General features: G+C 67.3%; 32 protein-coding genes (1 of these 32 cut by a window edge). 15 read left to right on the forward strand and 17 right to left on the reverse strand.

The genetic code is table 11. The features are described 5' to 3' along the window. Positions 1–968 carry the 3' portion of a serine/threonine-protein kinase gene (locus AC30PD_RS03360; RefSeq protein ID WP_489534227.1) on the forward strand. The gene continues 514 nt to the left of window position 1, outside the view, so 968 of the gene's 1,482 nt are visible here — the last part of the coding sequence; its start codon lies beyond the left edge, outside the window; the stop codon is at positions 966–968. A 7-nt stretch (positions 969–975) separates the two neighbouring features. Here AC30PD_RS03360 and AC30PD_RS03365 read toward each other — a convergent pair whose 3' ends face one another. From AC30PD_RS03365 to uraH, 5 genes are all read right to left on the reverse strand, one after another. Then, positions 976–2,673, reverse strand: a complete 1,698-nt coding sequence (locus AC30PD_RS03365; protein ID WP_489534228.1) for a hybrid sensor histidine kinase/response regulator — start codon at positions 2,671–2,673, stop codon at positions 976–978. A 96-nt stretch (positions 2,674–2,769) separates the two neighbouring features. Continuing rightward, positions 2,770–4,143 carry an 8-oxoguanine deaminase gene (locus tag AC30PD_RS03370; protein WP_489534229.1) on the reverse strand — a complete coding sequence of 458 codons (1,374 nt, stop codon included), beginning with the start codon at positions 4,141–4,143 and terminating at the stop codon, positions 2,770–2,772. Between the two features lie 10 nt (positions 4,144–4,153). After that, entirely contained in the window at positions 4,154–5,656 is a 1,503-nt protein-coding gene (locus tag AC30PD_RS03375) for a nucleobase:cation symporter-2 family protein (protein ID WP_489534230.1), read from the reverse strand. Positions 5,657–5,696: 40 nt separating this feature from the next. Continuing rightward, on the reverse strand, positions 5,697–6,896 hold the full coding sequence (locus AC30PD_RS03380) for a urate hydroxylase PuuD (protein WP_489534231.1): 1,200 nt from the start codon (positions 6,894–6,896) through the stop codon (positions 5,697–5,699). Between the two features lie 201 nt (positions 6,897–7,097). Continuing rightward, entirely contained in the window at positions 7,098–7,451 is a 354-nt protein-coding gene (uraH, locus tag AC30PD_RS03385) for a hydroxyisourate hydrolase (RefSeq protein ID WP_489534232.1), read from the reverse strand. Positions 7,452–7,546: 95 nt separating this feature from the next. On the opposite strand from uraH, the gene AC30PD_RS03390 reads away from it, so the two are divergent. The 5 genes from AC30PD_RS03390 to AC30PD_RS03410 are packed head-to-tail and all read left to right on the forward strand — an operon-like array spanning position 7,547 to position 13,330. Beyond that, on the forward strand, positions 7,547–8,281 hold the full coding sequence (locus AC30PD_RS03390) for a GntR family transcriptional regulator (RefSeq protein ID WP_489534233.1): 735 nt from the start codon (positions 7,547–7,549) through the stop codon (positions 8,279–8,281). A gap of 26 nt (positions 8,282–8,307) precedes the next feature. Beyond that, positions 8,308–9,237, forward strand: a complete 930-nt coding sequence (puuE, locus tag AC30PD_RS03395; protein ID WP_489534234.1) for an allantoinase PuuE — start codon at positions 8,308–8,310, stop codon at positions 9,235–9,237. A gap of 52 nt (positions 9,238–9,289) precedes the next feature. Beyond that, entirely contained in the window at positions 9,290–10,288 is a 999-nt protein-coding gene (locus tag AC30PD_RS03400; RefSeq protein WP_489534235.1) for a Bug family tripartite tricarboxylate transporter substrate binding protein, read from the forward strand. 14 nt (positions 10,289–10,302) lie between these two features. After that, positions 10,303–12,081, forward strand: a complete 1,779-nt coding sequence (uraD, locus tag AC30PD_RS03405) for a 2-oxo-4-hydroxy-4-carboxy-5-ureidoimidazoline decarboxylase (protein ID WP_489534236.1) — start codon at positions 10,303–10,305, stop codon at positions 12,079–12,081. Between the two features lie 25 nt (positions 12,082–12,106). Then, positions 12,107–13,330, forward strand: coding sequence for a M20 family metallopeptidase (locus AC30PD_RS03410; protein ID WP_489534237.1), 1,224 nt, complete (start codon positions 12,107–12,109; stop codon positions 13,328–13,330). A 62-nt stretch (positions 13,331–13,392) separates the two neighbouring features. Here the strand turns inward: AC30PD_RS03410 and AC30PD_RS03415 are convergent, their stop codons facing one another. Together AC30PD_RS03415 and AC30PD_RS03420 are read right to left on the reverse strand one after the other, a co-directional pair. Beyond that, complete coding sequence (locus tag AC30PD_RS03415) at positions 13,393–16,053, reverse strand: Ig-like domain-containing protein (RefSeq protein ID WP_489534238.1); 2,661 nt, start codon at positions 16,051–16,053, stop codon at positions 13,393–13,395. Between the two features lie 127 nt (positions 16,054–16,180). Continuing rightward, positions 16,181–18,532 (reverse strand): glycosyl hydrolase, encoded by a 2,352-nt coding sequence (locus AC30PD_RS03420; RefSeq protein ID WP_489534239.1) that lies wholly within the window; start codon positions 18,530–18,532, stop codon positions 16,181–16,183. A 252-nt stretch (positions 18,533–18,784) separates the two neighbouring features. Here AC30PD_RS03420 and AC30PD_RS03425 point away from each other — a divergent pair, with 252 nt between their 5' ends. The 3 genes from AC30PD_RS03425 to AC30PD_RS03435 are packed head-to-tail and all read left to right on the forward strand — an operon-like array spanning position 18,785 to position 23,244. Continuing rightward, positions 18,785–20,113, forward strand: a complete 1,329-nt coding sequence (locus AC30PD_RS03425; protein ID WP_489534240.1) for a hypothetical protein — start codon at positions 18,785–18,787, stop codon at positions 20,111–20,113. Position 20,114: 1 nt separating this feature from the next. Further along, positions 20,115–21,893: a glycoside hydrolase family 17 protein gene (locus tag AC30PD_RS03430; protein WP_489534241.1), complete on the forward strand. Its 1,779-nt coding sequence runs from the start codon at positions 20,115–20,117 to the stop codon at positions 21,891–21,893. A 22-nt stretch (positions 21,894–21,915) separates the two neighbouring features. Further along, positions 21,916–23,244, forward strand: coding sequence for a glycoside hydrolase family 30 protein (locus tag AC30PD_RS03435; protein ID WP_489534242.1), 1,329 nt, complete (start codon positions 21,916–21,918; stop codon positions 23,242–23,244). A 3-nt stretch (positions 23,245–23,247) separates the two neighbouring features. On the opposite strand, the gene AC30PD_RS03440 is transcribed toward AC30PD_RS03435, so the two are convergent. The 7 genes from AC30PD_RS03440 to AC30PD_RS03470 form a co-directional block, all read right to left on the reverse strand. Continuing rightward, on the reverse strand, positions 23,248–24,159 hold the full coding sequence (locus AC30PD_RS03440) for a glycoside hydrolase family 16 protein (RefSeq protein WP_489534243.1): 912 nt from the start codon (positions 24,157–24,159) through the stop codon (positions 23,248–23,250). A gap of 6 nt (positions 24,160–24,165) precedes the next feature. After that, positions 24,166–26,532: an MFS transporter gene (locus AC30PD_RS03445; RefSeq protein ID WP_489534244.1), complete on the reverse strand. Its 2,367-nt coding sequence runs from the start codon at positions 26,530–26,532 to the stop codon at positions 24,166–24,168. 43 nt (positions 26,533–26,575) lie between these two features. After that, entirely contained in the window at positions 26,576–27,547 is a 972-nt protein-coding gene (locus AC30PD_RS03450) for a glycoside hydrolase family 17 protein (protein WP_489534245.1), read from the reverse strand. Then, complete coding sequence (locus AC30PD_RS03455) at positions 27,544–28,533, reverse strand: glycoside hydrolase family 17 protein (RefSeq protein WP_489534246.1); 990 nt, start codon at positions 28,531–28,533, stop codon at positions 27,544–27,546. Before AC30PD_RS03455 ends, AC30PD_RS03450 begins: the two co-directional genes overlap by 4 nt. 14 nt (positions 28,534–28,547) lie before the next feature. After that, complete coding sequence (locus AC30PD_RS03460) at positions 28,548–29,462, reverse strand: glycoside hydrolase family 16 protein (RefSeq protein ID WP_489534247.1); 915 nt, start codon at positions 29,460–29,462, stop codon at positions 28,548–28,550. Positions 29,463–29,467: 5 nt separating this feature from the next. Then, positions 29,468–30,835 carry a GH1 family beta-glucosidase gene (locus tag AC30PD_RS03465; RefSeq protein ID WP_489534248.1) on the reverse strand — a complete coding sequence of 456 codons (1,368 nt, stop codon included), beginning with the start codon at positions 30,833–30,835 and terminating at the stop codon, positions 29,468–29,470. Between the two features lie 194 nt (positions 30,836–31,029). After that, entirely contained in the window at positions 31,030–32,118 is a 1,089-nt protein-coding gene (locus tag AC30PD_RS03470; RefSeq protein WP_489534249.1) for a LacI family DNA-binding transcriptional regulator, read from the reverse strand. A gap of 122 nt (positions 32,119–32,240) precedes the next feature. Between AC30PD_RS03470 and AC30PD_RS03475 the strand changes: the two genes are divergently transcribed. Beyond that, positions 32,241–33,038 (forward strand): YihY family inner membrane protein, encoded by a 798-nt coding sequence (locus AC30PD_RS03475; RefSeq protein ID WP_489534250.1) that lies wholly within the window; start codon positions 32,241–32,243, stop codon positions 33,036–33,038. A 32-nt stretch (positions 33,039–33,070) separates the two neighbouring features. Here AC30PD_RS03475 and AC30PD_RS03480 read toward each other — a convergent pair whose 3' ends face one another. Together AC30PD_RS03480 and AC30PD_RS03485 are read right to left on the reverse strand one after the other, a co-directional pair. Then, positions 33,071–34,036, reverse strand: a complete 966-nt coding sequence (locus AC30PD_RS03480; RefSeq protein ID WP_489534251.1) for a tripartite tricarboxylate transporter substrate binding protein — start codon at positions 34,034–34,036, stop codon at positions 33,071–33,073. Positions 34,037–34,038: 2 nt separating this feature from the next. Then, positions 34,039–35,127 carry a tartrate dehydrogenase gene (locus AC30PD_RS03485; RefSeq protein WP_489534252.1) on the reverse strand — a complete coding sequence of 363 codons (1,089 nt, stop codon included), beginning with the start codon at positions 35,125–35,127 and terminating at the stop codon, positions 34,039–34,041. A gap of 115 nt (positions 35,128–35,242) precedes the next feature. Between AC30PD_RS03485 and AC30PD_RS03490 the strand changes: the two genes are divergently transcribed. Together AC30PD_RS03490 and AC30PD_RS03495 are read left to right on the forward strand one after the other, a co-directional pair. Continuing rightward, positions 35,243–36,172 (forward strand): LysR substrate-binding domain-containing protein, encoded by a 930-nt coding sequence (locus tag AC30PD_RS03490; RefSeq protein WP_489534253.1) that lies wholly within the window; start codon positions 35,243–35,245, stop codon positions 36,170–36,172. Positions 36,173–36,299: 127 nt separating this feature from the next. Next, positions 36,300–37,349, forward strand: a complete 1,050-nt coding sequence (locus AC30PD_RS03495) for an ABC transporter substrate-binding protein (protein ID WP_489534254.1) — start codon at positions 36,300–36,302, stop codon at positions 37,347–37,349. Positions 37,350–37,408: 59 nt separating this feature from the next. Here the strand turns inward: AC30PD_RS03495 and AC30PD_RS03500 are convergent, their stop codons facing one another. Next, on the reverse strand, positions 37,409–37,912 hold the full coding sequence (locus tag AC30PD_RS03500; RefSeq protein ID WP_489534255.1) for a hypothetical protein: 504 nt from the start codon (positions 37,910–37,912) through the stop codon (positions 37,409–37,411). Between AC30PD_RS03500 and AC30PD_RS03505 the strand changes: the two genes are divergently transcribed. Genes AC30PD_RS03505 through AC30PD_RS03515 form a run of 3 tightly spaced genes read left to right on the forward strand, consistent with a single transcriptional unit; the run spans position 37,911 to position 40,399 of the window. Continuing rightward, the gene (locus tag AC30PD_RS03505) at positions 37,911–38,807 is read left to right on the forward strand and encodes an alpha/beta hydrolase (RefSeq protein ID WP_489534256.1); all 897 of its coding nucleotides are present in this window, start codon (positions 37,911–37,913) and stop codon (positions 38,805–38,807) included. The two genes, AC30PD_RS03500 and AC30PD_RS03505, sit on opposite strands and share 2 nt — an antisense overlap. Positions 38,808–38,822: 15 nt before the next feature. Then, the gene (locus tag AC30PD_RS03510) at positions 38,823–39,635 is read left to right on the forward strand and encodes an ABC transporter ATP-binding protein (protein ID WP_489534257.1); all 813 of its coding nucleotides are present in this window, start codon (positions 38,823–38,825) and stop codon (positions 39,633–39,635) included. Next, a complete protein-coding gene (locus tag AC30PD_RS03515; RefSeq protein WP_489534258.1) occupies positions 39,632–40,399 on the forward strand; it encodes an ABC transporter permease in 768 nt (255 codons plus the stop codon). Before AC30PD_RS03510 ends, AC30PD_RS03515 begins: the two co-directional genes overlap by 4 nt. Positions 40,400–40,482 lie beyond the last annotated feature (83 nt).

The raw sequence follows: 40,482 nt of genomic DNA on the forward strand, positions 1-40,482 counted from the left end.
TCGAGGCGTCCGACCTCACGCAACCGAGCTCGGTGCTCGGCTCGCCGGGCTACATGGCGCCCGAGCGCTACACCGGCGAAGCACCCGACTGCAGCGTCGACATCTTCTCTTGCGGTGTGCTGTTTTACGAGCTGCTGACGGGCACACCGCCATTCCGCGGCAGCACCAGCCAGATCATGTACCAGGTGCTGCACGACACGCCGCCGGGGCCGTCGACGCTGGCGATCGAAACCCCGCCGCCAGAGCGTTTCAACGCGGTCGTGGCACGCGCACTCGCACGCCGCCCCGAAGATCGGTACAAGAGCGCGGCGCAGATGCGCGCGGCGCTGCTCGAAGCCGCGGGCGCGCCCATCGCGCCGCACCTGTCGCCGGCCACCATGAATGCGCCGCGGTCTGCGGCAGACGCCATGGCCACCGTGATGCTGCCGCGGGGTGTGCCGAGTGCGCCGGTGAAAGTGGCGATCACCACCGAGGCGAAGCCGAACCCCTCAAGCACCCTCGCCCCGCCGGTGTGCGACGACCCCCTGCTGCCCGCGATCGAAGCGGTGCTCGTCGACCACCTCGGCCCGGTGGCGCGGCTGGTCGTGCGCGACGCCGCCCGGCGCAGTACCGACCTGCACGACCTGGTCGCACGCATCGCCGCCGATGCGCTCGACGCCGACGAGCGCGACGGCTTTCTGCTGCGCGCGCAGTCGTTGCTGCCCTTGCAGAGTGCCACGCCCGCCGCCGCGCCGCCACCCGAAGCCAGCCGGTTGCCGGTTCTCGGCAGCACGCCATTGACCGACGCCGTGGTCGAAGGCGCCCGGCGGCTGCTCACGCAGCACATCGGACCGATCGCCGCGGTGCTCGTGCGGCGCGCCGCGGCCCGTGCCAAAACCTGCGAGGCGTTCTTCACCGAACTGGTGGATCAGGCCGGCGAAGACGCCGACGCGAAGCAGTTGCTGGCGCAACTCTGGCGCATCGTCTGAAACCGGCTCAGGCGGCAGGGCTCGCCAGCACCTCGCGCAGCAGCACGCACAGCTCCTCGACCGTGTTCTCCTTCTGCAGCAGGCGGCGCACGCCGGCCCGTGCCGCAGCGCTGCGCAACTCGTCGGTGAGGTAACCCGAGCTGATGACGACCGGCAGGCCCGGCCGCAACGCGCGCACCGCGCGGGCGACCTCGAGACCCGAACCGCCCGGCATGTTGAAGTCGGTGACGACGATGTCGAAAGCCGCCGGGTCTTCGCGCAGCGTTGCCACCGCGCCCAGCGCGCCGCGGCTGGTGCTCACGCGGTAACCCGCGCCTTGCAACAAGCCCTGCACCATCACGACCATCATCTCGTCGTCGTCGACATAGAGCACGTGCTGGCCAGTGCCGCGCGGCGGCTCGGCACCATGGCCGGTGGCGCTCGGCGCGTCTTCGGAAACGGCGGCGAGCGGCAACACCACGTGGAACACGCTGCCCTTGCCGGGTGCGCTTTCGACCGTGATCGCCCCACCATGCTCGGCCACGATGCCGTGCACGACCGACAGGCCCAGCCCGGTGCCTTCGGCGGCCCCACGGGTGGTGAAGAAGGGCTCGAAGATGCGCGCGCGGGTGGCCTCGTCCATGCCGACGCCGCTGTCGCGCACCCACAGGTGCGCGTTGTCACCGGGCGGCCCCTGCACCGCGAGCGGCTTCAGTCGCTCTGGCAGCGTGAGGTGCTCGAGCCCGACCTCGATGACCCCGGCATCCTGCTCGAGCGCGAACGAGGCATTGGTGCACAGGTTCATCAGCACCTGCTGGATCTGCGTCGCATCGGCGTTGACCCAGAGCGGTTCGTCGCTCAGGCGCAGCTCGATGCTCACGCTGGCCGGCAAGGTGGTGCGCAGCAGCGCGATCGTTTCTTCGAGCACCGGTTGCAGCGGCTGCACCACCAGGTCGTGTGGCTGGCGCCGGCTGAAGGCGAGGATCTGCTGCACCAGGCTGCGCGCCCGCGCACCGGCCTGGCGGATCTGCGCCAGCCGTGCCTGCGCCGGGTGACCGGCTTCGATGTCTTGCTGCGCCAGCGCCAGGTTGCCGAGAATGGCCCCGAGGATGTTGTTGAAGTCGTGTGCGATGCCACCGGCCAGCGTGCCGATGGCCTGCAGCTTGTGGGTCTCGCGCAGTTGCGCCTCGAGCCCCTGGCGCTGCTGCTCGGCGCGCCGCGTCTCGGTGATGTCGGTCGCCTGCACGACGAAACAGTCGACCTCGCCCTGCGCGTTCTTCACCGCGGTGATGGCCGCGGCCGCCACCCGCATCTCGCCCGAAGACGAGTTGAAGACGTCTTCGTTGAGCAACGGCCCGTCGGCCGACGCGGCCTGCCTGAGCCGCTCGGTCCAGAGCGTTTGTGCCTCGGGCACGTGGTGCCACCAGACCGTTTCCCAGAACAGCCGCCCGACGATCTGGTCGGCCGGCACGGCGCCGGCACGCAAGGCCAGTTGTTCGCTGATCTCGGTCACGCGGCCCTCGGGCGACAGGATCACCATGAACTGGAACTGCTGGTCGAAGACGCTGCGAAAGCGCTGCGCGGCCAGTTGCAGATCGGCCTGCGCCCGGCGCAGTGCTGCACGCTCGGTGTGGAGCTGGCTGCGCAGGCGGCGGATCGTCGTGCTGGCTGCGGCCGAAGGCACAACGGCATCGGCGGGCTCCTGGCGGCGACGGGGTGAGCGCATGGGCAGCGGGGGAACCGCGCTGGCCAGAAGGGGATTCTTCGTGGCGCTGTCGGCTGGGCCGCAGTTTAGGGCCAGTCGATCGCCGAACCCGACCCCCTAATGTGTCGAATACACCGCTTGAGCAAGCTGCGCTGCCAGGCGGTTGTGGCGCTCCACCAGCAGCGGCAGCTCCAGCGTGGTGATGCGGCCGTCGCGCACGACCACGCGGCCGTTGACGATCGAATGCCGCACCCGCGGCACCTGGCAGAACAGCAAGGCGGCGAGCGGGTCTTGCAGCGCCCCGGCCGTGCCGATCTCGTCGAGCGGCACGGTCACGATGTCGGCCGCCATGCCCGGAACGAGCGCACCGATGTCGTCGCGACCCAGAACCTTCGCGCCGCCGAGCGTGGCGATCTCGAGCGCCTCACGGGCGCTCATGGCCGACGGGCCTTTCACAGGACCATGGGCCACACGCTGCAGCAGCATCGCCATGCGCGCTTCGCCGAGCATGTGGCCGGCGTCGTTCGACGCGGCGCCATCGACGCCCAGGCCAACCGACACACCCGCATCGCGCATCGCGCGGACCGGCGCGATGCCCGAGGCCAGCCGCATGTTCGAGCACGGGCAGTGCGCCACGCCGGTGCCGGTGCGCGCGAACAATGCGATGCCGGCAGCGTCGAGCTTCACGCAGTGCGCGCACCACACGTCGGGGCCGAGCCAGCCGAGCTGCTCGGCGTATTCGGCCGGCGTGCAATTGAACTTCTCGCGCGTGTAGGCGATGTCGTTGTCGTTCTCGGCCAGGTGGGTGTGCAAGGAGACGCCATACTCCCGTGCGAGCAGCGCCGAATCACGCATCAGTTCGCGGCTGACCGAAAACGGCGAACACGGTGCCACCACGATGCGCTGCATCGCGAAGCGCCCCGGGTTGTGCCAGCGCTCGATCAGGCGCTGCGTGTCTTTCAGGATGTGTTCTTCGCGTTCGACCACGCGGTCGGGTGGCAACCCGCCCTGGCTCTGGCCCACGCTCATCGAGCCACGCGCCGCATGGAAGCGCATGCCGATCTGCGCGGCGGCCTCGATGCTGTCGTCGAGTCGCACACCATTCGGGTAGATGTAGAGGTGGTCGCTGCTGGTCGTGCAACCCGACAGCAGCAACTCGGCCATCGCGGTCTGGGTAGACACCTGCACCATCTCGGGCGTGAGGTTCGCCCAGATCGGGTACAGGCCCTGCAGCCAGCCGAAGAGTTCGTTGTCTTGCACACAGGCGCGTGTGAGCGTCTGGTACATGTGGTGGTGTGTGTTGACCAGGCCGGGGATCACGATCTGGTCGTGCGCGTCGATCACTTCGTCGGCGGTGGCCGGCAGCTCGCCGCTCGCACCCACCGCCTCGATCACGTTGCCTCGCACGAACACGGCGCCACCGGCGATCTCGCGCCGCTGCGCGTCCATCGTGACGAGCATGCGGGCGTTGTGAATCAACAGCGTCGACATGCCCGTTTTCTCAATGCGCTTCGGCCAGCTTCGCCGCTTCGATCGCGTCGGCCGAGCCGCCCTTGCTGCCGTTGAAGTACAGGTTCAGCAGCACCGCCGCGATGGCCGTGAGCAGAATGCCCGACTCCAGCAGCGGGTGCAGCGCATGCGGCATCTGCTGGCTCCAGCGCGGCGCCACGAGCGGGATCATGCCAGCACCGATGGCGATGGCCACGATGTACAGGTTGTGGCGGTTGTTCTTGAAGTCGACGTTCGCGAGGATGCGGATGCCGGTGGCGGCCACCATGCCGAACATCACGAGGCCGGCGCCGCCCAGCACGAACTGCGGCACCGATTCGACCAGCGCCGCCATCTTCGGCAGCATGCCGAGCACGACCATGATGATGCCGGCCGCCACGCAGACCCAGCGCGAGCGCACGCCGGTCACGCCCACCAGGCCCACGTTCTGCGAGAAGCTGGTGTACGGAAAGGTGTTGAACAGGCCGCCGATCAACGTGCCCAGGCCGTCGGTGCGCAGGCCGGCCGAGAGTTCTGCCTGGTTGATCTTCTTGCCGGTGATGTCCGACAGCGCCAGGAACATGCCCAGCGACTCGATCATCACGACCACCATCACGAGCGTCATGGTGAGCACCATCACGATGTCGAAGGTCGGCACGCCGAAGGCAAAAGGCGTGACCACGTCGAACCAGTGCGCCTTGCCGACCTTGTCGAAACCCATCTTGCCGAGCGCGACCGCGAGCACACAGCCGGCCACGATGCCCAGCAACACCGAGATGTTGGCCAGAAAGCCGCGCGAATAGCGTGTGATCAGCAAGATGACAACGAGCACGAACGCGGCGATCGCCATGTTGTCGAGCGCACCGTAGTTCAGGTTGTCGATCATCGGCACCGGGCCGGGCAGGCGCATCGCCGGGGCCGAAGCGCCCACCGGTGCCGACGCCGCGGCGGCCGCCGCGTTGGCCTTCACGCCGTCGACCATCGCCACGAGCTTGGGCACGTCGACGCTCTGCGCCAGTGGCGCCGGCCCGCCCATCGCCCAGCCGATGCCCACGCGCATCAGGCTGATGCCGATGACGGCGATGATGGTGCCGGTGACGACCGGCGGGAAGAACCGCAACAGCCGGCCCATCACCGGTGCGATCAGGATCGACAGGATGCCGGCGCCGATGATGGCGCCGAAGATCGCCCGCGCGCCGTCGGGCCCCGGCACCTGGTTGGCCATGGCGACCATCGGGCCGACCGAGGCGAAGGTCACGCCCATCATCACCGGCAACTTCACGCCGAACCAGCGGCTCATGCCGAGCGACTGGATCAGCGTGACCAGGCCGCAGCAGAACAGGTCGGCCGAGATCAGCAGCGCCACCTGCTCGGGCGAGAGCTTGAGCGCGCGGCCCACGATCAGCGGCACAGCCACGGCGCCGGCATACATCACGAGAACGTGCTGCAACCCGAGCGCCGCGAGGCGCGGCGCCGGCAAGACTTCGTCGACGGGGTGAACGGTGGTGGTGGTCATGGTTCTTCCTCCGGAGATCGTTGTTGAGTGGGTCGCGCTTTTACTTCGTCGGCGCGCCGGCGTTGAACCAGCGCCCGATCAGGGCCCGTTCGGCATCGGTGATCTGGGTGGCGTTGTTCATGGGCATGGTCTTGAGCACCACCGCCTGCTGGTACATCGCCTGCGCGTTCTTCGCCACGAGCTCGGGGGTGTGCAGCGCGATGTTCTTGCTCTGCAGGTTCTCGTTGTGGCACATGGCGCAACGCTGGTCGATCACCTGGCGCAGTTCGGCGTAGGTGACGGCAGGTGCGCCCGCTGCCGCCTTGGGCTGGGGCGCCGGCGCAAGCCACACCGCCAGGCCCACGATCAGCAGCGTGCCGACGATGGCGTAGGCCCAGGGCACCGGCTTGCCTTGCACCAGCGCCTTGTGGCGCGCCACGAAAGAGTGGCGGATCAGCGCACCGGCCAGCATGATCAACACCAGCACCAGCCAGTTGTGCGGCGCGCTGTACAAGAAGCCGTAGTGGTTGCTGAGCATCGCGATCAGCACCGGCAGCGTGAAGTAGGTGTTGTGCACACTGCGCTGCTTGGCGCGCTGCCCGTGGATCGGGTCGACCGGCTCACCGGCCTTGAGCTGCTTGATCACCGTGCGCTGGCCCGGGATGATCCAGAAGAACACGTTGGCACTCATGGTCGTGGCGAGCATCGCTCCGACCAGCAGGAAGGCGGCGCGCCCGGCGAACAACTGGCATGCCAGCCACGAGGCGAACACCACGAACAGCGTGACGCCGATGCCGACGATGCGGTCACCGCCCGCACGCTGCCCGAAGGTGCGGCAGATCACGTCGTACACGACCCAGCAGACCACCAGGAAAGCGAGCGCCGCAGCGATCGCGGCCGGGCTCGACCAGGCGTACAGGCTCTTGTCGATCAGGAAGGTGCTGGCCTGGTACAGGTAGAGAACCGTGAACAGCGCGAAACCGGTGAGCCAGGTGGCGTAACTCTCCCAGTAGAACCAATGCAGGTTCTCGGGGATGACCTTGGGTGCCACCGCGTACTTCTGCGGGTGGTAGAAACCGCCGCCGTGCACCGCCCAGAGTTCGCCGCCCACGCCTTTTTCTTTCAGCACCGGGTCGGCCGGCGGTGTGAGGCTGTTGTCGAGAAAGACGAAGTAGAACGACGACCCGATCCAGGCGATGGCCACGATCACGTGGGTCCAGCGCAGCAGCAGGTTCACCCAGTCGAGAACATATGCATCCATGCGGCAGTCGCTCCAGTTGACAGCACAAGCCGGTGCTGAGGCTCAGTTCAGCAAATATCGGGCCTGTGTGATCCCTTGCCACGGCGGGCTCTGCAAGGAAGGAACGTCACGACCCGTAGGAAACGGGGCTCCGCGGCGACGCATGAAAAAGTGTATACACTTATTTATGCGAATCGCATACGGGATTACCCGAAACGTGCTTCAGCTGCCGCGGTAGGTCGAGTAGGCCCAGGCGCTGGCGAGCAAAGGCACGTGGTAGTGCTGGCCCACGGTCGCCAGGCCGAAGTCGAGCGGCACCTCGTCGAGGAAAGGCGGTTCGGCCAGCGTTTCGCCGCGCGCGCGAAAGTAGGCCGCCACAGCGAACACGAGCCGGTACGTACCGGGCTGGAATGCCGCGCCTTCCAGCAGCGGCGCATCGGCCCGGCCGTCGTGGTTGAGCGTGACCGACTTGATCAAGACCGGCGTGGCACTGCTCATGTTGTACAGGCGCACGGCCATGCCGGCGGCCGGGCAGCCGTTGGCGGTGTCGAGCACGTGGGTGGTGAGTTTTCCCAAGGGGTTCTCCGGCAAGGGTTGTTGAATGAATGTTGACCTCTGCGTAAAAGTGTATACACTTTGAACCACAAATCAAGCGCAATTCAACAGCCGCCATGCCCCGCACCGCCCCGAAGCTGCAAGTGATCCGCACCGCACGCCCGAGCGCGGCACGCAGTGTGGCCAGCGAAGCCACGGCCACGCAGCGCATCGCCGAGTCGATCACCACCGCCATCGTCGAGCGCCGGCTGATGCCCGGCACCAAGCTCGCCGAGCAGAAGATCGCCGACATCTTCAAGGTCTCGCGCACGCTGGTGCGCCAGGCGCTCAACCAGCTGAGCCGTGACAAGCTCATCACGCTCGAGAGCGCGCGCGGCGCCCGCGTGGCCGAGCCCAGCGTCGAAGAAGCGCGCCAGGTCTTCGACGCACGCAACATGCTCGAGGCCGCGATGATCAAGCGTGCCGCCGTGGCGCTGAGCAGCGAGCAGATCGCCGAACTGCGCGCGCATCTCGCGGCCGAGAAAGCCGCGATCCAGATCACCGACGTGTCGGGCCGCACGCGGCTGCTGGCCGACTTTCACGTCGTGATCGCACGCATGCTCGGCAACGAGGTGCTGGCCGGCATGATCGGCGAGCTGGTCTCGCGCTGCTCGCTGATCGCGCTGATGTACCAGTCTTCGCACTCGGCCGAACACTCTTTCGAAGAGCACGTGGCGATCGTCGACGCGATCGAAAAGCGGGACGTGCGCTCGGCCGCGCGCCTGATGGAATCGCACCTGCACAACGTCGAACGCAACCTGCAGCTCGACCCGCGCGTGGCCGATCTCGAATCGGTTCTTCTGCCACGTTGAGCCACGTTGAACCCGACATCCACCCGATGAAACCAACCGACTACCCCCGCGACCTGATCGGCTACGGCCGCACCCCACCCCACGCGCAATGGCCGGGCCAGGCGAAGATCGCCGTGCAGTTCGTGCTCAACTACGAAGAGGGCGGCGAGAACTGCGTCTTGCACGGCGACCCGTCTTCGGAGACGTTTCTCTCCGAGATCATCGGCGCGCAGGCCTTCGAGACACGCCACCTCTCGATGGAGTCGATGTACGAATACGGCTCGCGCGTCGGCGCCTGGCGGCTGCTGCGCGAGTTCGAGAAGCGCGGCCTGCCGCTCACCGTGTTCGGCGTGTCGATGGCGCTGCAGCGCAACCCCGAACTGGTGGCGGCCTTTCTCGAGCAGAAACACGAGATCGCGTGCCACAGCTGGCGCTGGATCCACTACCAGCACATGAGCGAATCGCGCGAGCGCCGCCACGTGGAGATCGGCACCAAGATCATCCGCGACATGACGGCCGGCGAATGGCCGCTCGGCTGGTACACCGGCCGCGACAGCCCCAACACCAAGCGCCTCGTGGCCGACCACGGCGGCTACGAATACGACAGCGATTACTACGGCGATGACCTGCCGTTCTGGATGCCGGTCGAAAAGAGCGACGGCAGCACGATGCAGCGCCTGATCGTGCCCTACACGCTCGACACCAACGACATGCGCTTCGCCTCGATGCAGGGCTTCAACACCGGCGACCACTTCTTCAATTACCTGAAGGACGCGTTCGACGTGTTGTACGAAGAAGGCGACGAAGCACCGAAGATGCTGAACATCGGCATGCACTGCCGCATCCTCGGCCGGCCGGGGCGCTTCAAGGCGATCCAGCGCTTTCTGGACTACGTGCAGCAGCACGAGCGTGTTTGGGTGTGCCGGCGCATCGACATCGCACGGCATTGGGCACAGACGCACCCCTGCCCGGCCTGAGGCACGAAATCTGCTCCGACCCCTTCTTCTCAACCCCATGAAGGATCGCCCCATGAACACGCCGCTTTCAGGTTCCGCCGCCGCCCGCACGACCCGCCGCGACGTTCTGCGTTTCGCCGCCGGTGGCGCCGCCGCGCTGGCCTTCCCCGCCTTCGCGGCCTACCCTGACAAGCCGATCCGCATGATCGTCACCTTCGCGGCCGGTGGCGCGAGCGACATCGTGGCGCGTGTGGTCGGCGAGCAACTGGGCAAAAAGCTCGGCCAGCCCGTGATCGTGGACAACCGCCCCGGCGCCGGTGGCAGCATCGGCGGCCTGGCCGTGGTGCAAGCAGCCCCCGACGGCCTGACGCTGATGCTGTCGAACTCCACGCCCGTCTCCATCGGCCCGTTCGCGCTCGAGAAGCAGCCCTACGATCCGCTCGCCGACCTGACGCACATCGCGTCGATCGGCTCGGCGCCCTGTGTCGTGATGGCCAACCCGGCCGCCGGCATGAACACCATCGTCGATCTGGAAAACGCGGCTCGCAAATCGGGCCAGATGCAGTTCGGCTCGGGCGGGCCGGCTTCCATCGGCCACATCTACGGCGAGCTGATGGTGCGCACCATGGGCATCAAGATGACGCACGTGCCCTACCGCGGAGGCGCACCCATGACGACCGACCTGATCTCGGGCCTGATCCCCGTGGGCATCGACGTGATCACCGCCTTCGTGCCTTACTTCAAGAGCGGCCAGATCCGGCCTATCGCTGTCACTTCGGCACAGCGCTCGCCGCTCGCCCCTGACGTGCCCACCGTGCTCGAGTTCGGCTACAGCAAGCTGGTGCTCGACAACTTCTTCGGCATCAGCGGCCCGGCGAAGATGCCGGCCGACGTGGTGGCGCGCATCAACGCCGCCGCCAACGAAGTGCTGGCGCAGGCCGACATCAAGAAGCGCCTTCTCGACCTGGGCGTGAGCGCCACGCCGGGCACGCAGGCCGCCTTTGCCAGCTTCGTGCGCGACCAGGTCACCGCCCTCCAGCCGCTCGTGAAGAGCGTTCGTGTCACCCTATAGAACAGTTCACCGCCATGCCTCTGACCCTCTCTGAATTCAACGCCGCCAGCGCCGAGCAGGCGCTGGCGATGCTCGAAGGCCTGTACGAACATTCGCCGTGGATTGCTGAAAAGGCGATTGCACGGCGGCCTTTCAGTTCGCTCGCGCAGATGAAGCGCACGATGGTCGAGGTGCTCGCCGAAGCCGGGCCAAAGACGCAGGCCGACCTGATCCGCGTGCACCCCGAGCTGGCGGGCAAGGCGATGGTGAGCAAGACGCTCACGGCCGAGTCGACGCACGAACAAGGCCGGGCCGGGCTCACCGAATGCACGCCGGCCGAGTTCGCACACATCCAGGGCCTGAACGCGGCCTACAACAAGAAGTTCGGCTTCCCGTTCACGGTGGCGGTGCGCGGCCCGCGCGGCACCGGCCTGACGCGCCAGGAGATCATCAAGACCTTCGAGCGGCGCCTGGCCAACCACCCCGACTTCGAACTCGCCGAGTGCATCCGCAACATCCACCGCATCGCCGAGATCCGCCTGAACGACAAGTTCGGCTTCGAACCGGTGCAGGGCAACCAGGCCTGGGACTGCGCCGAACTGCTCGGCCGCCACACCGACCCCGGCTACGGCGAGCGCAATGAACTCACCGTCACCTACCTGACCGACGCGCACCGTGCCTGTGCCGCGCAGCTGAAAAGCTGGATGCTCGAATGCGGCTTCGACGAAGTGACGATCGACGCGGTGGGCAACGTCGTCGGCGTGTACCACGGCAGCGACCCGAAACAGAAGCGCCTGCTCACCGGCAGCCACTACGACACCGTGCGCAACGGCGGCAAGTACGACGGGCGCCTGGGCATCTTCGTGCCGATGATCTGCGTGCGCGAGCTTCACAGGGCCGGCAAGCGCCTGCCCTACGGCTTCGAGGTCGTGGGCTTTGCCGAAGAAGAAGGCCAGCGCTACAAGGCGACCTTTCTCGGCTCGGGCGCGCTCACGGGCCACTTCAACCCGGCCTGGCTCGACCAGAAGGACGCCGACGGCATCACGATGCGCGACGCGATGCGCCTGGCCGGCCTGCCGGCCACGCTGGAAGCGATCCGCAGCGTGAAGCGTGACGCCGACCGGTACCAGGGCTTCATCGAGGTCCACATCGAACAGGGCCCGGTGCTCAATGCGCTCGATTTGCCGCTGGGCGTGGTCACGTCCATCAATGGCAGCGTGCGCTACCTCGGCGAAGTGATCGGCATGGCCAGCCACGCCGGCACCACGCCGATGGACAGCCGGCGCGACGCCGCCACCGCCGTGGCCGAACTTGCGCTGTACCTCGAGAAGCGCGCCGCAGCGGCGCCGAACCTGGTCGGCACCATGGGCATCATGACGGTGCCCAACGGCTCGACCAACGTGGTGCCGGGGCGCTGCCAGTTCACGCTCGACATCCGCGCCACGACCGACGAAGTGCGTGATGCCTGCGCGAAAGACGTGCTGGCCGAACTCACCCGCATCTGCGAACACCGCGGCCTGAACCACACCATCGAAGAGACGATGCGCGCCGCCGCAGCGCCCAGCGCGCCGGCCTGGCAGAAACGCTGGGAACGTGCCGTCGAAGCGAGCGGCCTGCCGGTGTTCCGCATGCCCAGCGGCGCCGGCCACGACGCGATGAAGCTGCACGAAGCGATGCCGCAGGCCATGCTCTTCGTGCGCGGCCAGAACGCCGGCATCAGCCACAACCCGCTCGAGTCGAGCACCAACGACGACATGCAGCTCTCGGTCGATGCATTCATGCACGTGCTGAACCAGCTCGCCACCGAATCCTGAACCTGAACCTGACCCCTCGCAGACCATGACCCCGTACCAACAACTCGACGCCTGGATCGACGCGCACTTCGATGAAGAAACGAAGTTCCTGCAAGCCCTGGTGCAGGTGCCCACCGACACGCCGCCCGGCAACAACGCACCGCATGCCGAGCGCACCGCCGAGCTGCTGAAGGGCTTCGGTTTCGATGCCGAAAAGCACCCGGTGCCGCAGGCGGAGGTCGCGGCCTACGGCCTGCAGTCGTTGACCAATCTGATCGTGCGCCGCTCTTACGGTGCCGGCCGCGTTGTGGCCCTGAACGCGCACGGCGACGTGGTGCCGCCCGGCGAAGGCTGGACGCACGACCCGTATGGCGGCGAAGTGGTCGACGGCAAGCTCTACGGCCGCGCCTCGGCCGTGAGCAAGAGCGACTTCGCGACCTTCACCTTCGCCGTGCGCGCGATCGAAACACTGAAGGCGCAGTTGAAGGGTGGCGTGGAACTGCACTTCACCTACGACGAAGAATTCGGCGGCGAGCTCGGCCCGGGCTGGCTGCTGAAGAACAAGCTGACGAAGCCCGACCTGCTGCTCGCGGCCGGCTTCAGCTACCAGGTGGTCACCGCGCACAACGGCTGCCTGCAGATGGAAGTGACGGTGCACGGCAAGATGGCGCACGCCGCCATTCCCGACACCGGCGTCGACGCGCTGCAGGGTGCGGTCGCGGTGCTGAACGCGCTGTACCACCAGAACACGCTGTACAAGAACGTCACGTCCCAGGTCGAGGGCATCACGCACCCGTACCTGAACGTGGGCCGCATCGAAGGTGGCACCAACACCAACGTGGTGCCCGGCAAGGTCGTGCTGCGGCTCGACCGCCGCATGATCCCGGAAGAAAAGCCGGCCGAGGTGGAAGCCGCGATCCGGCGTGTGATCGCGGATGCCGCGGCCGCCTGCCCCGGCATCACGGTCGAGATCAAGCGCCTGCTGCTGGCGAATTCACTGCGGCCGATGGCCGGCAACGAGCCGCTGGTCGACGCGCTGCAGAAGCACGGCGCCGAAGTCTTCGGCGAGCCGATCCCCACGTCGGGCACGCCGCTCTACACCGACGTGCGCCTGTACGGCGAAGCCGGCGTGCCGGCCGCCATCTACGGCGCCGGGCCGCGCACGGTGTTCGAGTCGAACGCCAAGCGGGCCGACGAGCACCTGGTGCTCGAAGACCTGCGGCGCGCCACCAAGGTGGTGGCACGCACGCTGTTCGATCTGCTGCAGTAGATCTGCCGCAGCAAAAGCGTTCGCGCGCCAAGGCGCGCGAACGTCACGGTCGACCCCGCCCGTCAGTTGATGAACGAGATCGGCCCGATGTTGAGGAAGGTCGGGTACGAGGGCGGCGTGCTCGGCGTCAGGTTGACGTAGTTGAGGTTGCTGCCCGACAAGCGCACCACGACCGAGCCGATCGCCGCCCAGACGCTGTTCACCGTGTAGGCACCGCCGCAGCTGGCGGTGAGCACGAAGTCGGTCTTCGGCACGATGTACTCCGAGCCAGCGCCGATCTTCTGCGCCGTGACGGCCCTGGTGAGTTCGGGCCGGCCCGAGGGGTTGGTGCAGGCCGCGTTGGTCGGGCCTTGCAGCACCACGTCGGCCTGGGCCGTGAAGTTGCCCCTTTCCCACGACTCGGCGTCGCCCCAGAACTTCAGCTTGATCTTGGCGAAGGCAGAAGCGTCGGCCGTGGTGTTGCCGGGCGCGTTGACGAAACCACCGAAGTAGGCGTCGGCGTAGGTCGGCGTGGCCGGCTTGCCGATGCCGTAGTAGAAGTTGTAGACACCGCCCGCGTTGCACGCACTGCCACACACCGAACCGTCTTCGAAGATCCTGATCGCGTACAGACGCGGGTCGACGAAGAAACCGACCGTGCCGTTCTTGTCCGACTTGGCGGTGTTGGCGCCCAGGTTGCCCGAATAGTCGCTGGCGTAGATGCCGCCAGTGAATGCGCCACCACCGCCACCGCCGCCGGCGGCAGTGCCGTAGAAGTGGATGTTGTCGACGTAGATCGTGCCGGCCACGTTCGGCTCCAGCTTCATCTGGATGATCGCCGCTAGGTTGGGCGAGGTGTACTGGCTGAGCGGAATGTCGATGCTGGTCCAGCTGCCAGCCGTGAGCGGCTGGGTGATGCCGTTCTCTGACCCGCCGCCGATCAACGAGACCTTGAGGCTGGCCACGTCGGCCGTCCACACGTCGAGGTGCAGCGTGCCCTTGGTGCTGACGTTCTGCGGGTTGCCGGCCCAGTCGATGCCTTCGTACAGCGCGGTGCCGCCGAAGGTGTAGCGCAGCGAGCTGTTGCCGGCGATGACGGGTTCACTGAACACCACGGCCGGGCTCTGGCCCCAGTCGGGCTTCTTGTCGATGCCGGCGACCGTGCTCGCATCGCTGTAGATCACGGTGGCGCCGGCGGGGATCACCGTGGTCGGTGCGCAGGTCGGCGCCGTGCTGCCGCAGGCCACGCTGCCGCCACCGGCGGTGCCGGAGAAGTAGATGTTGTCGACGTACAAGGTGCCCGCGACGTTCGGCTCGAGCTTGATCTGGATGATCGCGGTCTTGTTCGGCACGGTGTACAGCGCGAGGTCGATGTCGACGGAATTCCAGCTGCCGGGCGTGACGGCCCGCGTGACAGCATTCTCCTGGCCGGCACTGATGATCGAGACCTTCACGCTGGCGATGTCGGCCGACCAGAAGTCCAGGTGCAGCGTGGTCTTGCCCGAGACGTCAACCGCATTGGCCGACCAGTCGATGCCCTCGTAGAGCGCCGTGCCGCCGAACACGTACTTGAGCGACTTGTTGCCAGCGATCGTGGGCTCGCTGGAGACGACCGGCGGGCTCTGGCCCCAGTTGGGCGCAGTGTCGAGGCCGGCGATCGAAGCGGCGTCGCTGTAGATCACGGTCGCACCCGACGGGATCACGGTCGTGGGTGCGCAGGTGGGCGCCGTCGTGCCGCAGGTGCCACCGCCGCCCCCTCCGCCACCGGTGGTCGGGACGAAGCGCACGTCGTCGAAGTAGTAGGTCTTCTGCACGGCGGCCGACTGGGCGCGGCCGAAGTCGAAGAAGATGGTGGCCTTGTTGTAGTTGGTGGCCAGGTTGATGGGCGCCGTGCCCGCCGCCTGCGTGCCGAAGTCGAAGCTCAGCGTCTGCCAGCCGGCGGCGGTGGTGACGGTGGCCTCGGTCTCGACCGACTTGGCGGGGTCGGTGCTGTCTTCGACCTTCAGGCGCACCGGGATGTTCGCGTCGGGCGACCACACACGCACCGACATCGTTTTGTCGTTGGCGTTGAACGGGATCTTCGGCGTGAAGCCGGTCTGCACGTTGTTGACCGTGGCCGTGATGGTGGTGCCGGCGTAGGTTTCTGCACCGGCCGCGCGCACGACCCTGGCCACCTTGTTGGCGGCGTCGGTCGGGTCGACCACGATGCTCGAATCTTCGGCGCCGCCGAAGCCCACCAGTCCGTAGGCGATGTCGGTGGCGTCGAAGCTCACCGGCAAGGACATCGGCGTGCGCGCCGCCGTGTCGAAGGCACGCTGCGCCGAGACGGCGCTGGTGTTGGTGTTGCCGGCGGCGTCGCTCACCGCCCCCGCCGCCACGCTGACGTTGATGGTGCCGGCGCTGTTCGGCGCGGGCGTGACGACCAGCGTCGCGACCGTGGTGGCGGTGCGCAGGAACGCGCCCGCGGTGCCACCCGTCACCGTGATGTCGCTCGCCGTGAAGCTGATGCCCACGTCTTCGCTGAAGGTGAAGGTGAAGGTCACCGGGCCGGTGGCAGGCGTGGCAGCACCCACCACGCTGTCGGTGATGGTCAAGGTCGGGGCCACGGTGTCGGCCGCCCCGCCCGGCGTGGTGGTCGTGCCGGCGGGTGGCGCCTCGGCGTCGCCGCCGCCGCATGCGGCCACCAGCAAGGAAGCCGCCAGCGCGAGCGTTGACAGGGCCATCGTGCGAGAAAACAGTTTCATGGTGTCGTCCTGGCGGTGGGGTCGAAGCGACCCGACTGGTGAATTGGCGAAAGCTTGAAAGCGCTTTCAGAATCGAGCTTAGCGCTGCCCGGTGCGTGTGACAAGGACAGCGAGCCCTGTGCTTTCCCTAAGGTGCGCTGCTGGCCCGACCCAGACTGCCCGGCGCCACGGTCAGCTGTTTGCCGTCGCTGAAACGCACGGTGATCGGCGCCTTGCCGGCGTTGTGCGCCAGGTAGGTGCGCTGGCCGTCGGGGCGCTTGAACACCTGGTACAGCGTGGTGTCGGCGGTGACCGTGAAGTCGGGCGTGCCCATGGCCTGCAGGCTCAGCATCCAGTGCAGCGTGTGCGTGGCGGTGTTGCCGTCTTGCACGCTGCCACGCGGGTTCCACAGCGCCAGCGCCGCGGCCGGGTCGGCCAGCGCCTGGTACTTGGCGAAGATGTCTTGCCACACGTCTTCAGGCGGCGGGTTCGGCGGGAACTTGCCACGCTTCTTGTAGGCCTCGCTCTCGGCATTCATCGCCGCGAGGTTGCGCTGGATGAAGCCGGGGTCGCGGCCGAGGTACGTGGAGAAGCCGGCCATGGGCAGCAAGTTGATGCCGTGGATCTGGCGCGGCTCGTCGGTCCACCAGGTGTTGTGCACGTACATGCCACCGAAGACCATGCTCGTCTCCGCCGCCTTGTAGCCGGGCGGGAACACGAGCTTGTGGATGTCGAACCAGTAGTGGTCGATCGCGTTCGTCTCGTTGGCGAAGAGGTAGATGCCCAGGTCGCGCAGCTCGCGGTTGCCGGTGATCTCGCCCCACAGGATCAGGCCGGCCCAGGCGTTGATGGCCTCGCTCGACGACTCCTGGTTGTTGCCGAAGTTGCCGTACTTGTCGACGCCGCCGATGCCCACCGCCCAGCTGTGCCCTTCGTAGGCGTCGTAGTTGCGGATGTACGGAAAGTCGGCGCTGCCCCGCTGCGTGTTGGCGATGTCGGCGATCAGCAGATCGACCATCGCGCCCCATTGCTCTTTGCCGGCCAGGGCGGGCTCGCGCAACGCGATCTCCGCGGCGGCGCGGATCCAGTAGCCATAGTGGAAGTGGTGGTCGTTCATCTGCGCCACCGAGAAGAACTCGTCCGGGTAGGCGAGCAGCGTGCCCAGGCTCTTGTCGAGCGCGAAGTAGCTGGCCTTGCCCTTGCCCGCGAACCAGAATTCCATGCGCTCCTTGGCCACGGCCAGGAACTGGTCGCGCGCTTCGGTGTTGCCTTGCTGCTCGGCCACCGCAGCCAGCGCCAGCACGCGGGTCAGCCCCTGCCCTTGCCAATAGACGCTGACGCGCCAGTTGTCGGCGTTCTCACGGCTGGGCAAGAGGTCGCGGCGCCGGCGCAGGTCTCGCTTCAGTGAATCGTTGAACTCGGCCAGCTTCGGGCTGTCTTTCAGCGCGTCCGGCAGCGCCGGCCAGTGCGGCACGAAGCCCTGCCATGGGCGCTCGGTCTTGAACTGCGCGGCGGCCAGCAGGCGCAGCTGGCCGCGCACGGTGTCGTAGGCCGGGCCGAGCTTGTCGGCCACCGATTTGTTCTGGTGCCAGTGGTGCGGGTACAGGCCCAGCAGCGGGCCGTTGTCGGCGCCTTCCATCAGGCGGGTTTTGGCGGTGAAGGTCGTCTCCACGCGCGCCGCAGCGGCGTCGTACTGCCAGCTCACCACGGTGTCGGTGACGAAGGCGTAGGCATGGCGCGCAAGCAGTTGCAGCGTCTCGGGTTTGTCGTCGGGCAGCGCCGCGGCAGAGAACCAGCCCTTGCCTTCGGGCATGCGGCCGGCCCATTCGGCGGGCGACACCTGTTCCCAGCGCACGCCGGTGGGGCCGAAGATCACATAGCTGCGGCCCTTCACACGCAGGCCGAGCTGGCGCGCATCGGTGACGCCGGGCAGGCGCTCGGCCGCTGCAGGCAGGCGGATGCGCACGTCGCCGCGGCTCAGCTGGAAGTAGGCATAAGGGCTGCCGTGAGCCACCGTCACCAGCAACTGGTCGGCACCGCGCGCCATCGAGATGTCGACCGCCCAGTCGGACACACGCGCCAGCTTGGCCGGCTCGGGCTCGAAGGCGAGCGGCGAGAACACCAGCGCGTCGGTGTGCGGGTAGGCCACCACATGCTCGGGGCTCACCGTGAACGGGATCTGGTCGGCCGCTTCCTGCTGGCGCGGGTACGCCATCTCGAAACCTTCGGGCGTGGTCTTGAAGCTGAGCGGCTGGGCGAACACCGGCCCCGGCTTCGCGTTGAAAGCCACCGTCGAATACCACTGGCTGCTCGGCGCTGCCTGCTTGAGCAAGGCCTCGGTGCGGAACGGCGCGGCCGGTGGCGGCTTGTCGCCGGCGCGTGGCGCCAGCAACACCGTGGCGCCGCCCACTTTCTGCGTGGCCACCCCTTGCGCCAGGGTGTGGCTTGACGCGGCCAGCGACAGCGCAGCGACCCACAGAATCTGACCGATCGACTTCATGCACGACCTCCTGCGGGCCAGATGGTGCCCGACCCGTTCATGCTATTGAAAGCGCTTTCATAGCGCATCCTGAGGATTACCCGCGGGCTGGCCTGGTCGCCGACCGCCCCCGCGGGAAAACACGGGGCTGGCGAGCGTTGACGCCACAACGGCGCTTCGACTAATCTTCTGAAAGCGCTTTCAGATCAACGCCTTTCCGGTACCCTGAAGCGCGCCCTCACCCCCCGTCAGCCTTACTCCGGGCACCAGAACATGAGCACATTCAACCCGTCCCGCGCCGCCAGACCCTGGGCGATCGCAGCGCTCAGCGCGGCTGCGCTGCTGGGCAGCGGCGCAGCGCGAGCCATCGACTACGGGCCCTTCTCGCTCACCGGCTTCGCCAAGGCCGAGGGCGGTCGTGTCAGCTCGCTGTGCAAGAACTGCCAGGTCGACGCCACCGCCAACAAGCAGTTCGTGTGGGCCGACGAGCTGGTGCAGGGCCGCGACTATGGCGCGGGCAACGCGCACGTCACGCTCTTTCAGCCTTACCTGGGCGCCAAGTTCGACCTGCCTCAGGGCTTCAAGGTGCAGGGCCTGCTGAGCCAGCGCTTCCGCGATGGCGATGTCGACTTTCCCGGCTTCTTCTACGAGCGCAACATCGCGCTCAGCCAGGACGACTACGGCAGCGCCCGCATCGGCGCCATGACCACACGCGGCTGGAGCCTGGCCGACTACCCCTACGGCAGCAACGTCGGCGTGGCCGACGTCTGGGGTTCGTCCGGCGCGGGCTACGGCATCCTCACCCGGGCGTTGCGCCTGCAGACACGCCCGCTCGACGTGCTCGAAGGCGACCTCGTGCTCGAGGCCACCTACGACCAGGGCAAGCCCGGCTGGAAGCGCAACAAGCCGCGCTTCCTGGAACTCTATGCGCAGTACCACAAGGGCGACCTGGTGGTCGACGCCATCTACCAGAGCAGCAAGAACGGCACGCCCTCGGCCTTCGGCCACGGCGTGTTCACCGGCCTCACGCCCTTCCCCGCCGACGACGCCATTCTGGGCGGCAGCAGCCAGGGCATCGCGATGGTGATGGCGCGCTATCAGGTCGACAGCAAGATCGAGGTCTCCGGCGGCCTGCGCGCCAACCGCTGGAGCGGCGCCTACGCCCGCATCACACGGCCCGCCGGCACGAGCGCGAGCGGCTTCGACGAGTGGAACGACCCCTTCAACGTCGACTGGAGCAAGGACTTGGGCGGTGGTGTCTACCGCGGCTACCCGGCCACGTCGATGGACATCATGCTCGGCGCTCGCTACCGCTACGACGCGAACTGGACGGTGTCCACCGGCATGGTGCATCTCGGTGCCGCGGCCACCGACAACCCGAGCGAGCGCGGCCAGTCGAACTCGGCCACCATCAACAGCCTCGGCCTGAACTACGACTTCAAGAACGGCCTGCAGGCCTACGTCTCGGGCACGCTGGTGCGTTACGCCAGGCGCGGCCTCGCGCCGCTCTCGATGCCCAGCAACTCGGCATTCACGAACATCGACTCGCGCCTCAAGACACGTGGCAACTCGTGGCTGCTCGGCGCCGTGTACACGTTCTGACATGAACCTCGTCAAGGTCACACCCATGAAGCCCACACGCACCGGCGTCTCCTTCGGCCTGCCGCTCGCGCGCGCAGCGCTCGCCCTTGTTTTCGCCAGCATCGTCGTGGCCTGCGGCGGTGGCGGCACCACGCCCGTCACCGCGTCGGGCGGCGAGATGCGGCCACTGCCCGCAGACTTCAGCACCCGCAAGGCGGTGGCGTATTCGCCCTACCGCACGGCCACGAGCTCGGCCGGCCTCGACGCCGAAGTCATCACCGAAGCGCAGATCAAGGAAGACCTCGACTTGCTGGTGAAAGCCGGCTTCGGGCTGATCCGCGTGTTCGGCAGTTCCGACAAGGTGGCGCGGCAGACGCTGGCGACGATCTTCAAGTACGCCATCGACATCAAGGTGCAGCTCGGCGCCTACACCACCGGCGATGTCTACGTCACCGACGCCGAACGCGCCATTGCCGAAGCCAACAACCAGGCCGAGCTGCAACGCGCCGTGGCGCTGGCGCGCGAGTACCGCGACATCGTGGTCGCGGTCAGCGTGGGCAACGAAACGCAGGTCGATTTTTCGGGCGTGCGCACCAAACCAGAGACCCTGGCCCGCTATCTCAAGACCGTGCGCGATCAGGTCACGCAGCCGGTGACGACCGACGACAACTGGGCGCCTTTTGCCAGCCCCAACGCCGCGATCCTGGCGACGATCGACTTCGTCTCGATGCACACCTACCCGCAACTCGACACCTACTTCCAGCCGAATCTTTTCGACTGGAAGCAGCTCGCCACCGCGGCCAGCGGCCGGGCCCAGGCGATGGCCAACGCCAACATCGCCGAAGCCCGCCGCCAGTACACCGCCGTGCGCGCGGCACTCGACCGGCGCGGCTTGAACAGCATGCCCGTGACGATCGGCGAGACCGGCTGGAACGTCTTCGACCCCAAGCTGCCGTTCCGCGCTCACCCGGTCAACCAGAAGCTGTACTACGACGGCCTGCAGGCCTGGGCCGCCGAAGGCCGCGCCGGCAGCGGCCCCCAGGCGATCTTCTACTTCGAGGCTTTCGACGAAACCTGGAAACAGAGCGACGACGGCTGGGGCCTGTTCAACAAGAACCGCCAGGCCCGCCACGTGATCCAGGGCCTGGGCACCTGTGGCACGACCTGGGTCTGCGAAGCACCCGCCTACACCGCGGCCGATGCGTTGTACTTCGCGCTCGCCGAGCCGAATGCGGCAGTCGTTGCCAGCAAGTACCGCATCTACACCGAAGCACCCGCCGGCAGCGGCACCGAAGTGGCGGCAGCCAACCTGCGTGTCGACGCCTTCAGTGGCGACAGCGTGCAGCGCCCCGAGGTCACCAGCACCTTCGCACCCGGCGACGCCGGCCACAGCATCGAGATCACGCCCACACCGAAGGACTACGGCTGGGGCATGCTGTGGCAATCGGCCAGCGGCACGACGGAAAACCTCTCGGGTTACGCCGCCACAGGCACGCTGAACTTCAGCATCAAGACCACCTACGGCGGCAAGATCGAGGTTGGCCTCAGCAGCGACACCGTCGACCGTGCCGGTGCCGAAGCCTTCCTGCAGATCGCCAGCGGCGAGTACGGCTACCGCAACAGCGGTGAATGGGTGCAGGTGTCGATCCCGCTGTCGGCCTTCGTCACCGCCAACCCGAAGCTCGACCTGTCGCTGGTGTTGAGCCGCTTCATCATCTCCGACCGCTGGGCCATCACCGGCAACCTGGCGCGCACCGGCCTGCCGCCGCTGTACCTCGACGGCATCTACATGGCGAAGTGAAGCGGCCCCGGGGAACCGTTTGGTGCGCTGCATCCTGACCGCGCGTGACGGCGCGCATCGCCTGAGCGAACAAGCGGCCCTCGGGTCGCTGGCCGATCACGACCTGCCGCGCCTGTGGGTCGACACACGGCGCCGTTTCCAGACGCTGCAAGGCTTCGGCGGCGCGTTCACCGAAGCCGCGGCCACCACCTGGCTGCGGCTGTCTGAAGCGCAACGCGCCGCGTTCCTGCGCGACTGCTTCGACCCCGTGCTCGGCCACGGCTACACGCTGTGCCGCGTGCACATGAACAGCTGCGACTTCGCACTCGGCAACTACGCGCACCTCGAGACGCCGGGCGACTTCGAGCTGCAGCATTTCAGCATCGAACGCGACCGCCAAGCGTTGCTGCCGATGATCCGCGCTGCGGCGGAGGTGGCCGGGCGGCCGCTGCAGTTGCTGGTCTCACCGTGGAGCCCGCCGGCCTGGATGAAGACCAACGGCCGCATGAACGACGGCGGCAAGCTCCGGCCCGAGTGCCGCCGCGCCTGGGCGCGCTGTTATGTGCGCTTCATCGAGGCCTATGCCGAAGAAGGCGTGCCGGTGTGGGGCGTGTCGGTGCAGAACGAACCCGAAGCGCACCAGCGCTGGGACTCGTGCCTGTACAGCGCCGACGAAGAACGCGACTTCGTGCGCGACTACCTCGGCCCCGAACTGGCGGCCGCCGGACTGGGCCACGTGCGCATCGTGGTGTGGGACCACAACCGCGACGTGATGGTCGAACGTGCCAGCGTGATCCTCGGCGACCCCGAGGCCGCGAAGTACGTCTGGGGCACCGGTTTCCACTGGTACGGCGAAGACCATTTCGACCACGTGCAACTCGTGCACGACGCCTGGCCCGACAAGCAGCTGCTGTTCACCGAGGGTTGCCAGGAAGGCGGCCCGCACCACGGTTCGTGGGATCTGGGCGAGCGTTATGCGCGCTCGATGATCAACGACCTGAACCGCTGGACGGTGGGCTGGATCGACTGGAACCTGCTGCTCGACGAGACCGGCGGGCCCAACCACGTGGGCAACCTGTGCAGCGCGCCGGTGCTGGCCGAGCCGGCGCGCGACGCGCTGCTGCACCAGAGCTCGTTTTATTACATCGGCCACTTCGCGCGCTTCGTCAAACCCGGCGCGCAGCGCGTGCTGTGCGCCGCCAACCGGCAAGCGCTGGACGCCACGGCCTTCGTCAACACCGATGGCAGTGTGGCCGTGGTGGCCATGAACCGCAGCGAACAGCCGCTGCGCTTCGCCCTTCACGTGGCCGGCAATGCCTGGGCCGCGGAGCTGCCGCCGCGCGCCATCGCCACGTATCTGGGCGGCGACTGAAAACTAAAGCGGCGCCTGCCAGACGCGCACGTGCTCGATCTCCATCGCCACCGGGAAGATGCTGTCTTCGACGGCACCACCGAGATCGCCACCGATGGCGACGTTCAACAGCAGGTACTGCGGCGCATTGAAAGGCCACGCGGCGTAGCCGGTGCGCGGGTTGGCGTAGCGGTAGGTGACGACGCCATCGACGCCGATGGCGATCTCGTCGGCCGTCCAGTGCATTTGATAGTCGTGGAAGGCGGTGCAGGCGTCGGGCACCTGCACCGCAGCGCCGGTGCCCGGGCCGGCGCTCAGGCGTGTGTGCACCGTGCCGAAGACGCGGCTCGGGTTGCTGCCCACCTGCTCCATGATGTCGATCTCGCCGTCGTCGGGCCAGGTGCCGCCGCTGCCCAGCATCCAGACCGCAGGCCAGGTGCCGCGGCCGCAGGGCAGCCGGGCGCGCACTTCGAAGTAGCCGTAGGTCCAGGCCGCGGTGCCACGCGTGCTCAGGCGTGCCGAGGTGTAGCGCTGGCCACCCCAGTCGGCGGCACTGCTCAGCGATTCCAGCCGCGCGGTGATGCGCAGGCGCCCGCCCGCGACCACCGCGTTCTCGGCCCGCGCCGCGGCGTAGTACTGACGCTCGTTGTTGTACCAACCCAGCCGGTTGCGCTCGGTCTCGTAAGCCCAGCGTGACGTGCCGGGGAGTCCTTCGGTGTCGAACTCATCGGCCCACACCAGGCGGTAGCCGGCGGGTGCAGGCCCGGTGGTTACCGGTGGAGCAGGCGGGGCAGGGTCGGCGACCACCGGCGGCGGCGCGGGTGCCGGCGCGGTGGACACGGCCGGCCCATCGCCGCTGCCTCCGCCACCGCAGGCCACGAGCTGCAGCAGCAACAGAAGCACGCCCGGAGCGGCCAGACGAGGTGCGTCAACCATGGGCACTCACTGCGCGAGCGCGCCGTACTTGGGCCGCTCGTCCTTGTCCCACAGGCCCCACTGCGTGCCCACTTCGCCTTCCTGCTGCCGCTTCCAGGGCTCGTCGAACGACGAGAAGTAATGCAGCCGCACGCCCTCGTGGCGGGCCCATTGCTGCACGTCGATGAAGTAGCGCATTGCGTTCTCGGCCGAGGGCACGGCGCCCGCCACCGCTTGCCCGCTGCCGGGCCAACCCGTTTCGGTGACGATGACCCGCTTGCCGCCACCCGCGGCCTGCACCAGGCCGACCATGCGGCGCAGGTAAGGGGCGGCCATGTCGATGTGGGTGCCTTCCCAGAACGGGTAGCAGTTCGGCAGCAGCACGTCGCAGGCGGCCGTCAGCGCCGGGCGCTCGAGGAACTGGTAGTAAGCGTCGACACAACCCACCCGCACGTCTTGTGGCACAGCGGCCCGCACGCGTGCGATGTACGCCAGCAATTCGGCCTCGGGCAGTTCGCCGCGCAGCAAGACCTCGTTGCCCACCACGGCGATGTTGACCAGGCCCGCGCGGGCCAGCGTCACCAGCCCTTCGATCTCGCGTTCGTTGCGTTCGCGATCGTGGCTGATCCAGGCGCCGACCATCGTCTTGAGCCCCTTCGCTCGCGCCAGCCGGGGGATCGATTCGTGCCCCTCGGTGCAGGCGAACGAGCGCACCCAGCGGGTGTGCGGCGCGATGAGTTCGATGCGCCGAGCCACCTGCGCTTCTGACAGCACATCGCCCGCAGCTTGTGTTTCAGTGTAGGCGCTGAAGCACAGGCCGTACACGCCGCTGCTCATCTGCTCGCGATACAGCGCGCCGATCTCGGCCGCGGTCTTGCCGGCCAGGGCCGAGCGCTCCATCGCCGGCAGGTGCAGGCCGTGCTCTTCGAGCCAGGGCCGCGCGCCCGAGCCTTGCGAAGACGACGCGGCGGCGCGCTGCTTGCGCCGCTCGATCTCTGCGTGCACTTCAAGGGCCCGCTTCTCGTCGAGGTCGTAGTCGCGCATGACCCACATCGCCAGCAGCGTCCCGAAGATGGGCACGCCGGAATAGAACAAGCGCAAGCCGTCGACGGCGCCGTCGGGCTGCACCGCGGCGCCCGGAGTGAACGCGACCACCGACATGATGGCGCCGCTGAGCAGGCCGGCGACCGCGAAGCCGAGCTTGACCATCCACCAGTAGATCGCGCCGAAGATGCCTTCGCGGCGTTTGCCGGTGGCCAGCTCGTCGAGGTCGCACACGTCGGCGGTCATCGACATCATCAGCGTGAACAGCCCGCCGATGCCGAACGAGAAGAACGGCAGGGCCAGCATGAACATCCAGGGCTTGCCCGGCACCATCAGGAACCACAGCAGCACGTAGCCGATGAGCGAGATGCCCTGCGACAGCATGAAGGCGGTCTTCTTGCCGACCCGCTTCGATATCCAGGCCACGGTGGGGATCACCGCGAAGGTGGTGACGAGCGCGCCGACGCTGCCGAACAGCGTGGGCCAGATGCCGGCCGCGGCCGTGTTGCCGTTGAACAGGTGGTAGACGACGATGAAGAACGAGAACGCCGCCACCGTGTTGAAGGCGTTGAAGATCAGGAAGGTCGCGAAGCACAGCTTGCGAAAAGGCACGCAGCCGAAGGCCTCCTTGAAGCCGCTCATCATCTCGCGCATGCCGACGCCCACGTTCGCCAGCGTCAGCGGCACGAGGTGCGTGTCGTCCTTGGTCGAGCGGCTCGGGATGAACAAGGCCGGCACCATCGCCAGCAGCATGCAGATCACGCCGACCCAGACCGAGAGCGTGCGCGCAGCCGAGTCGGCGTTGGCGAACCACTTCGGGTCGTACATGAAGACCCAGAACCACGGCGCGATCACCCAGGCCCATTGGCCGATCCATTGCGCCACCGCCATGATGTGGGTGCGCTCGTGGAAGTCGTCGCTCATCTCGTAGCCGATGGCCACGTACGGGATGCTGAACACCGTCAGGCCGGTGAAGAACACCAGCGACCAGACCAGGAAGTAGATGAAGTTGTGGGTCAGCCCGTCGCTGCGGTGGAGCTGCCACATCGCCACGAACGCGACGCCCATCATGATGGCGCCGACGAACACGTACTGCCGGCGCCGGCCCCACTTCGAGCGTGTGTTGTCGGAGATGAAGCCCATGATCGGGTCGAGGATCGCGTCGTAGGCACGCGGCAGGAAGAACAGGATGCCCCACATCCACGTCGGGAAGCCCATGTCCTGCACCAGCACCACCATGAAGATGCCCAGCGCGGCCGGGAACATCTGGTTGGCCAGCATGCCCAGCCCGAAGGCGACCTTGCGGCCGAAGGGAACGTGGTGGGTTGCGCTGCTGGCGGTTGCGGTCATGGGGTACTTTCGGTGGTGAGGCGCGACGCTGGTGCGGGCGCTCTCAGGCCTGTGCCGACTGCATCGCCAGGTCGGGATAGAGGGCCTGCATCACACGCTTGGGCTGGCGGTCCACCGTGAACAGGCCCCAGTGTTTTTCGGGTTCGAGCGGGTCGGCCGAGCCCTTCCACGGTTCGTCGAAGGCCTCGAACACGAAGCACAGGATGCCGGCCTCGCGCGTCCAGGCCATCAGGTCCTGGTAGTAGATGGCCTGCAGTTCCTGCACCGCGTGCTCGGCGTTCATGCCGCGGCCGTTGCTGGCCGTGCACCAGCCGGCTTCGGTGATGACGATGGGCTTGTCGGGGTAGAGCCGTGCCACGCTGGCGAAGTTGTCTTTGGTGTAGTCGAGCGCTTCGTGGATGTGCTTGTATTCCCACACCGGGTAGGTGTGCACCGAGATGAAGTCGAGCTCGGCCACCAGATCACGCAGCTTGTGCTGCCAGGGCACGTAGTTCTCGCAGAAGGTGACGGGCTGCTGCACCGCCGCCTTGACCCAGCGCACGTAGTCGATCATGCGGTGCACGGGCACGAAGTGATCGGTCCAGTCGACGGTGGCCTCGTTGCCCACGGCCACCGAAAACACGGTGTCGCCGTGGCGGTTGGCCAGGTCGACCAGGCGGTCGAGTTCGGCCAGGTTCTCGAGCCGGCTGGCTTCGAGTTGTTCTTCGGTGAAGGTCGCGCCCCAGGGGCAGCCGAAGTTGTTCATCTCTGCGCCCAGGTAGGCACCGAGCATGACGCGAAAGTCGAGCTTGTCTTCGCGGATGACCTGCAGCACACGTTCTGCATGCAGGCTGCAGTCGTACAGGCGCAGCAGCTTCCAGTGGCGCTTCAGGAGGTGCAGGTCTTCACGGATCTCGGCCAGCGACGGGTAGATCTTTTGGTCCGGGCTCTGGCCGGTGCGGTAGCCGGAATAACAGAGCGCGTTGCCGGCGGGCAGGGCGAACGGGGGCGAACCTGATGACACGATGATGCTCATGCGAACTTGAGGACGCCGTCCTTGTCCCACAGGCCCCAGAAGGCACCCACGTCGCCTTCGGCACCGACCTTCCAGGCTTCGTCGAAGGCGGCGAAGTAGAAGACCTCGATGCCTTCCTGTTCAGCCCAGCCACAGGTGTCGACGAAGTACTGCATGGCCCCTTCGTGCGAGGGCACCGAGCCCTGGAAAGCGCTGCCTTGATCGGGCCAGCCGGTCTCGCTGATGAGGATGCGCTTGCCCGGTGCGGCCGCGCGCGTGCGCGCCAGCATGGTCTGCATGTAGGCCAGTGCCTGCTCGCGCGGGCAGCCTTCCCAGAACGGGTAGCAATTGGTCATCACCACGTCGCAGGCGGCGGTGATGCGCGGGTGTTTCTCGAACAGGAAGTAGGCGTCGACATAACCCACCGGCACACCGGGCAGCGCATCTTTCACGCGCTGGATGTAGGCGAGCAACGCGTCTTCGCTCATGTCTTCGCGCAGCATGACCTCGTTGCCCACGGCCACGATGTCGGCGTGGCCGGCGCGCGCCACCTCGATCACGCCTTCGATCTCGCGCTCGTTGATCTGCGCGTCGGTGCCCAGCCAGGCGCCGACGAGCGTCTTCAGCCCGAGTTCGTGCGCCACACGTGGCGTGTGTTCGTGACCGTCGGTGCACGAGAAGCTGCGCACCCACTTCGTGTGCGGCTGCAGGATCTGCAAGCGCTCGCGGATCTGCGCTTCGCCGATCTGGCTGCCGGGTTGCTGCCCTTCGAGGTAGGGGCTGAAGCACAGGCCGTGCACACCGCGCAGCAGCGTGGCGTGAAAGTCGGCCGAGAGCGCGTTGCGCCGCTCCCACGTCCAGACTTCGGGGCTGGCGTGGGCCCAGCTGCCAGCGCCAGGCGCCGCGCCCGGATCGGCGCCGGAGCGGTGGCTCGCCGGGCTCTGCCACTCGCCCTGGTCGGCGCTGCGGATCAGCTTGCCGCTGGAATCGGTGTGGGGTCTGGACATGGTGGGTTCTGCCTTCAGCGCTTCTTTTTCTGCCAGGGGAACTTGCCCTGGCCGATGGGTTTGACACCGCCATGGCCGCCGACCTTGTCGTACACGCGCACGTAGTCGACCACCAGTTCGGCGGGGAAGCGCGTCTCGGGGTTGGGCACGCCAGGGAAGTTGCCGCCCACCGCCACGTTCATCACCAGATAGAAGGGTTGGTCGAACGGCGCGGGCCACGGGTTGAGGTCGGCCTGGCGCCGCGCGATCACGCCGGCGCCATCCTTGGTCACACTGCTGCTCCACCAGTGCTGGCAGGTGCTGGTGTGCACCTCGTCGACGTAGAAGCGGATCTCGCCCGGTTCCCACTCGACCGCGTAGGTGTGCCAGTCCGACACCATGCCGTCACCGGGCAGCGCATGCACGTGGGTGATGAGCTGCCGGGCTTGCGTGCCGGGCGAGCCGAAGTGGATGCTGTTGAGCACCTCGTGCGGCTTCTCGCCGACGATCTCCATCAGGTCGATCTCGCCCGAGGCGGGCCAACCGCCATAGGTGTCGGCCTGCGGCAGCATCCACAGCGCCGGCCACAGACCCTTGCCCCAGGGCACCTTGGCGCGGAACTCGACCCGGCCATAGCAGGTGGTGAACAGCGGCGTGCCGTCGCGGCGCCGCGTCTTCAGCCGCGCCGAGGTGTAGCCGCAGCCGTGCAACGCCTCTTTCACCGCACGGATCGTGAGCCGGCCGTCTTTCACCTGCGCGTTGACCGGCCGGTCGGTGTAGTACTGCAGTTCTTCGTTGCCCCAGCCGGCCACCCAGGTGTGGCTGCCGTAGTCGAAGAAGCCGTTGCCGAGATCGAAGTCCCACTTGGTGGGGTCGACCGCGTCGCCTTCGAACTCGTCGTTCCAGACCAGCTTCCAGCCCGGGATCTTGCGCGGCTTCTTCTTGCTCATGGCCATCACGCTTTCACGGTAGGCGACGCAAGGCGCGCTGCCTTCTGCACGCGCAGGAAGTCGCGGTACCAGAGCGCGCTGTCTTTCGGTGTGCGGGTCAGTGTCTGCTGGTCGACGTGCACGATGCCGAAGCGCTTCTCGTAACCCGAGGCCCACTCGAAGTTGTCGAGCAGGCTCCACACCATGTAGCCGGCCATCGGCACGCCCTGGCGCAAGGCCTCGGCCACCGCGCCGATGTGGCGCGCGATGTAGTCGGTGCGGTCGACGTCGTGCACGCGGCCGCCGGCCAGCACGTCCTTGAAGGCCGCGCCGTTCTCCTTCACGTACAGCGGCGGCACGGCGTAGTCGCGGTGCAGGCGCAGCAGCAGTTCGGTCAGCCCTTCGGGGTAGACCTCCCAGCCCATGTCGGTGAGCGCCTTGCCGCTGGTCTTCACGTCGAAAGCACCGGCCGCACTGACGACCGAGCGGGTGTAGTAGTTGACCCCCAGAAAGTCCATCGGCGTGGCGATGGCGGCCAGATCGCCAGGCCCCACCTGCGGTGCGTCGGCACCCAGGTGCTCGAGCACGTCGGCCGGGTAGTGGCCCTTGAACAGCGGGTCCATGTACCAGCGCACCGAGCGGCCGTCTTCGAGGCGCGCCTGGGCCTGGTCTTCGGCGCTGTCGGTCGCGCCGCCGATGGGCGACAGGTTCAGCACGATGCCGAGCCGCGCCTTGCAGCCTTGCGAACGCATGGCTTGCAAGGCCAGGCCGTGGCTCAGCAACAGGTGGTGCGCCACCTGCATGGCGGTGGCGCGGTGCTTCAGGCCTGGCGCGAACACGCCGGTCTCGTGCCCGAGCACAGCCATCACCCAGGGCTCGTTGTGGGTGGTGATGGTGGCCACGCGGTCGCCCAGACGCGCGGCCATGCCGCAGGCGTAGTCGACGAAGCGGTGCACCGTGTCACGGTTCGCCCAGCCCCCTTGTTGCTGCAACGCCGAAGGCAGGTCCCAGTGGTTGAGCGTGAGGTAGGGCTGGATGCCACGTTCGAGCAGGCCGTCGACGAGGCGGTCGTAGAAGGCCATGCCCGGCTCGTTCCACGCGCCCTGCCCGAGTGGCTGCACCCGCGGCCACGACACCGAGAAACGGTAGGCATCGACGCCCAGGTCGGCGATGAGGTTCAGGTCTTCGGGCCAGCGGTGGTAGTGGTCGCAGGCGAGCTGGCCGTCGCTGCCGTCGGCAATCGCACCGGGCACGCGGCAGAAGTCGTCCCAGATCGACGGGCCCTTGCCGTCTTCGGCCGCGGCGCCCTCGATCTGGAAGGAGCTGGTCGCCACGCCCCAGACGAAGTCTTTCGGGAAAGTGTGCGACGGAGGAAAAGGAGGTGCCTGGATCATGGTGTGCATCTCGTGGCTGCGCATCTCTGACCGTGTGCCCCTGGTTGCCCGCCCCACACGCCGGTTGTGCGTCAGGCGCTTTGAAAGCGCTTTCACAATTCTAGAAGGGGAAGCCGGCCTGTCAATCGAGGGTTATCGAGAGGCTGGCGCGGCGGGCGCCGGGCCGATCTGCGCCCGTCCGGCCGGGCGGGCGCTCAGCGGGTGCGCAGTTCCCGGCTGGACTCGCGCGCGATGAATCGCGGCGACGGCAGCTCCAGCGTCGGCGGCGTGCCGGCCAGCAACTGCAACATCGCGGTGGCCGCGAACTGACCCAATTCGTAGATCGGGTGGTGCACGGTGCTCAGCGGCGGAATGTTGTATTCCGCGCTCGCCAGGTCGTCGAAGCCGACCAGCGACACGTCGTCGGGCACGCGCAGGCGGCGCCGGTGCAGGGCCAGTGTGGCGCCGAACGCCATCTGGTCGTTGGCGGCGAAGATGGCGCTGAAGCGCTCGCGGCTGTCGAGCAGCCTTTCCACGGCCATGCGGCCGCTGTCTTCGGTGTACTGGCCGGGCACCACGAGCTTGGGCTCGTAGGCCTGCCCGGCCGCCTCGAGCGCGGCGCGGTAGCCGCGCAGGCGCTCCTTGGCGTCGGGGTGGCGCGTGTCGCCGGCGATGAACGCGATGCGCCGGTGCCCCAGGCTCAGCAAATGGTGCGTGGCCAGGCGGCCACCCTCGAAATTGTCGAAGTTCAGTGCGTACAGGCCCGGCACCCGCAGGCTGCGGCCGGTCACGACCACGGGCAGGCTCTGCGCGTGCGTGGCGAGCGCGTTGTCGCTCAAGCGGCCGGTCAACACGATGATGCCGTCGACACGGCGCGCACGCAGCGTCTCGATGCAGCGCGCCTCGTGCGCCGCGTTCCACTGGCCGCTGACGAACAGTGGGCTGTAGCCGGCGCGGCTGAGCTCGTCTTCAATGCCACGCAACGCGCCACCGTAGAACGGGCTGTCGATGGACTGGGTGACCACACCGATGCTCAGCGTGCGCCCGCCGGCCAGGCCGCGCGCCACCGGGTTGGGCACGAAGCCCATGCGCGCGATGGCTTCGTCGACCGCCAGCTTCTTGTCGTCGCTGACAACCGCCGTGCCGTTGAGGATTCTCGACACCGTGCTTGGCGACACACCCGCTGCCTGCGCCACCATCTCGAGCGTGACCTTGGTGTCGTCACGCGGCGCGCCGGCGGCTGTCTTCCTGGCGGCCGGAGCCGCGGCGACGCTGCCCGTCGGCGCCTTGCGCTTGGTCTTCATCCCGCGAGCCTCCCGATCTTGTTGTCGGCGGACAGTTTATGTCGCTATGGTTGAGTTCAGAACCGCCGACCGTTCGGCCACAGACCCGTTTCCATCCGCCCACCCCATCGCCTTCGAGCCCCATGCTCACCCTCATTCGTTCCACCTTCCACCAAGCCCGCAAGGCCCGCCTCGCGCAGGTGGCCGGCAGCCTCACCTTCACCACGCTGCTCTCGGTCGTGCCGCTGCTGGCCGTGAGCTTCGCGCTGTTCAGGCGCTTCCCCGTCTTCAGCCGGCTCGAAAGCGCGATCGACGAGTTCGTGTTGAAAGGCCTGCTGCCGGCCGACATCTCGCGCACGGTGCTCAGGTACTTGAACGCCTTCGCGGCGAATGCCGGCGGGCTGACGTGGATCGGCTCGCTGTTCCTGCTGGCCACGGCCCTGGCGCTGCTGCTCACGGTCGAGAACGCGCTCAACCAGATGTGGCAGGCCCGGCGCAACCGGCCGTTCCTGAGAAGGCTGCTGCTCTATGTGCTGATGCTCGCGATCGGCCCACCGGTGCTGGGCCTGAGCCTGTGGGCTGGCACGCTGGTGCTGGGCATGTCGATGGGGCTGGTGGGCGCCCTGCCACCCTCGCTCTCGTTCGTGCTCGGCCTGGGCCCGGTCTTGCTGAGCCTGGCAGCGCTGACAGCGCTCTTCTTCTACGTGCCCAACGCCAAGGTGCGCCTGCTCGACGCGTTCGTGGGCGGCGTGATCGCCGGCGTGGCCTTCGAGCTCGGCAAGCGTGGCTTCACCACCTACCTCGTCAAGCTGCCCACCTACCAGGCGGTCTACGGCGCTTTCGCGGTGTTGCCCTTGTTCCTGCTGTGGATGTATTACTCGTGGCTCGTGACGCTGGTGGCGGCCATGATCGCGGCCAACCTGGGCCGCGCGCGCAGGTGAGCGGCCAGGGGCCGGCCACCCGCCACGCACGCTCATTCGATGACCACCTTCGCGTCCTTCACGAGCCTGGCGAACTTCTCGGTCTCGGCCTTGATCTGCTGCGCCATCTGCGCGCTGCTGTCGCCGATCGGCTCGGCGCCGATCTCGTCCATGCGCTTGCGGAATTCGGGCGACTGGATCACCTTCACCATTTCGGTGTTGAGCCGCGCCACGATCTCTTTCGGCGTGGCCGCCGGCGCCAGCACCCCGAACCAGGTGCCGATGTTGAAGCCTTTCAGGCCAGCCTCTTCGAGCGTGGGCACCTCGGGCAGCGCCGAAGAGCGCTTGGCTGTGGTGACCGCCAACGCGCGCAGCTTGCCGCTCTTGATGTGCTGCAGCACCGGCGTCACGGTGTCGAAAGACATCGTGACCTGGCCGCCGAGCAGGTCGGTCGTCATCGGGCCGCTGCCCTTGTACGGAATGTGCGCGATGTCGGTACCGGTGATGTTCTCGAACTGCGTGCCGATGAGGTGCTGCGCCGTGCCGTTGCCGTTCGAGGCGTAGTTGTACTGGCCCGGTTTGGCCTTGAGCATCGTCACCAGTTCGGCCACGTTCTTCGCAGGCGTGCTGGCGTTGACGACCAGCACGTTCGGCACCAGCGCCACCGTGGTGATGGGCGCAAGGTCCTTCTGGAAGTCGTACGGCAATTTCTTGTAGACGCTGGAAGCGATGGTGTGGTGCACCGCACCCACGAGCAGCGTGTAGCCGTCGGGCTTGGCCTTGGCCACGAAGTCGGCGCCCAGCGTGGCGCCTGCGCCCGGCTTGCTGTCGACGATCACGGTCTGGCCGAGGCTCGCCGTCAGCTTCTCTGCGAGCGCGCGGGCCAGCACATCGGTCGTGCCGCCGGCAGGGAACGGCACGATCAGGGTGACGGGTTTGCTCGGCCAGGTTTCTGCGACGGCGGCAGCGCCGGTCGCGGCAAGCGCCATTGCGACGAGGGTGTGCTTGAGCGCCTTCATGCTCAGGCCGCCTTGCGCTGCGCGCTGGCCAGCAGCAGCTGGCACATCGCATCGGTCACCTGCGCCGTGGTGGCCTTGCCACCCAGGTCGCCGGTGTGCAGCTGGGGGTTGGCGGTGACCTGCTCGATCGCCTCCATCACACGCTGCGCAGCGTCGTACTCGCCCAGGTGATCGAGCATCATCACGACCGACCAGAAGGTGCCGACCGGGTTGGCCAGGCCCTTGCCCATGATGTCGAACGCCGAGCCGTGGATCGGCTCGAACATCGACGGGTAACGGTGCTCGGGGTCGATGTTGCCGGTGGGCGCAATGCCCAAGCTGCCGGCGAGCGCGGCGGCCAGGTCGCTCAGGATGTCGGCGTGCAGGTTGGTCGCGACGATGGTGTCCAGCGAGGCCGGCTTGTTGATCATGCGGGCGGTCGAGGCGTCGACGAGTTCCTTGTCCCAGGTGACATCGGGGAACTCTTTGGAGACCTGCAATGCGATCTCGTCCCACATCACCATCGCGTGGCGCTGAGCGTTGCTCTTGGTGATGACGGTCAGCAGCTTGCGGGGCCGCGACTGCGCCAGCTTGAAGGCAAAACGCATGATGCGTTCTACGCCAGCGCGGGTCATGATCGACACGTCGGTGGCCGCTTCGATCGGGTGGCCCTGGTGCACTCGGCCGCCCACGCCGGCGTATTCGCCTTCGGAGTTCTCGCGCACGATCACCCAGTTCAGGTCGCCCGGGCCGCAGCGCTTCAGCGGGCCGTCGATGCCGGGCAGGATGCGCGTGGGGCGCACGTTGGCGTACTGGTCGAAGCCCTGGCAGATCTTCAGGCGCAAGCCCCACAGCGTGATGTGGTCAGGAATGTGCGGGTCGCCGGCGCTGCCGAACAGGATCGCGTCCTTGTTGCGGATCGCATCCAGTCCGTCGGCCGGCATCATCACGCCGTGCTCGCGGTAGTGGTCGCCGCCCCAGCCGAAGTTCTCGAACTCGAAGCGCAAGCTGCCGCTCGACGCAGCGAGCGCTTCCAGCACCTGCTGTCCGGCAGGAACCACTTCCTTGCCGATGCCGTCTCCGGGAATGGTGGCGATTCTGTAGGTCTTCATGGTTCGTCTCCGTGTGTGGGGTTGAGCGGGTGACGACACTGTAGAAACTGGACAGCCTTTCCGAGCGCCGATAAAGTGAATCCATCGTTAACCTGAATTCAACAATCAACCGGCCATGAGCGCAGGCATCCAACCCGCCGATCTGGGCTTTTTCTCGGCGCTCGCGGCGGCCGGCAGCCTGAGCGCGGCAGCACGCGAGCTCGGCATCACCACGCCGGCCGTGAGCAAGCGCCTGGCGCTGATGGAAGCGCGTGTCGGCGTCTCGCTCGTGAACCGCACCACGCGGCGCATGAGTCTCACGCCCGAGGGCGAGCTGTGCCTGGAAAGCGCCCGCCGCATCCTCGGCGAGATCGACGACATGGCGCAGTTGCTCGGCGTCTCGAAGGCCACGCCGAAGGGCTTGCTGCGCGTGAATGCCACGCTGGGTTTCGGGCGCAGCCACGTGGCGCCGCTGATCTCGCGCTTCGTGCGCGCGCACCCGCAGGTCGAGGTGCAACTGCAGCTCTCGGTGAACCCGCCGCCACTGACCGACGATGCCTTCGACGTGTGCATCCGCTTCGGCCCGCCGCCTGACGCACGTGTGATCGCGCGCCACGTCGCACCGAACCGCCGCCTGCTCTGTGCTTCACCGGCCTACCTGGCCAGACACGGCACGCCGAAAGTGCCCAACGACCTGGCGCGCCACAACTGCATCGGCATCCGGCAGGGCGAAGAGGCCCATGGCGTGTGGCGCCTGTCGAGCGCGCGGGGCAAGAGTGCGAGCGTCGAGGCGGTGAAGATCCGCGGCAACCTCACCACCAACGACGGCGAGATCGCGGTCATCTGGGCACTCGACGGCCACGGCATCCTGATGCGCGCCGAATGGGACATCGAGCGCCACCTGAAGACCGGCAAGCTCGTCCAGGTCTTGCCGCAGTACCACACCCCCGACGCCGACATCCACGCCGTGTACCCGCAGAGGCACCAGCTGGCGGCGCGCGTCAGGGCGTTCGTGGATTTCGTGGCACTGTCGTTCGGCCAGCAGGCCGGGCTCGCCAAACGCTAGCAGGACCGGGCGCCCGGGCGGCCGAATGCCCCGGCATTCGGGTTCGCCTCGGTGCCTGCTTTGGTGCACTGCGCACAGAATTTGCTTCTGTGCTCGCATCGCTTTCAATCCAGCCGGAGATCTCTTCTTGAACCACGCCCCCACTTTTTCGCGCCGCGCGCTCTTCGCTTCTGTCGCCGCCGGCCTGGCCCTGGCCGCCCTGCCCGCCCGCGCCCAGGAAACCCCCGTCAAGTTCCAGCTCGACTGGCGCTTCGAAGGCCCGGCCGCGCTGTTCCTTGTGCCGGTGGCCAAGGGTTATTTCAAGAACGAGAAGCTCAACGTCACCGTCGACGCCGGCAACGGCTCGGGCGGCGCCGTCACGCGCGTGGCGTCGGGCTCGTACGACATGGGTTTTGCCGACCTCGCGGCGCTGATGGAATTCCACGCCAACAACCCGGCCGCCACCAACAAGCCGGTGGCGGTGATGATGGTCTACAACAACACGCCGGCCGCGGTGCTGGCGCTCAAGAAGTCGGGCATCAAGACGCCTGCCGACCTGAACGGCAAGAAGCTCGGCGCGCCGGTGTTCGACGCCGGCCGCAAGGCCTGGCCGATCTTCGCCAAGGCGAACAGCGTGACCAACGTGGCCTGGACCGCGATGGACCCGCCGCTGCGCGAAACCATGCTCGTGCGTGGTGACGTCGACGCGATCACCGGCTTCTCGTTCACCTCGCTGCTCAACATCGAAGCGCGCGGCGTGAAGGCCGAAGACGTGGTGGTATTGCCATACCCGAACTACGGCGTGAAGCTGTACGGCAACGCGATCATCACGTCGGAAGACTTCCTGAAGAAGAACCCGGAAGCGGTGAAGGCCTTCCTGCGCGCCTTCAGCAAGGGCATGCGCGACGTGATCGCCGACCCGAAGGGCAGCATCGCCACCGTGAAGGCGCGCGACGGCATCATCGACGTGGCGCTCGAAGAGCGCCGCCTCAAGCTCGCGCTCGACGCCACCGTGCTCACGCCCGACGCCAAGGCCGAAGGTTTCGGCGAGGTGCTGGGCCCGCGCCTGAGCCTCATGGCGAGCCAGGTGTCGGACGCCTTCGCCACCAAGGAACGCGTGAAGCCCGAAGCGGTGTGGAACGGCAGTTTTCTGCCAAGTGCCGCCGAGCGCAACATCTTCGCGGCTGCGAAGAAGTGATGGCAGCGGTGCGTGCGGTGGCCCCGCGCGCACCGGCATTCGGCCGGCCTGCCGAAGCTTCAGGGAAAGTCGGCCGACACCTGGAACATGATCGCCGAGTTGCCGAGAAAGTTGACCTGGGTCGACCACATCGGCGTGAACTGCCAGCCCACGCTGAGCACCGCGCCGGGCGAGAAGCCCTTGTAGTTGAACGGCACCTTCTTGTCGTAGGGCGGCTTGTAGCCGTACAGCAGCCCGCCGGTGAGCTGCACGAAGAGCTGCTCCTCGGCAGTCAGGTTGTAGAAGCGTTTGCCACCGTAGAGGTAGGCGCTCGGCTGGCCGAAAGAATTGCGGAAGGCGCTGCCACCGAGGATATAACCCTCGGCGTCCTGCTTTTCGAGCCCGAGCATGTAGACATGACGGTGGTTCGGGTCGCGCGAGAAATGAAAGGTGTAGGGCGACGCCATCACACGCCACGTGTCGCCGGCAGGTTCTGCGGGTGCCGTCTGCGCCAGAGCGCTTGAAGTGAAACAACCGATCGTGATGACCGGAAGGGCGATGCGAAGCGGGCTGAAAAAATCCATGGCGGCGATTGTCGCCACATTCCTCGCGCGCTCCGGGCAGCGCGGCTGGAACGGTGTGCGCATGTTGCTGATCTGCGGCGCGGCCGCAACGCTCGTGGGCTGCGCCTGGTTCGACGCCAAGCAGCGCGAGCTGGTGTTCCGCCCCACGCCCGGCCAGCCCGCCGACTTTCCCGGCCTGCGTGCCGGCGACCTCTCGTTCACCGTCGACGTGCCGGGCGTGAAGGCCGGCAGCACCGAACAGCTCCACCTGTGGTGGCTGCCCGGCAACAGCGCACAGGCGCCGACGCTGCTGTACCTGCACGGCACCTTTCGGAACCTCTACCAGAACCTGCCGAAGATCGACGCGTTGCGTGAAGCCGGCTTCGCCGTGGTGGCGGTCGACTACCGCGGCTGGGGCGACAGCACGCCCATCATCCCGTCAGAAGCCACGATCTACGCCGACGCCAACGTGGCCTGGGCCGAGCTCGTGCGGCGTCAGCCCGACCCGCGCAAACGGGTGATCTACGGCCATTCGATGGGCAGCGGCGTGGCGGTCGAGCTGGCGAGCCACCACCATGGCGGCAGCGACTACGGCGCGCTCATTCTCGAGTCGAGCTTTCCGCGCCTGCCCGACGTGGCCAAGGCGGTGGGCGTGATCGGCACCATCGCCTCGTGGTTCGCCACGCAGGAGTTCGACTCGGCCACCAAGATCAAGGCCGTCGACGCGCCCATCCTCATGCTGCACGGCACGGCCGACAAGACTGTGCCGGTCGAGCTCGGTCGGCGCCTGCGCGACGCGGCGCCGAAAGGCACACGCTGGGTCGAGTTCGAAGGTGGCTCGCACAGCAGGCTGTTCAGTGACTCACCGGTGCTGTACCAGCAGGCGGTGCGCTCACTCATCGATCAAATCCGCTGACCAACTCACCCACCCATGAAACCCTTTGTCGATTTCAAGAACGTCTGGCTCGCCTACAACGACGAGCTGCTGGCGAAGAACCAATTCGCCGTCGAAGACATCTCGCTGCAGGTGACCGAAGGCGAGTTCATCGCCATCGTGGGGCCTTCGGGCTGCGGCAAGTCGACCTTCATGAAGTTGACCACGGGGCTGAAGATGCCGAGCCGCGGCAGCATCCACATCAACGGCGACGCGGTGACCGGCCCGCTCAAGATCAGCGGCATGTCTTTCCAGGCACCTTCGCTGCTGCCCTGGCGCAGCACGATCGACAACGTGCTGCTGCCGCTCGAGATCGTGGAGCCGCACCGCTCGCAGTTCAAGGCGCGGCACGCCGAGTACCGCGAGCGCGCGAAGAAGCTGCTGCACACCGTGGGGCTCGGCGGCTACGAAGACAAGCTGCCGCACCAACTGTCGGGCGGCATGCAACAGCGCGCTTCGATCTGCCGCGCATTGATCCACGAACCCAAGATGCTGCTGCTCGACGAACCCTTCGGTGCGCTCGACGCCTTCACGCGCGAAGAGCTGTGGTGCACGCTGCGTGACCTGTGGAGCGCGCAGAAGTTCAACGTCATCCTCGTCACGCACGACCTGCGCGAAAGTGTGTTCCTCGCCGACACGGTGTACGTGATGAGCCGCAGCCCGGGGCGCTTCGTTGTCAAGCGAGAGATCGGCCTCGCGCGGCCGCGCGACCTCGAAGTGACCTACACGCCCGAGTTCACCGACATCGTGCACGAGTTGCGCGGGCACATCGGCGCGATGCGGAAAGCCGGAACGGCGGTGGCGCAATGAACCCGAAAACCACCGAACGCTGGGCGCCCGTCGTCGCGGCCATCGCGCTGCTGATCCTGTGGCAGCTCGTGTGCACGCTGTTCAAGATCGCCGATTTCATCTTCCCGAGCCCGCTCACCATCGTGCAGGCGATGATCGAATTCGCCGGGCCGATCGGCGAGGCGGCCTGGAAGACCTTCTGGGTCACGATGGTCGGCTTCGCGATCGCCATCGTCGTGGGCGTGTTGCTCGGCTTTCTGGTCGGCTCGTCACGCCTCGCCTATGCGGCGATCTACCCGCTGCTGGTCGGCTTCAACGCGGTGCCCAAGGCGGCGATCGTGCCGATCCTGATCGTGTGGTTCGGCATCGGCATCGGGCCAGGCATCCTCACGGCGTTCCTGATCTCTTTCTTCCCGATCACGGTCAACATCGCCACCGGCCTGGCCACGCTCGAGCCCGAACTCGAAGACGTGTTGCGCGTGCTCGGCGCCAAACGCTGGGACGTGCTGGTCAAGGTCGGCCTGCCTCGTTCCATGCCCTACTTCTACGGCTCGCTGAAGATCGCGATCACGCTCGCTTTCGTGGGCACCGTGCTGGCCGAGATGACGGCCGGTGACTCGGGCATCGGCTACCTGATGCAGACGGCAGGTTCGCAGCAGCGCATGCCGCTCGCTTTTGCCGGGCTGGTGGTGATCGGCGTGATGGCGATGGCGATGTACGAACTGTTCTCGTTGATCGAGAAGCGCACGACGGGGTGGGCGCATCGGGGGACGCAGGGTGATTGAGTCTTGGCTCGCCTGCGGTGTCGGTAGGAGCGGCAAAGGCGCGTGCGGGCAGGCTTACGCGCTTCGCTGGAGCGGTCGGCGCG

Origin of the sequence: Rhizobacter sp. (genome assembly GCF_032229685.1) — a bacterium.
In the GTDB taxonomy this organism is placed as follows: domain Bacteria; phylum Pseudomonadota; class Gammaproteobacteria; order Burkholderiales; family Burkholderiaceae_C; genus LMDS01.

What these genes read in the sequence shown, in the direction of transcription:
- AC30PD_RS03365 (WP_489534228.1), bottom strand. Translation starts at nt 2,673, where the DNA reads ATGCGCTCACCCCGTCGCCGCCAGGAGCCCGCCGATGCCGTTGTGCCT.
- AC30PD_RS03370 (WP_489534229.1), bottom strand. Translation starts at nt 4,143, where the DNA reads ATGTCGACGCTGTTGATTCACAACGCCCGCATGCTCGTCACGATGGAC.
- AC30PD_RS03375 (WP_489534230.1), bottom strand. Translation starts at nt 5,656, where the DNA reads ATGACCACCACCACCGTTCACCCCGTCGACGAAGTCTTGCCGGCGCCG.
- AC30PD_RS03380 (WP_489534231.1), bottom strand. Translation starts at nt 6,896, where the DNA reads ATGGATGCATATGTTCTCGACTGGGTGAACCTGCTGCTGCGCTGGACC.
- AC30PD_RS03390 (WP_489534233.1), top strand. Translation starts at nt 7,547, where the DNA reads ATGCCCCGCACCGCCCCGAAGCTGCAAGTGATCCGCACCGCACGCCCG.
- puuE (WP_489534234.1), top strand. Translation starts at nt 8,308, where the DNA reads ATGAAACCAACCGACTACCCCCGCGACCTGATCGGCTACGGCCGCACC.
- AC30PD_RS03400 (WP_489534235.1), top strand. Translation starts at nt 9,290, where the DNA reads ATGAACACGCCGCTTTCAGGTTCCGCCGCCGCCCGCACGACCCGCCGC.
- uraD (WP_489534236.1), top strand. Translation starts at nt 10,303, where the DNA reads ATGCCTCTGACCCTCTCTGAATTCAACGCCGCCAGCGCCGAGCAGGCG.
- AC30PD_RS03410 (WP_489534237.1), top strand. Translation starts at nt 12,107, where the DNA reads ATGACCCCGTACCAACAACTCGACGCCTGGATCGACGCGCACTTCGAT.
- AC30PD_RS03415 (WP_489534238.1), bottom strand. Translation starts at nt 16,053, where the DNA reads ATGAAACTGTTTTCTCGCACGATGGCCCTGTCAACGCTCGCGCTGGCG.
- AC30PD_RS03420 (WP_489534239.1), bottom strand. Translation starts at nt 18,532, where the DNA reads ATGAAGTCGATCGGTCAGATTCTGTGGGTCGCTGCGCTGTCGCTGGCC.
- AC30PD_RS03425 (WP_489534240.1), top strand. Translation starts at nt 18,785, where the DNA reads ATGAGCACATTCAACCCGTCCCGCGCCGCCAGACCCTGGGCGATCGCA.
- AC30PD_RS03430 (WP_489534241.1), top strand. Translation starts at nt 20,115, where the DNA reads ATGAACCTCGTCAAGGTCACACCCATGAAGCCCACACGCACCGGCGTC.
- AC30PD_RS03440 (WP_489534243.1), bottom strand. Translation starts at nt 24,159, where the DNA reads ATGGTTGACGCACCTCGTCTGGCCGCTCCGGGCGTGCTTCTGTTGCTG.
- AC30PD_RS03445 (WP_489534244.1), bottom strand. Translation starts at nt 26,532, where the DNA reads ATGACCGCAACCGCCAGCAGCGCAACCCACCACGTTCCCTTCGGCCGC.
- AC30PD_RS03450 (WP_489534245.1), bottom strand. Translation starts at nt 27,547, where the DNA reads ATGAGCATCATCGTGTCATCAGGTTCGCCCCCGTTCGCCCTGCCCGCC.
- AC30PD_RS03455 (WP_489534246.1), bottom strand. Translation starts at nt 28,533, where the DNA reads ATGTCCAGACCCCACACCGATTCCAGCGGCAAGCTGATCCGCAGCGCC.
- AC30PD_RS03460 (WP_489534247.1), bottom strand. Translation starts at nt 29,462, where the DNA reads ATGAGCAAGAAGAAGCCGCGCAAGATCCCGGGCTGGAAGCTGGTCTGG.
- AC30PD_RS03465 (WP_489534248.1), bottom strand. Translation starts at nt 30,835, where the DNA reads ATGATCCAGGCACCTCCTTTTCCTCCGTCGCACACTTTCCCGAAAGAC.
- AC30PD_RS03470 (WP_489534249.1), bottom strand. Translation starts at nt 32,118, where the DNA reads ATGAAGACCAAGCGCAAGGCGCCGACGGGCAGCGTCGCCGCGGCTCCG.
- AC30PD_RS03475 (WP_489534250.1), top strand. Translation starts at nt 32,241, where the DNA reads ATGCTCACCCTCATTCGTTCCACCTTCCACCAAGCCCGCAAGGCCCGC.
- AC30PD_RS03480 (WP_489534251.1), bottom strand. Translation starts at nt 34,036, where the DNA reads ATGAAGGCGCTCAAGCACACCCTCGTCGCAATGGCGCTTGCCGCGACC.
- AC30PD_RS03485 (WP_489534252.1), bottom strand. Translation starts at nt 35,127, where the DNA reads ATGAAGACCTACAGAATCGCCACCATTCCCGGAGACGGCATCGGCAAG.
- AC30PD_RS03490 (WP_489534253.1), top strand. Translation starts at nt 35,243, where the DNA reads ATGAGCGCAGGCATCCAACCCGCCGATCTGGGCTTTTTCTCGGCGCTC.
- AC30PD_RS03505 (WP_489534256.1), top strand. Translation starts at nt 37,911, where the DNA reads ATGGCGGCGATTGTCGCCACATTCCTCGCGCGCTCCGGGCAGCGCGGC.
- AC30PD_RS03500 (WP_489534255.1), bottom strand. Translation starts at nt 37,912, where the DNA reads ATGGATTTTTTCAGCCCGCTTCGCATCGCCCTTCCGGTCATCACGATC.
- AC30PD_RS03510 (WP_489534257.1), top strand. Translation starts at nt 38,823, where the DNA reads ATGAAACCCTTTGTCGATTTCAAGAACGTCTGGCTCGCCTACAACGAC.
- AC30PD_RS03515 (WP_489534258.1), top strand. Translation starts at nt 39,632, where the DNA reads ATGAACCCGAAAACCACCGAACGCTGGGCGCCCGTCGTCGCGGCCATC.